56 protein-coding genes and 2 tRNA genes (2 of these 58 cut by a window edge) are annotated in these 55,930 nt (G+C 70.7%); 14 read left to right on the top strand and 44 right to left on the bottom strand.

What is annotated here, in order from left to right; translation table 11 throughout:
• Both ffh and FS769_RS15315 read right to left on the bottom strand, forming a co-directional pair.
• Positions 1-748 carry the 5' end (the start) of a signal recognition particle protein gene (gene ffh, locus FS769_RS15320; protein WP_144834921.1) on the bottom strand. Its footprint begins 797 nt before the window's first position, so the window shows 748 of its 1,545 coding nt (coding positions 1-748); the start codon lies at positions 746-748; the stop codon falls past the left edge of the window.
• Positions 749-798: 50 nt separating this feature from the next.
• The gene (locus FS769_RS15315; RefSeq protein WP_144834919.1) at positions 799-1,347 is read right to left on the bottom strand and encodes a TetR/AcrR family transcriptional regulator; all 549 of its coding nucleotides are present in this window, start codon (positions 1,345-1,347) and stop codon (positions 799-801) included.
• Between the two features lie 25 nt (positions 1,348-1,372).
• Between FS769_RS15315 and lipB the strand changes: the two genes are divergently transcribed.
• A complete protein-coding gene (gene lipB, locus FS769_RS15310; protein WP_144834917.1) occupies positions 1,373-2,053 on the top strand; it encodes a lipoyl(octanoyl) transferase LipB in 681 nt (226 codons plus the stop codon).
• Positions 2,050-3,084 (top strand): lipoyl synthase, encoded by a 1,035-nt coding sequence (gene lipA / locus FS769_RS15305; protein WP_186325581.1) that lies wholly within the window; start codon positions 2,050-2,052, stop codon positions 3,082-3,084. The genes lipB and lipA overlap by 4 nt, the downstream gene beginning before the upstream one ends.
• A gap of 7 nt (positions 3,085-3,091) precedes the next feature.
• On the opposite strand, the gene FS769_RS15300 is transcribed toward lipA, so the two are convergent.
• The 4 genes from FS769_RS15300 to smc form a co-directional block, all read right to left on the bottom strand.
• Complete coding sequence (locus tag FS769_RS15300) at positions 3,092-3,520, bottom strand: MSMEG_6728 family protein (RefSeq protein ID WP_144834915.1); 429 nt, start codon at positions 3,518-3,520, stop codon at positions 3,092-3,094.
• A gap of 4 nt (positions 3,521-3,524) precedes the next feature.
• Positions 3,525-4,025, bottom strand: a complete 501-nt coding sequence (locus FS769_RS15295) for a DUF2004 domain-containing protein (protein WP_144834913.1) — start codon at positions 4,023-4,025, stop codon at positions 3,525-3,527.
• 69 nt (positions 4,026-4,094) lie between these two features.
• Positions 4,095-4,967, bottom strand: a complete 873-nt coding sequence (gene ftsY, locus FS769_RS15290; protein WP_144834910.1) for a signal recognition particle-docking protein FtsY — start codon at positions 4,965-4,967, stop codon at positions 4,095-4,097.
• A 4-nt stretch (positions 4,968-4,971) separates the two neighbouring features.
• Positions 4,972-8,478: a chromosome segregation protein SMC gene (smc, locus tag FS769_RS15285; RefSeq protein WP_144834909.1), complete on the bottom strand. Its 3,507-nt coding sequence runs from the start codon at positions 8,476-8,478 to the stop codon at positions 4,972-4,974.
• 435 nt (positions 8,479-8,913) lie between these two features.
• Between smc and FS769_RS15280 the strand changes: the two genes are divergently transcribed.
• Entirely contained in the window at positions 8,914-9,201 is a 288-nt protein-coding gene (locus FS769_RS15280; protein WP_144834906.1) for a hypothetical protein, read from the top strand.
• 68 nt (positions 9,202-9,269) lie between these two features.
• The gene (locus FS769_RS15275) at positions 9,270-10,352 is read left to right on the top strand and encodes a GNAT family N-acetyltransferase (RefSeq protein ID WP_144834904.1); all 1,083 of its coding nucleotides are present in this window, start codon (positions 9,270-9,272) and stop codon (positions 10,350-10,352) included.
• Positions 10,353-10,400: 48 nt separating this feature from the next.
• Here the strand turns inward: FS769_RS15275 and FS769_RS15270 are convergent, their stop codons facing one another.
• The 8 genes from FS769_RS15270 to FS769_RS15235 all read right to left on the bottom strand — a co-directional run bounded on the left by FS769_RS15270 (position 10,401) and on the right by FS769_RS15235 (position 17,090).
• Positions 10,401-11,396 (bottom strand): NAD-dependent epimerase/dehydratase family protein, encoded by a 996-nt coding sequence (locus FS769_RS15270; RefSeq protein ID WP_144834902.1) that lies wholly within the window; start codon positions 11,394-11,396, stop codon positions 10,401-10,403.
• Positions 11,397-11,429: 33 nt separating this feature from the next.
• Complete coding sequence (locus tag FS769_RS15265; protein WP_144834900.1) at positions 11,430-11,873, bottom strand: MerR family transcriptional regulator; 444 nt, start codon at positions 11,871-11,873, stop codon at positions 11,430-11,432.
• 44 nt (positions 11,874-11,917) lie between these two features.
• Positions 11,918-12,808 carry a bifunctional DNA-formamidopyrimidine glycosylase/DNA-(apurinic or apyrimidinic site) lyase gene (gene mutM / locus FS769_RS15260; RefSeq protein ID WP_144834898.1) on the bottom strand — a complete coding sequence of 297 codons (891 nt, stop codon included), beginning with the start codon at positions 12,806-12,808 and terminating at the stop codon, positions 11,918-11,920.
• The gene (gene rnc, locus FS769_RS15255; protein WP_144834896.1) at positions 12,801-13,493 is read right to left on the bottom strand and encodes a ribonuclease III; all 693 of its coding nucleotides are present in this window, start codon (positions 13,491-13,493) and stop codon (positions 12,801-12,803) included. The genes mutM and rnc overlap by 8 nt, the downstream gene beginning before the upstream one ends.
• Positions 13,494-13,503: 10 nt before the next feature.
• On the bottom strand, positions 13,504-13,713 hold the full coding sequence (gene rpmF / locus FS769_RS15250; RefSeq protein WP_013586329.1) for a 50S ribosomal protein L32: 210 nt from the start codon (positions 13,711-13,713) through the stop codon (positions 13,504-13,506).
• A 2-nt stretch (positions 13,714-13,715) separates the two neighbouring features.
• Entirely contained in the window at positions 13,716-14,210 is a 495-nt protein-coding gene (locus FS769_RS15245; protein ID WP_144835045.1) for a DUF177 domain-containing protein, read from the bottom strand.
• 157 nt (positions 14,211-14,367) lie between these two features.
• Positions 14,368-14,865, bottom strand: coding sequence for a pantetheine-phosphate adenylyltransferase (coaD, locus tag FS769_RS15240; protein ID WP_144834894.1), 498 nt, complete (start codon positions 14,863-14,865; stop codon positions 14,368-14,370).
• 41 nt (positions 14,866-14,906) lie between these two features.
• On the bottom strand, positions 14,907-17,090 hold the full coding sequence (locus tag FS769_RS15235) for an ATP-dependent DNA helicase RecG (protein WP_144834892.1): 2,184 nt from the start codon (positions 17,088-17,090) through the stop codon (positions 14,907-14,909).
• Between the two features lie 77 nt (positions 17,091-17,167).
• Here FS769_RS15235 and rsmD point away from each other — a divergent pair, with 77 nt between their 5' ends.
• Positions 17,168-17,728, top strand: a complete 561-nt coding sequence (rsmD, locus tag FS769_RS15230) for a 16S rRNA (guanine(966)-N(2))-methyltransferase RsmD (protein ID WP_144834890.1) — start codon at positions 17,168-17,170, stop codon at positions 17,726-17,728.
• Position 17,729: 1 nt separating this feature from the next.
• Here the strand turns inward: rsmD and thiL are convergent, their stop codons facing one another.
• Positions 17,730-18,698, bottom strand: a complete 969-nt coding sequence (gene thiL / locus FS769_RS15225) for a thiamine-phosphate kinase (RefSeq protein ID WP_144835043.1) — start codon at positions 18,696-18,698, stop codon at positions 17,730-17,732.
• A 52-nt stretch (positions 18,699-18,750) separates the two neighbouring features.
• Here thiL and FS769_RS15220 point away from each other — a divergent pair, with 52 nt between their 5' ends.
• Entirely contained in the window at positions 18,751-19,254 is a 504-nt protein-coding gene (locus FS769_RS15220; protein WP_144834888.1) for a DUF3515 family protein, read from the top strand.
• Between the two features lie 9 nt (positions 19,255-19,263).
• Here FS769_RS15220 and FS769_RS15215 read toward each other — a convergent pair whose 3' ends face one another.
• The 6 genes from FS769_RS15215 to leuC all read right to left on the bottom strand — a co-directional run bounded on the left by FS769_RS15215 (position 19,264) and on the right by leuC (position 25,619).
• Positions 19,264-20,349 carry a D-alanine--D-alanine ligase family protein gene (locus tag FS769_RS15215; RefSeq protein ID WP_144834886.1) on the bottom strand — a complete coding sequence of 362 codons (1,086 nt, stop codon included), beginning with the start codon at positions 20,347-20,349 and terminating at the stop codon, positions 19,264-19,266.
• Positions 20,249-21,391, bottom strand: a complete 1,143-nt coding sequence (locus tag FS769_RS15210; protein WP_144834884.1) for an NAD(P)H-dependent glycerol-3-phosphate dehydrogenase — start codon at positions 21,389-21,391, stop codon at positions 20,249-20,251. Before FS769_RS15210 ends, FS769_RS15215 begins: the two co-directional genes overlap by 101 nt.
• On the bottom strand, positions 21,381-22,121 hold the full coding sequence (locus FS769_RS15205; protein WP_144834882.1) for a 1-acyl-sn-glycerol-3-phosphate acyltransferase: 741 nt from the start codon (positions 22,119-22,121) through the stop codon (positions 21,381-21,383). Before FS769_RS15205 ends, FS769_RS15210 begins: the two co-directional genes overlap by 11 nt.
• Positions 22,122-22,124: 3 nt before the next feature.
• Positions 22,125-23,498 (bottom strand): UDP-N-acetylglucosamine 1-carboxyvinyltransferase, encoded by a 1,374-nt coding sequence (murA, locus tag FS769_RS15200; RefSeq protein ID WP_144834880.1) that lies wholly within the window; start codon positions 23,496-23,498, stop codon positions 22,125-22,127.
• 62 nt (positions 23,499-23,560) lie between these two features.
• On the bottom strand, positions 23,561-24,157 hold the full coding sequence (gene leuD, locus FS769_RS15195) for a 3-isopropylmalate dehydratase small subunit (protein ID WP_144834878.1): 597 nt from the start codon (positions 24,155-24,157) through the stop codon (positions 23,561-23,563).
• A gap of 1 nt (position 24,158) precedes the next feature.
• Complete coding sequence (leuC, locus tag FS769_RS15190; RefSeq protein ID WP_144834876.1) at positions 24,159-25,619, bottom strand: 3-isopropylmalate dehydratase large subunit; 1,461 nt, start codon at positions 25,617-25,619, stop codon at positions 24,159-24,161.
• 260 nt (positions 25,620-25,879) lie between these two features.
• On the opposite strand from leuC, the gene FS769_RS15185 reads away from it, so the two are divergent.
• On the top strand, positions 25,880-27,190 hold the full coding sequence (locus tag FS769_RS15185) for an O-acetylhomoserine aminocarboxypropyltransferase/cysteine synthase family protein (RefSeq protein WP_144834874.1): 1,311 nt from the start codon (positions 25,880-25,882) through the stop codon (positions 27,188-27,190).
• Entirely contained in the window at positions 27,187-28,500 is a 1,314-nt protein-coding gene (locus FS769_RS15180) for an LLM class flavin-dependent oxidoreductase (protein ID WP_144834873.1), read from the top strand. Before FS769_RS15185 ends, FS769_RS15180 begins: the two co-directional genes overlap by 4 nt.
• A 226-nt stretch (positions 28,501-28,726) precedes the next feature.
• Here the strand turns inward: FS769_RS15180 and FS769_RS15175 are convergent, their stop codons facing one another.
• Positions 28,727-29,791 (bottom strand): TerC family protein, encoded by a 1,065-nt coding sequence (locus tag FS769_RS15175; protein ID WP_144834871.1) that lies wholly within the window; start codon positions 29,789-29,791, stop codon positions 28,727-28,729.
• A gap of 178 nt (positions 29,792-29,969) precedes the next feature.
• Here FS769_RS15175 and FS769_RS15170 point away from each other — a divergent pair, with 178 nt between their 5' ends.
• Together FS769_RS15170 and FS769_RS15165 are read left to right on the top strand one after the other, a co-directional pair.
• A complete protein-coding gene (locus FS769_RS15170; RefSeq protein ID WP_144834869.1) occupies positions 29,970-30,524 on the top strand; it encodes an RNA polymerase sigma factor in 555 nt (184 codons plus the stop codon).
• Positions 30,521-31,612 carry a DUF4349 domain-containing protein gene (locus FS769_RS15165; RefSeq protein ID WP_144834867.1) on the top strand — a complete coding sequence of 364 codons (1,092 nt, stop codon included), beginning with the start codon at positions 30,521-30,523 and terminating at the stop codon, positions 31,610-31,612. The genes FS769_RS15170 and FS769_RS15165 overlap by 4 nt, the downstream gene beginning before the upstream one ends.
• A 111-nt stretch (positions 31,613-31,723) precedes the next feature.
• Here the strand turns inward: FS769_RS15165 and FS769_RS15160 are convergent.
• A tRNA-Glu gene (locus FS769_RS15160) sits at positions 31,724-31,799 on the bottom strand.
• Positions 31,800-31,985: 186 nt separating this feature from the next.
• On the opposite strand from FS769_RS15160, the gene FS769_RS15155 reads away from it, so the two are divergent.
• A complete protein-coding gene (locus FS769_RS15155) occupies positions 31,986-32,624 on the top strand; it encodes an MBL fold metallo-hydrolase (RefSeq protein ID WP_144834865.1) in 639 nt (212 codons plus the stop codon).
• Positions 32,625-32,706: 82 nt separating this feature from the next.
• On the opposite strand, the gene FS769_RS15150 is transcribed toward FS769_RS15155, so the two are convergent.
• The 7 genes from FS769_RS15150 to FS769_RS15120 form a co-directional block, all read right to left on the bottom strand.
• Positions 32,707-32,976 carry an HPr family phosphocarrier protein gene (locus FS769_RS15150; RefSeq protein WP_144834863.1) on the bottom strand — a complete coding sequence of 90 codons (270 nt, stop codon included), beginning with the start codon at positions 32,974-32,976 and terminating at the stop codon, positions 32,707-32,709.
• A gap of 29 nt (positions 32,977-33,005) precedes the next feature.
• Entirely contained in the window at positions 33,006-35,081 is a 2,076-nt protein-coding gene (locus FS769_RS15145) for a fructose-specific PTS transporter subunit EIIC (RefSeq protein WP_144834862.1), read from the bottom strand.
• A 17-nt stretch (positions 35,082-35,098) separates the two neighbouring features.
• The gene (locus tag FS769_RS15140) at positions 35,099-36,064 is read right to left on the bottom strand and encodes a 1-phosphofructokinase family hexose kinase (protein ID WP_144834860.1); all 966 of its coding nucleotides are present in this window, start codon (positions 36,062-36,064) and stop codon (positions 35,099-35,101) included.
• Positions 36,061-36,846 carry a DeoR/GlpR family DNA-binding transcription regulator gene (locus tag FS769_RS15135; protein WP_186325580.1) on the bottom strand — a complete coding sequence of 262 codons (786 nt, stop codon included), beginning with the start codon at positions 36,844-36,846 and terminating at the stop codon, positions 36,061-36,063. The genes FS769_RS15140 and FS769_RS15135 overlap by 4 nt, the downstream gene beginning before the upstream one ends.
• Before the next feature lie 127 nt (positions 36,847-36,973).
• Positions 36,974-38,149 carry an ABC transporter substrate-binding protein gene (locus FS769_RS15130; protein ID WP_144834859.1) on the bottom strand — a complete coding sequence of 392 codons (1,176 nt, stop codon included), beginning with the start codon at positions 38,147-38,149 and terminating at the stop codon, positions 36,974-36,976.
• 28 nt (positions 38,150-38,177) lie between these two features.
• Positions 38,178-38,825: a flavin reductase family protein gene (locus FS769_RS15125; protein WP_144834857.1), complete on the bottom strand. Its 648-nt coding sequence runs from the start codon at positions 38,823-38,825 to the stop codon at positions 38,178-38,180.
• Positions 38,818-39,906: an urea carboxylase-associated family protein gene (locus tag FS769_RS15120; RefSeq protein ID WP_144834855.1), complete on the bottom strand. Its 1,089-nt coding sequence runs from the start codon at positions 39,904-39,906 to the stop codon at positions 38,818-38,820. Before FS769_RS15120 ends, FS769_RS15125 begins: the two co-directional genes overlap by 8 nt.
• A 130-nt stretch (positions 39,907-40,036) precedes the next feature.
• On the opposite strand from FS769_RS15120, the gene FS769_RS15115 reads away from it, so the two are divergent.
• A complete protein-coding gene (locus tag FS769_RS15115) occupies positions 40,037-40,738 on the top strand; it encodes a GntR family transcriptional regulator (RefSeq protein ID WP_144834853.1) in 702 nt (233 codons plus the stop codon).
• Positions 40,739-40,751: 13 nt separating this feature from the next.
• Here FS769_RS15115 and FS769_RS15110 read toward each other — a convergent pair whose 3' ends face one another.
• From FS769_RS15110 to FS769_RS15090, 5 genes are all read right to left on the bottom strand, one after another.
• Positions 40,752-41,177 carry a hypothetical protein gene (locus tag FS769_RS15110; RefSeq protein ID WP_144834851.1) on the bottom strand — a complete coding sequence of 142 codons (426 nt, stop codon included), beginning with the start codon at positions 41,175-41,177 and terminating at the stop codon, positions 40,752-40,754.
• Positions 41,174-41,368 (bottom strand): hypothetical protein, encoded by a 195-nt coding sequence (locus FS769_RS15105; protein WP_186325579.1) that lies wholly within the window; start codon positions 41,366-41,368, stop codon positions 41,174-41,176. Before FS769_RS15105 ends, FS769_RS15110 begins: the two co-directional genes overlap by 4 nt.
• A 133-nt stretch (positions 41,369-41,501) precedes the next feature.
• Positions 41,502-41,573: transfer RNA gene (locus FS769_RS15100), tRNA-Gln, on the bottom strand.
• A gap of 238 nt (positions 41,574-41,811) precedes the next feature.
• Positions 41,812-43,326 (bottom strand): glutamate--tRNA ligase, encoded by a 1,515-nt coding sequence (gltX, locus tag FS769_RS15095; protein ID WP_144834847.1) that lies wholly within the window; start codon positions 43,324-43,326, stop codon positions 41,812-41,814.
• Positions 43,327-43,336: 10 nt separating this feature from the next.
• Entirely contained in the window at positions 43,337-44,299 is a 963-nt protein-coding gene (locus tag FS769_RS15090; protein WP_144834845.1) for a LysR family transcriptional regulator, read from the bottom strand.
• An 80-nt stretch (positions 44,300-44,379) separates the two neighbouring features.
• Here FS769_RS15090 and FS769_RS15085 point away from each other — a divergent pair, with 80 nt between their 5' ends.
• Positions 44,380-45,468 carry an aminotransferase class V-fold PLP-dependent enzyme gene (locus FS769_RS15085; RefSeq protein ID WP_144834843.1) on the top strand — a complete coding sequence of 363 codons (1,089 nt, stop codon included), beginning with the start codon at positions 44,380-44,382 and terminating at the stop codon, positions 45,466-45,468.
• A 20-nt stretch (positions 45,469-45,488) separates the two neighbouring features.
• Here FS769_RS15085 and FS769_RS15080 read toward each other — a convergent pair whose 3' ends face one another.
• The 5 genes from FS769_RS15080 to FS769_RS15060 all read right to left on the bottom strand — a co-directional run bounded on the left by FS769_RS15080 (position 45,489) and on the right by FS769_RS15060 (position 51,543).
• Positions 45,489-46,745 carry an MFS transporter gene (locus tag FS769_RS15080; protein WP_144834841.1) on the bottom strand — a complete coding sequence of 419 codons (1,257 nt, stop codon included), beginning with the start codon at positions 46,743-46,745 and terminating at the stop codon, positions 45,489-45,491.
• Complete coding sequence (locus tag FS769_RS15075; RefSeq protein WP_144834839.1) at positions 46,738-47,505, bottom strand: fumarylacetoacetate hydrolase family protein; 768 nt, start codon at positions 47,503-47,505, stop codon at positions 46,738-46,740. The genes FS769_RS15080 and FS769_RS15075 overlap by 8 nt, the downstream gene beginning before the upstream one ends.
• Before the next feature lie 264 nt (positions 47,506-47,769).
• Complete coding sequence (locus FS769_RS15070; RefSeq protein WP_144834837.1) at positions 47,770-48,876, bottom strand: branched-chain amino acid aminotransferase; 1,107 nt, start codon at positions 48,874-48,876, stop codon at positions 47,770-47,772.
• Positions 48,877-48,930: 54 nt separating this feature from the next.
• Positions 48,931-49,980: a 3-isopropylmalate dehydrogenase gene (locus tag FS769_RS15065; protein WP_144834835.1), complete on the bottom strand. Its 1,050-nt coding sequence runs from the start codon at positions 49,978-49,980 to the stop codon at positions 48,931-48,933.
• A 24-nt stretch (positions 49,981-50,004) separates the two neighbouring features.
• Positions 50,005-51,543, bottom strand: coding sequence for an MFS transporter (locus tag FS769_RS15060; RefSeq protein WP_144834833.1), 1,539 nt, complete (start codon positions 51,541-51,543; stop codon positions 50,005-50,007).
• A gap of 81 nt (positions 51,544-51,624) precedes the next feature.
• Here FS769_RS15060 and FS769_RS15055 point away from each other — a divergent pair, with 81 nt between their 5' ends.
• Entirely contained in the window at positions 51,625-52,167 is a 543-nt protein-coding gene (locus tag FS769_RS15055; RefSeq protein WP_144834830.1) for a TetR/AcrR family transcriptional regulator, read from the top strand.
• 119 nt (positions 52,168-52,286) lie between these two features.
• Here the strand turns inward: FS769_RS15055 and serA are convergent, their stop codons facing one another.
• The 4 genes from serA to ilvC form a co-directional block, all read right to left on the bottom strand.
• The gene (serA, locus tag FS769_RS15050) at positions 52,287-53,891 is read right to left on the bottom strand and encodes a phosphoglycerate dehydrogenase (protein ID WP_144834828.1); all 1,605 of its coding nucleotides are present in this window, start codon (positions 53,889-53,891) and stop codon (positions 52,287-52,289) included.
• A 352-nt stretch (positions 53,892-54,243) separates the two neighbouring features.
• Positions 54,244-54,582 (bottom strand): bacitracin resistance protein, encoded by a 339-nt coding sequence (locus tag FS769_RS15045; protein ID WP_144834826.1) that lies wholly within the window; start codon positions 54,580-54,582, stop codon positions 54,244-54,246.
• A complete protein-coding gene (locus FS769_RS15040) occupies positions 54,579-55,166 on the bottom strand; it encodes a hypothetical protein (RefSeq protein ID WP_144834824.1) in 588 nt (195 codons plus the stop codon). Before FS769_RS15040 ends, FS769_RS15045 begins: the two co-directional genes overlap by 4 nt.
• A gap of 142 nt (positions 55,167-55,308) precedes the next feature.
• A protein-coding gene (gene ilvC / locus FS769_RS15035; protein WP_144834822.1) for a ketol-acid reductoisomerase crosses the window boundary here: on the bottom strand, positions 55,309-55,930 show its 3' portion. 404 nt of this gene lie beyond the right edge of the window; 622 of the gene's 1,026 nt are visible here — the last part of the coding sequence; its start codon lies off the right edge, out of view — the gene reads right to left on this strand; the stop codon is at positions 55,309-55,311.

Raw genomic sequence — 55,930 nt, 5'->3', positions numbered from 1 at the left:
CGACGCCGGTGAAGTCGACGCCGTCCTGGAACGCCTTGGCGGTGTTGACCGCGTCTTGACCGATCATCGCGTCGATGACGAACAGCACCTCGTCGGGCTCGGTGGCCTTGCGGATGTCGGACGCCTGCTTCATGAGCTCGGCGTCGACGCCCAGGCGACCGGCGGTGTCGATGATGACGATGTCGTGCTGCTGACGCGTGGCGTAGGCGACGCCGTCGCGGGCGACCTTCACCGGGTCGCCGACCCCGTTGCCGGGCTCGGGCGCGTAGATCGCGGCGCCGGCGCGCTCGGCGACGACCTGCAGCTGGTTGACGGCGTTCGGGCGCTGGAGGTCGCACGCCACGAGAAGCGGGGTGTGGCCGTCTTTCTCGAGCATCTTCGCGAGCTTGCCCGCGAAGGTGGTCTTACCCGAGCCCTGGAGCCCGGCGAGCATGATGACCGTGGGCGGGTTCTTGGCGAACTGCAGGCGACGCTGCTGACCGCCCAGGATGCCGATGAGCTCGTCGTTGACGATCTGCACGACCTGCTGCGCGGGGTTGAGCGCGCGGTTGACCTCGTCGCCCAGGGCGCGCTCGCGCACCGCGGCGGTGAACTCCTTGACCACGGGCAGCGCGACGTCGGCGTCGAGGAGGGCACGGCGGATCTCGCGCACCGTCCCGTCGACGTCGGCGGGCGTGAGCTGGCCCTTCTTCCGGAGAGTGCGGAAGGTCTCTGTGAGCCGGTCGGAGAGGGTGCCGAAAGTCGCCATGATGAGACGAGTTTACGCGGGCCGGGCCGCAGCCGTCGCCCGCCTCGCGCTCAGGCCGCGGAGAGCGCCTCGGCGAGGGTGTCGGCGAGGGACCGACCGGCCGCGGTGCGGTCGGCCCAGGCCCACACCGCCGCGAGCACGGCGGCCGAGAGCGCACCGGCGCGCACTTGGGCGGCGAGCGGGGCCGCGCCGTCGTGCGCGAGGCGCGAGGCGACTTCGCGCTGCAGCCGGAACTGCCGCACGGCGCGGTCGCGGTCGAGCTCGGCGGCGATGCCCATCGCGTCGGCGTTCGTGATCGCGAGGGCGAGCGCATCGGGGGCGAGCCCCCGGCCGATCGCCGACAGGGCGTCGGCGACGGGTGCCCCCTCGCGCAGCAGCGCGATCCCTGCATCCGCCTGCTCATCGAAACCCGACCACAGAACGTCGCTCTTGGCCGAGAAGTAGTTGAAGAAGCTCGAGCGGCTCACCCCGGCCCGACGCGTGATGTCGGACACGCTTGTGGCGTCGTAGCCCTGCTCGAGGAACAGCTCGCACGCGGCCTCCGACAGCACCTCGCGCGAGGAGGCGCGGGGGCGTCCGCTGCGAGGTTCGGTGGTCACGCCAGCCAGCCTAGGCGTCGGGTCGATGTGTATTGTTAGACGCAATCCAACAAGGCGGGAGTCGTCGATGATCGACATCCAGCGGGCGGGCCTCGCCCCGCACTACGTGCCCTATCTCGACGGCTGGGCGCACCAACGCCGCGTGCACGCCGACGTCGTCGCGCGCGAGCGAGGCGACACCCTTCTGCTGCTCGAGCACGAGGCCGTGTACACCGCCGGCAAGCGCACCGAAGCGCACGAGCGACCCGACGACGGCACCCCGGTGGTCGACGTCGACCGCGGGGGCAAGATCACCTGGCACGGTCCGGGCCAGCTCGTCGGCTACCCGATCGTTCGCCTCCCCGAACCGATCGACGTCGTCGCGCACGTGCGCCGCTTGGAGGGCCTGGTGATCGACGCTCTCTCCGTTCACGGCGTCGACGGCTTCCGCGTCGAGGGGCGCAGCGGCGTCTGGGTCCGACGCCCCCTCGGCGTCGACAAGGTCGCGGCGATCGGAGTCCGCGTCGAAAGAGGAGTCACCATGCACGGCTTCGCCGTCAACTGCGACAACACCCTCGCGGGTTTCCGGCACATCGTGCCGTGTGGGATCTCGGATGCCGGGGTGACCACGGTCAGCGAGATCGTCGGGGCCGACGTCTCCCCCGCCGACCTCGTCGACGCGATCGAACGCGTGTTCCGTGCCGAGTACGCGGCGGTGGCCGCATGAGCGCCTGCGGAACCGGTCACGCCGGAGCGCCGGCATCCACCGCCCCCAACGGACGCAAGCTGTTGCGCCTCGAGGTGCGCAACGCCGAGACGCCGATCGAGCGCAAACCCGAGTGGATCAAGACCAAGGCGAAGATGGGGCCGGAGTACACCGCCCTGCAGAAGCTCGTGAAGAGCGAGGATCTGCACACCGTGTGCCAGGAGGCCGGCTGCCCCAACATCTTCGAGTGCTGGGAGGACCGCGAGGCGACCTTCCTCATCGGCGGCTCGCAGTGCACGCGCCGCTGCGACTTCTGCCAGATCGACACCGGTAAGCCCGCCGACTACGACCGCGACGAGCCCCGTCGCGTCGCCGAGAGCGTCACCCGGATGCAGCTGCGCTACGCCACCGTCACCGGCGTCGCCCGCGACGACCTGCCGGATGAGGGGGCGTGGCTGCACGCCGAGACGGTGCGCCGCATCCACGCCGACAACCCGGGCACCGGCGTCGAGATCCTCGCGACCGACTTCTCGGGCAACCCGGCGCACCTCGAAGAGGTCTTCTCCTCGCGGCCCGAGGTCTTCGCGCACAACGTCGAGACCGTGCCCCGCATCTTCAAGCGCATCCGTCCCGCCTTCCGCTACGAGCGCTCCCTCGGAGTGCTGACCGCGGCGCGCGAGGCCGGACTCATCACCAAGTCGAACCTCATCCTCGGCATGGGCGAGGAGCCCGAAGAGGTCGTCCAGGCGCTCGAAGACCTGCACGCGGCGGGCACCGACATCATCACGATCACGCAGTATCTGCGCCCGACCCCGCGGCACCTCCCCGTGCACCGCTGGGTGAAGCCGGCCGAGTTCGTGGAGTTCAAGGAGGAGGCCGAACGCATCGGCTTCCTCGGCGTGCTCGCCGGCCCCTTGGTGCGCTCGTCGTACCGCGCCGGGCGCCTGTGGGCGCAGTCGATGGTGTCGAAGGGCCGCGAGATCCCGCCGCACCTCGCGCACCTCGCGAAGGACATCGCCTCCGCCGACGCGGGGTTCGCCCAGGCGGTGTGAGCGCGCCTCAGACCGGCCAGACGTAGGGCAGATCGTCGGGGACGTCGCCGAACCGAGGGACGTAGAACTCCGGGTCCTTGCGGACGAGGTTCGAGCGGTGCGCGAGGTGGAACGCCTCGTCGCCGACCCACGGCGGGAGGTCGAGTTCGTTCTGCGCCAGGCCGTCGACCTCGGGCGCGAACACGCGGATCTTGGCGCGCACGGTGTCGGCGCGGCCCTGGGCGATCCACTCGTCCGTCATGACGAGGCCGTACGAAACGAGCGCCGGCAGGTGGCCGTCCCACATCTTCGCGGCGGGGTGGTGGCGCCAGCCGTGGTCGGGCACCGTCAACGCGCGCAACAGCTGGAACGTCTCGACGCGCTGCTTGCCCAGCCGCTTGAGATCGAGAACGGCCGCGGATGCCGTGAACGAGGGGTACGGCAGAAAGGTCTGCACGCCGTCAGTCGGCGCTGGTGACCGACTGCACCCGCCCGTCGGAGGCGAGGTTCACCAGCAGCACGTCGTCGGTGGCGTCGGGATCGAGCGCGTACTCGAGGACCGCGAAGGGGTCGGCCCCGCCGTGCTCGTCGGCGAGGATCGTCATGCTCATCAGCTGCAGGGCCTTGATCACGTCGATATGCGTGTCGCCCGTGACGTCGGTGAGCAGGTCTTCGATCTCTTCGCCGAAGGTCGCCTGCTGCTGGAGGATGTACTCCGTCACCTCGCTGGTGCGGTCGTCGAGCTCGTTGACCATGGCATTGCGCGCGGCGAGGTCGATCGCCTCGAGAGACGAGACCATGGATGCCGCGACGTCGAGCGCCTCGACGGACACGTCGTCTTGATCGGGGGCGGTCAGGTCGACCGTGACGCTCTGGTCGCCGAACTCGACGTTCTCACTCCAGAAGATCGACCCGTCGGGGCCCGACTCGAGGAGTCCGAAGAAGTCGTGCTCGATGGCCATGACTCCATGTAAGCAGTCCGCCCGCGCTTCGGGAAGACGACCCGCCCGGGTGCGCTCGTGCGGTAGGGATCAGTCGACGAGCGACGAGGCGAACACGTGCGGGGTGAAGCCGGTCAGGTCGTTGATGCCCTCGCCCTGACCCAGGAGCTTGACGGGAATGCCGGTGCGCTCCTGCACCGCGAGCACGAACCCGCCCTTGGCCGACCCGTCGAGCTTGGTGAGCACGAGACCGGTGACGCCGGCGCTGTCGAGGAAGGCCTGGGCCTGCATGAGACCGTTCTGGCCGGTCGTCGCGTCGAGCACGAGAAGGACCTCGCTGATGGGGGCCTGCTTCTCGATGACGCGCTTGATCTTGCCGAGCTCGTCCATGAGGCCGCCCTTGGTGTGCAGGCGACCGGCGGTGTCGACGAGCACGATCTCGGTACCGGTCTCTTTGGCGTGCGCCACGGTCTGGAAGGCGACGGATGCCGGATCCTGGCCCTCGTGCTGGGGCCGGACGATGGTCGCTCCCCCGCGCTCGGCCCAGGTGGCGAGCTGGTCGACGGCCGCCGCGCGGAAGGTGTCGGCGGCGCCGACGACGACGGTGCGGCCGTAGCGCTGCAGGAATTTGGCGAACTTGCCGATCGTGGTGGTCTTGCCCACGCCGTTGACGCCGACCACGAGCACGACGGCGGGACGCTCGGTGAGCCGCAGCGTCGTGTCGAACTTGGCGAAGTGCTCTTCGAGCGTCTCCTTCAGCATGCGCTGCAGGTCGCGCGGATCCGTGGTGCGGTAGCGCTCGACCTTCTCGCGCAGCTCGTCGACGAGCCGCTCCGTGACGTCGGGGCCGAAGTCGGCGGTCAGCAGGGCCGTCTCGAGGTCTTCCCACGTCGTCTCGTCGATGGTGGGTTTGACGAACAGCCCGCGCAGCGCGCGGCCCAACGACCAGGAGTTCTCAGCCATTGCTTCAGCTTACGGGCGCGGGTCGGGCGGCGCGGTCGCCCACGCGCTGGCCCACGACGGCCGAGACGCCGTCCTGCCGCATCGACACCCCGTACAGCGCGTCGGCGATCTCCATCGTGCGCTTCTGGTGGGTGATGACGATGAGCTGGCTGCTCGCGCGGAGCTTCTCGAACACGCCCAGCAGGCGCCCGAGGTTGGCGTCGTCGAGCGCCGCCTCGACCTCGTCGAGGATGTAGAAGGGGCTCGGGCGCGCCGTGAAGATCGAGGTCAGGAAGGCCACCGCCGCCAGCGAGCGCTCGCCGCCCGAGAGCAGCGACAGACGCTCGATCTTCTTGCCCACCGGTCGCACCGACACCTCGATGCCGGTCGTCAGCGGATTCTCGGGGTCGGTCAGGGCGATGCTGCCGGTTCCGCCCGGGAAGAGGATCGGGAAGATCTCGGTGAACGCCGCGCGCGTGTCCTCGAACGCTGCGACGAAGATCGTCTGCATGCGTTCGTCGAGCTCGGCGATGATCGTCTGCAGGTCGGCGCGGGTCTGCTGCAGGTCGGCAAGCTGCTCGGTGAGGAAGGCGTGGCGCTGCTCGAGGGCGGCGAACTCCTCCAGGGCCAGCGGATTCACCCGGCCCAACTGCGACAGCTTGCGCTCGGCATCCTGCAGTCGACGTTTCTGCGCCGCCCGCTCGAACGGGACGCTCTCGCCCTCCGCCTCGGTGGGGATGAGCTGGTCAGGGCCGTATTCCGAAACGAGAATGTGCTCGTCGAGCGCGAGTTCCGACTGCGCGCGCTCGAGCAGGCTCGTCACGTGGAGCTTCTTCTCGTGCATCTGCAGCTCAAGGCCGTGCACGCTCTCGGTCAGTCGCGCGAGTCGCTCGCGCACCACCGTCTCGTCGGCCCGCGCGCGGGACAACTCGGCGGTGACCGCGGTGCGCGCCGCCTCGGCCGCGGCGAGCTCGACGCGCGCCTGACTCACCGACCGGTCGATCGCGTCGAGCAGCGCCGGCAGCTGCCCCGCGACCTCGGCGGCAACCTCGCGCTGAGCACGGCGGATCACCGCCCGGCGAGCGGCCTCTTCGGCCGCCGACCGCTCCCGCTCCCGCTGCTGCTCGAGCTGCACGATGCGCGCCTCACCGGCCCGCACGCGTTCCTTGAGCGTCTCGATGTCGAGGCGCGCCCGCATCTCGCCCTCGCGAGCCGCGTCGACGGCGGCGGCCATCCCCTCGCGCGCCGACGCATCGAGCAGAGGGCGCGGCGCCTCGAGCGCCCGGGCGAGGGCCTCGTCGGCTCGACGGGCGGCGTCCTCGGCCTCGGCGACCGCCGTCTCGGTCTGCGCCAGTCCCGCGGCCAGTCGTTCGCACTCCGCGACGGCGGCTTCGTGACGCACCGTCACGCGGTTGACCTTCTCGGCGTGAGCCGCCAGCGCGGCGTCGTGCTCGCGCAGGTGGGCGAGCGCATCCTTCGTCTTCTGGCGCGCCTCGGTCAGCACGCGCTGCTCGTCGGAGAGGGCCTCTCGCAGCGAATCGGCCACGACGACGATCTCGGCCAGACGCTCGGCGGCGCCATCGCGCTCGGCGGCGAGTTCCAGCCGCGATCGGCCCGCACCCGAGCCGGCGCGCACGGTGTGCGCGGTGAGCAGCTCCCCCGCCCGGGTGACCAGCGTCACTCCGGGCTCGAGAGACGACTGCGCCGCGCGCGCGGCCTCGAGGTCGTCGACGATCACCACGCGCGAGAGGATCCCGCGCACGCCCGACGACGCGGTGACGACGTCGACGGCCGGCGTCCCCCCAGCGACGCGCGCGGGCTGCGCCTCCGCGGCATCCGCGATCGCGATGTCGACGACGCCCAGATCCGCCTCGCTCGCGGTCTGCGCCGCCGCGAAGGCCGCCGCGACGTCGTCGACCAGCAGACCCTCGGCGAGGCCGCCGAGCGCCGCGGCGATCGCCGCCTCGTAGCCCGCGGTGACCTTCACGTCGTCTCCGACGAGACCCCGGATGCCGCGACCCCCGGCGGCGATGAGGTCCGCGGCCGCATTGCGCACGTCGAGGGCGCGGCCGAGAGCCGTCGTCTGCGCCTCGAGGGCATCGCGTTCGCGTTCGGCGGCGTGCAGGCGCTCGCGCAGCCCCGCCACGCGCGTCTCGACGGCGTTCGCCTCGCGCTGCGCACGCTCGTAGGCCGCAGCGTGTTCGGCGCTGGCCGCCTCGGGGGCGACGTCGGGATCGAGCCCCGCGCGCGCCTCCTCGGCCTCGGCACGACGGAGCAGCGCGGCGTCGAGGGCCCGCTGCTGTCGATCGACGCCCGCGCGCACGGCGGTGAGGGCCGAGTTCGCGGCATCCGCCGCACCGCGCAGGCTCGTCAGGCGCATGTCGTGCTCCGACACGAGGGCGCTCTGGGCGGCGATGTCGACGTCGAGCGCGTCGAGCTCGGCGCGCGCTCGCGCGACTCCGCGGGCGGCCTGCGACGCGGCATCCTGAGCATCGCCCAGGCCCGCGGCGATGTCGTCGATCTCGGCCCGGACGTCGTCGATCATCGACTGCGTGACGGTGGGCGCGAACCCTCCCCCGCCGTCACCGTCGTCGGTGAGCAGCGCGAGACGCTGACCGGCGAGCGTGTACAGCCCGCGCACGCGCTCCTGCACCTGCTCGAGGGCGAAGGCCACGCTGCGGGCACGGTCGACGGCCTCGGAACGCTGGTCGTTCTCGAGGCGCTCCACCCGGCCGCGGAGCCCTTCGGCCTGCTCCTGCAGGCCGAGTCGCTCGGTGTGCCGCTCGCTCTCGGCCCGCGCCGCGTCGGCGAGCTGGGTGCGCAGCAGCACGAGCTCGTCGGCGTAGAGTCGCGCCTTCGCGTCACGCACGACGGCGGCGATGGTCGCCGCCTCGCGCGCGATCTCGGCCTGCTTGCCGAGGGGCTTGAGCTGGCGCCGCAGCTCTCCGGCGAGATCGCTGAGACGGGTGAGGTTCGTCTCCATCGCCTCGAGCTTGCGCACGGTCTTCTCTTTGCGGCGGCGATGCTTCAGGATGCCGGCCGCCTCTTCGATGAACCCCCGTCGGTCCTCGGCCGTCGCCTGCAGCACCGTGTCGAGACGGCCCTGCCCGATGATGACGTGCATCTCGCGGCCGAGGCCGGAATCGCTGAGCAGCTCCTGCACGTCGAGCAGGCGGCACGTCTGACCGTTGATCGCGTACTCGCTCGCGCCGGTGCGGAAGAGCGTGCGGCTGATGGTGACTTCGCTGTAGTCGATCGGCAGGGCGCCGTCGGCGTTGTCGATCGTGAGCTGCACCTCGGCCCGGCCGAGGGGGCCGCGGGTCGAGGTGCCGGCGAAGATGACGTCTTCCATCTTGCCGCCGCGCAGGGTCTTCGCCCCCTGCTCGCCCATCACCCACGCGAGCGCGTCGACCACGTTGGACTTGCCCGAGCCGTTGGGACCGACGATGCACGTGACCCCGGGTTCGAGGGCGAAGGTCGTCGACTGGGCGAACGACTTGAAGCCGCGGAGGGTCAGGCTCTTCAGATGCACGTCACCCTCCCTCGATCGACCCGGCGTCTCACGCTAACCGAAAGGCGCGGAATTCCGCGGCGCCGAGCCGGTCACGGGCACGCGACGCGCCCGGGGACCAGCGCTTTCTGGACGAGAGCTTGACATCTGCTGAATGCCTTCGCTAGCGTCGGCAGTCGCAACCGACGTCGAAAGGAGGTCCTCCCATGATTCGCACCAACACCGGCTTCACCGCCACCGGCTTCATCGCCGTTCCCGTGCTCTCCGCACCCGTCACCGGAGTGACCCCCGCCGTCGGCATGCCCTCTCGTCTGGGTTGACCCGTCGCGTCGAGACGCCCTGCGTCTCCGCTTCCCGTGAGCCGTCCTTCGACGCCGCTCCCGCCGGATCCCCGTGATCCCGCCCGCGCTTCGCGCGCATCTTCACTCGCACTCCTCTTCTTCACGGAGCCTCCGCATGAACGCCTTGTTCACGCGCGCGCCGCAGCACACGACGGCCGCGCCCACCACCACTCCCACCCCGTCCACGATCACCTTCGACACCACGGCCTACCGGCCGCTGGGCCTGTTCGATCGGCTCTCGTTGCGTCTCGGCCTCTGGCTGCTGACGCGGCACGCCGACCGCGCACGGGCCCTCGACCACCGGGCCGTCGAAGCCCTGCGGGCGCGCGACGCGGCCGCCGAGCGCGACCGCCGCGAACGCGCCTGGCAGAGCGCCGCCGCGTTCAGCCGCCCGCCGTTCTGATCCCGGTGGGGTCGACCACTCCGTCGACCCCACCCCTCCCTCTCCTCCTGCGACACGGAAGTCACGACATGACCACCCTCACGGCCGGCCTCGAGCTGCGCCCCCTGCACGTCCCCACCTCGATCGATGCACCGGATGCCGCGGACTTCCGCGACATGGTGCGCCTGCGCAACCTCATCTACGCCGAGATCTCCGGCCACGACGACGGGTCGATGCCCGCCGACGAACTGCTGCCGATGTACCAGCCCAAGCCCGACATGAAGCGCTATGCGTGGATCGTCGTGTTCCACGGGGAGGTCGTCGGCCGCGTCGGCCTCGAGTTCCCGCAGGAGGAGGGCGCCCGCACCGGCTTCTGGCACATCGACCTCCGGCGTTCCGCGTGGGGCCACGGCATCGGCCGCACCGCGTTCGCCCTCATCGAGAGCGTCGCCCGCGACGAGGGACGCACGGTCCTGCAGTCGTGGGCGGAGCACCCCGCCGCCGAGGGACCGCAGGTCGCGGCGCCGACGGGGTTCGGCGCGATCCCCGAGGATCACGCGGCCCGCTTCTTCCTGGCATCCGGAAACACCCTCGAGCAGATCGTGCGGGTGAGCGCCCTCGACCTCGAGGGCTCCCGACCGCACCTCGAGAACCTTCTCGCTGCGGCCGAGGCGGCCGCGACCGGGTACCGCGTGGTCCAGTGGACGCTGCCCACACCCGACGAGTTCGTCGACGCGTTCGCATGGATGAAGTCGCGCATGGTCACCGACGCCCCCTCGGCCGGACTCGAGTTCGACGAAGAGGTGTGGGATGCCGCGCGCCTGCGTCGCTACGAGCGCGACTACCTCGACGCCGGTCGGCACCTTCTCGTCACCGCGGCGCAGCACGTCGACACGGGCGAGCTCGCCGCCTTCAACGAGCTCGTCATCGGCAAAGACCGCGCGGCCGCCACGCACCAGGAAGACACCCTGGTCGTCGCGAGCCACCGCGGCCACCGCCTCGGCATGCTCGTGAAGTGCGCGGGGCTGCTCGCCTGGCACGAGGTGGCGCCGAGCTCGCCCCGCGTGATCACCTACAACGCCGAGGAGAACCGGCCGATGCTCTCGATCAACGAGGAGATCGGCTTCCGTGCCATCTCGTACGAGGGCGTATGGAAGAAGGTCCTCGACTGACGGGCGGGGGCGTCGGCTGCATCACCGACGCCCCCGTTCCGCGCGGTCTCAGGCGCCGATCAGTCCGCGCGCGCGGAGGTCGTCGACGGTGTCGATGAGCGTGGTCTCGGCCGGGCGGGGCGCGAAACCGAGCTCGGCCTTCGCCCGCTCATTGTGGATCACCAGCGGCGGGAGGTCGTCGCCGGGCACCTCCTCGACGGGTGCCTTCGATGCCAGTTCGCCGAGGTGCTCCCTCAGCACCGAGGCGACACCGAGCCACGACGTCGTCGGTCCGTCGGCGAGCAGCAGATACCTCCTGCCCGCGGCATCCGGAGCATCCATCGCCGCGAGATGCGCCGTGGCGACATCGCGAACGTCCACCACGCCGAAACGCTGACGCGGGGCGAGCGCCATCTGCCCGCCGAGGATGGCGAGGAACGCCTGCAACGATGACCGGGGGTCTGCCGTCAGCGACGGCCCCGCGATCCAGGTCGGGTTGAGCACGACGAGTTCGAGGGCGGCGCCCTCGCGCTCGACGAAGTCCCAGGCAGCGCGCTCGGCGACGGCCTTCGACCGCGGGTACGCCGGCAGTCCCGCGGTGCCGGGGTCGGTCCAGTCCCCCTCGTCGAACTCGCGCACGCCCTGCGCGTTCAGCGGCTTGGCGGAGTACCCGACCGCGGCGAACGACGAGGTCAGCACGACCCGCTTCACCCCGGCATCCCGGGCCGCGCGCAGCACGCGCAACGCTCCGTCGCGCGCCGGGGTGACCACGAGGTCGGCGTCTTCGGTGGCGTGCGTCATCGGCGAGGCGACGTGGTGCACGCCGGCGACCCCGGATACCGCGGCATCCCACCCAGCGTCCTCGGTCAGCGAGGCGACGGCCACCTCGAGGTCGGCGTCATCGGCACCCGCGCGGCGGACCGCCGCCCGGAGCGCGGGCTCGGCCTCGAGGGAGCGGAGGGTCGCGCGCACGGAAGTGCCGCGCTGGAGAAGGTCGGCGACGAGGCGAGAGCCGAGGTATCCCGTGGCTCCCGTGACGAGGATGGTGCGATGAGAAGTGTTCATGGTCAGAGTCGAACAGACCTCAAGCGCGTGAAGTCAAGCGTGGATCATCGCTTCGAGCCGCGGGGTGATCTCCGCCACGCGCGCCTGCGCCTCGGACTCGGCGGCGACGTCGCCGCGCTCGCGGGCATCCCACAGCGCGGCTTTGCGCTCCAGGTAGTCGCGGTGCACGTGGAGGACCGCGATCTCGAGCTCGACCCGCTCCGCATGGCGCAGCAGCAGATCCCGCTGCTCCCCCGCCGCCTCGTGCCCCCGCGCCCGATTCGCCTGATAGGTGCGCATGTCCTCGATGCCGACCCCCATCGCGCGCAGGCACGCGAGCACCTGGAGGTCGTCGAGGTCGCGCTCTCGATACCGTCGGTGTCCGCTGCTCGGATCGCGCGAGATCGGACCGATGAGCCCGACCTCCTCGTAGTACCGGAGGGTGGGTTCGCTCAGCCCCGAACGTCGCGCGGCCTGCTGGATGGTGACCATCGACATGCCACCAGCACAGCACACCTCAAGCGCTTGAGGTCAACGTCGCATCAGCGCAGCTTCTGGCAGTGCGGGCAGAAGTGACTCGAGCGGTTCATGAACGACACCCGCACGATCGGCCGCCCGCATCGCGGACACGGCTGACCCGTGCGGCCGTAGGCGTTGAGGGAGTGCGCGAAGTAGCCCGCCTGACCGTTGACGTTGACGTACTGCGCGTCGAAACTCGTGCCGCCCTCGGCGAGGGCCTTCTCGAGCACCGCCTGCACCTCGCCGAGAAGGCGGTTGACCGCCCGGGTCGGCAGATCGCGCGCCGAGGTCTCGGGGTGGATGCGCGCCGCCCACAGCGACTCGTCGGCGTAGATGTTGCCGATTCCGCTGGCCGCCGTCTGATCCAGCAGCACCCGTTTGATGCCGGATGCCGTGCGTGCGAGACGCACGCGGAAGCGCGTCGCGCTGAACGCGGGATCGAGGGGGTCGCGACCGATGTGCGCGACTTGCGTGGGCACCCGCGCAAGCGCGGATCCCCGGCCGCCCGCCGCCCCGTCGGGGGTGTCGACGAGACGGTCGATCGCGAGGGAACCGAACGTGCGCTGGTCGGCGAACACGACCGACAGCGCGCCATGCTCCGGGGGCTCGAGCTCGATGCGGATGCGCTCGTGCCGTTCCTCGGGTGCCCCGGGCAGGCGCAGCAGCATCTGACCGCTCATGCCGAGGTGCGTGACGATCGCCTCGTCGTCGCCGACCGGCATCCACAAGAACTTGCCGCGCCGCACGGCGGACGCGATGCGCCGGCCGGTCAGCTCGGCCTCGAAGTGGGCCGCTCCCCCGGTGTGCCGAGTCAGGGCGCGCTCGTCGCGCACGTCGACCGACGAGATGAGGGCGCCGGTGACGGCGGGTTCGAGACCCGCGCGCACCACCTCGACCTCGGGGAGCTCAGGCACGCGCGTCGAGCTCGCGCCACGCCGTGAGGGCGGCGGCCATCTCGGCCTGCTTCTTGCTCGACCCCTCGCCGGTGGTCGAGACGTCGCCCACCGCGACGGTCGCCGTGAAGCGGCGGTCGTGGTCGGGACCCGTCGCCTCGACGCCGTAGACGGGCGCAGACAGACCGAGCCGTGCGGCGATCTCCTGCAGGCTCGTCTTCGGGTCCATCGCCGCGCCGTAGCGTTCCGGGTCGGCCATGAGGGGCTCGACCAGACGCAGGACCATCGCGGACGCGGCATCCGGACCCGCCGACAGGAAGGTCGCGCCGATCAGCGCTTCCATGGTGTCGGCGAGGATCGAATCCTTGTCGCGACCGCCGGTGAGGATCTCACCGCGGCCGAGCCGGATGTGCGCGCCGAGGTCGATCGTCCGCGCGATCTCGGCGAGGGCGACCGTCGACACGACGCTCGCGCGCCTCTTGGCCAGGCTTCCTTCATCGAGATCCGGATGCCGGGTGAACAGGCGCACCGTGACGGCTTGGCCCAGAACGGAGTCGCCGAGGAACTCGAGGCGCTCGTTGTGCGGGACGCCGCCGTTCTCGTAGGCGAACGAGCGGTGCGTCAGAGCGAGTGAAAGAAGCTCGGGGTCGATGTCGACCCCGAGCTTCTCGGTGAGCGCTGCGCGCTCGACGTTGTTACGCGTCACGAATCGCCGATCAGACGTCGGCGACCTTGCGGCCCTTGTACTCGAGGAAGAGCTCGGTGCCCTGCGAGTCGGTGACGACCTTCGCCTGGTGGGGGCGGCTGTAGACGACCTTGCCGTTCTCGATGGTCTTGACCAGCGCGGGGGCTTCAGCCTTCCACTGCGCACGACGCGAGCGGGTGTTGGAGCGGGAGACCTTCCGCTTCGGGGGGTTACCTGCCATGACTAGCTCTTCTCTGTCTTGGGGGCGGCGCGGAGCGCATCGCCGTCGTCTGGGGTGTACTGCTGGAGCGCTGCCCACCGGGGATCGGCAGGCGTCTGCTCCGTGTTGCCGGGGCTTTCCGTCAGCCTCTCGCCCGTGTTCGGGTCGAGCCCGGGGCAGTCCGGCTGACACACCGGCTGGAACGGAAGCGACAGGACAATGGCATCCCGGACCAGATTTTCAAGATCCACGTGGTCGTCTTGAACGTCGTAGTCGCTCGCTTCATCCCCAGGATACGCGAAAAGTTCCTGGAACTCGACTTCGACAGGCTCGGTGATGTCGATCAGGCAGCGTCCGCACACGCCCGTGGCGGTGGTGTCGACGGTGCCCGAGACGAGGATGCCCTCGTGCACCGACTCGAGACGCACGTCGAGTTCGAGCGTTTCGCCCTCCGGGATGGAGAGCAGCCCCTCGCCCCACTTCTCGGGGGTGGCGAGGTCGAGGCTGTGCTCGCGCATCTCGCCCGGGTGGCGCTCGATGTCGCGCACGGGGAGCTGGAAAGGTCCGGGTCGGTGGGTTCTCACGGTCGTCAATGCTACCGGCGGGCGCCTGAACGGGGGCCGGGCGGCACGCGGGGGCGAACGCCGGGCGGTTTGCTCGGCCCGTAGCGGCGCCTCAGATGCCGCGGGCGCCGGTGTCGAGGAAGCGGGCGACGGCCGGCGGCACGTAGGGCGACACGTCTCCGCCGAGTCCCGCGACCTGGCGCACGAGCGAGCTCGAGACGAGGGCGTGGGCGGGGTCGGGCAGCAGGAACACCGTCTCGACGTGCGCGAGGTCGCGGTTGACGATCGCCATGGGCGTCTCGTAGGCGACGTCGACCTGCGAGCGGATGCCCTTCACGAGCACCTTCGCGCCCACTTCGGTGGCGTAGTCGACGAGCAGACCCATGCTCCACGCGGCGACGATCACGTCGCCCTCGACGCCTGCCTCCGAGATCGACTGCTCGAGCAGCTGCTGACGCTGGGCGATGGGCAGCATCGCCTCTTTGCCGGGGTTGTGCACGACGAGCACGTGCAGCTGGTCGAACAGACCGGCGGCGCGACGGATGACGTCGAGGTGACCGAGCGTGGGCGGGTCGAACGAGCCGGGCACGACGGCGATCCGGGGATCCATGCGGCCAGCCTACCGACCGCTCCGGCCGAGGCGGCGGGTGCTCAGGACTTCGCCAGCGCGGCGCGCTCCTCCACCCCGACTCGGCGTTCGAGGGCGGCGGCGAGGGCCGGATGCCGCTGCAGAGCCGGGTCGTCGGCGAGAAGCCTCTCGCCCTCGGCGCGTGCCTCGACGATGAGCTCGGAGTCGGTGATGACGCGCAGCAGCTTGAGCGAGGAGCGTGCCCCCGACTGGGCACCACCGAGCACATCGCCCTCTCCGCGCAGTTCGAGGTCGACCTCGGCCAGCGCGAAGCCGTCGAGGGTCGCGGCGACCGCTTCGACCCGCGAGCGCGCCGAGGTTCCGGGCGCGGCCTCGGTCACGAGCAGGCAGAGCCCCGGCAGGCCTCCTCGCCCGACGCGGCCGCGCAACTGGTGCAGCTGCGACACGCCGAAGCGGTCGGCCTCGAGGATCACCATCGTGGAGGCGTTGGGCACGTCGACGCCGACTTCGATGACGGTCGTGGCGACGAGCACGTCGATGTCGCCGCGGGCGAAGGCCTGCATGACGGCGTCCTTCTCGTCGGCCGACATCTTGCCGTGCAGGATCTGGGTGTGGATGCCGCGGAACGCGGGCAGCTGCGACAGCAGGGCTTCGACCTGCACCACGCCCCAGCGCGTGCGCGCTCCCTCGGCGGCGGTCGGAGCGGGTGCATCGGGCGCATCGGCGGGTTCGTCGCTCTTCCCGTCGGCCACCTGATCGGCGTCGATGGCGGGGCAGACCACGAACGCCTGTCGGCCGAGCGCGACCTCTTCGGTCACGCGATCCCACACCCGGGCGAACCAGCCGGGCTTCTCGGCAAGAGGGGCGACGAACGACTGGATGCCCGCGCGACCGGCCGGCATGGTGCGGATGGTCGAGACGTCGAGGTCGCCGAACACCGTCATGGCCACCGTGCGCGGAATGGGCGTCGCGGTCAGCACCAGCGTGTGCGGGGAGTCGCCCTTGGAGCGCAGGGCCTCGCGCTGATCGACGCCGAAGCGGTGCTGCTCGTCGACCACCACGAAACCGAGATCGGCGAAGGTCGTCGTCGCGCTCAGCAGGGCGTGGGTCCCGACGACGATGCGCGCCTGACCCGACGCGACGCGCAGAGCCGCCTTGCGGCGCTCGGCCGCGGGCATCTGCCCCGTCAGCAGCGTCGGCATGAGCTCGGGCGCGAGCTCGGGACCCAGCATCCGCGCGATCGACCGCAGGTGCTGACCCGCCAGCACCTCGGTGGGCGCGATGAGCGCGGACTGCCCGCCCGACTCGGCGACCTGCAGCATCGCGCGCAGCGCCACCAGCGTCTTGCCCGAACCGACCTCGCCCTGCACCAGACGGTTCATCGGCCAATCGGCCACGAGGTCGGCCTGCAGTTGCGCTCCGACGGTCTGCTGGTCGGGCGTCAGCTCGAACGGCAGGATCGCGTCGAACCGTTCGAGGAGTCCGCCCGTGGCGGCCGGTCTCTTGGTCGCCGACAGCGCGCGCACGAACTGCCGCTGCTGCAGCAGGGCGGTCTGCAGCACGAACGCCTCTTGCATGCGCAGGGTCTGCACCGCGGGAGGGATGTCGTCGTCGTGCTGCGGGCGGTGGATGCTCTCGAGCGCCGCCCGCGCCGGGAGCAGTCCACGCCGGGCGCGGAGGCTCTCGGGCAGCGGGTCGTCGATGTCGTCGAGCCCGTCGAGCACGAGCGAGATGGTCTTCTGCACGAGGGTGCTGGGCACCGAGCTCGTCGCCGGATAGATCGGGATCGGCCGCTTCGCCGTGACCTCGGCCTCGGCGCGGGCTTCGGCGAGGTCGTCGAACAGCTCGTAGTCGGGGTTGGTCAGCTGCGTCTGGCGGCGGTACTCGCCGACCTTGCCCGAGAAGATGCCCCGTCGCCCGGGAGTGAGGTCTTTCAGCCGCCACGGCTGGTTGAAGTACGTCAGCGACATGCGCCCGTCGCCGTCGCTGATGACGACCTCGAGCAGGGATCCGCGCCGGTTCTGCATGCGGCGCTCGCTCGCGCTGACCACCTCGGCCACGATCGTGACGGGTTCGCCCAGCGGCAGAGAGGCGATGGGCGTGAGCTCGCCGCGTCGTGCGTACCGCCGCGGATAGTGCTCGAGCAGCTCGCCCACGGTCTTCACGCCGAACGCCTTGTCGAACGCCGTCGCCGTCTTGCCGCCGATGGCGCCGTCGAGGCGCGACGCGAGCGAGAATCCGGGCATGCCTCCGAGTCTAGGCAGGGCCTCCGACACCGACGGCCCGCCCGGCGGCGACCACGCCCGGACCCTAGGCTGGGACGGTGACGCGCATCATCTCCGGCCGCGCCGGCGGCACCGTTCTCGACGTCCCCCCGAAGGGCACGCGGCCCACCAGCGACCGCGTCCGCGAGTCGCTGTTCGGCGCGCTCGAATCGGCCGGGCTCCTCGACGACGCGCGCGTGGCCGACCTGTACGCCGGATCCGGGGCCCTGGGGCTCGAGAGCCTGAGCCGCGGCGCGGCGTCCGCCGACCTCGTCGAGCTGTCGGCCCCCGCCGCGACGCTCATCCGCAAGAACGCCGACCGTCTGCGCACCGCGGGCGTGAACGCCCCCGCGCGCGTGCACCGGGCGAACGTCACGACCTGGCTCTCGGCATCCGTCGCCGAATTCGACCTCGTGTTCCTCGACCCGCCCTACGACGTCGGCGACGACGAGCTCACGCGCGCCCTGGTCGCCCTCGCTCCGCGGTTGAGTCCGGATGCCACGGTGATCGTCGAACGTGCGAAGCGTTCCCCCACGCCCGACTGGGCCGCCGCCGGCCTCGAAGCCGACCGCGACCGCGCCTACGGCGACACGACGATGTGGTGGGGGCGCCCCGCCTGACTCAGCCGCGCCCGGCGTCCCAATCGCGGTAGGGGTCCCAGCCGCCGCGACCGGTCCAGGCGCGCCCGTCGACCGTGACCGCCTCCGCGCCGCGCGGTTCGACCGTGCCGACGCGGCGACCGAGAGGGACGGCGTCTGCGGGGAAAGTCACGAGGAAGCCGTGGTCCTCTCCCCCGTCGAGCGCGAGGCCCGGGTCGTCTCCCAGCGTCGCGCTGTCGAACGCGATGGTGACGTCGGAGGCATCGGCCAGGCGCGTCGCGTCGAGCACGAGGCCGTCCGAGACGTCCATCATGGCGGTGGCTCCGGATGCCGCGGCCTCCAGCGCCTCGGCGATGGGTGGGCGCGGCCGGAGCTGGCGCGACAGAGCGCGGGCCTCGGCCGAGTCGAGCAGCGCCGGATCGACCGGGACCGGGGCCCCCTCGGCATCCGTGAACCGTCGGAACAGCACCTCGAGCCCGCGCGCGGCCTCTCCCAGCTCGCCGATCACGTAGACGCCGTCGCCGGCGCGCGCGCCCGAGCGGCGCACCGGTTCGCGGCCGTCGAGGCTGCCGAGCGCCGTCACGGCGATCGTGAGGGTGTCCGACACGGTGAGGTCGCCGCCCTCGACCGCGCAGCCGGGAGCAAGCTCCGCGCAGGCGGCGGCGAGGCCGTCGGCGAAACCGCGCACGAACGACACGGGGGTGGCATCCGGCATCGCGAGGGCCACGAGCAGGGCGATCGGTCGCGCCCCCATCGCCGCGACGTCGGAAAGGTTCACCGCCGCCGCCTTGAACCCGAGGTCGAAGGGCTGCGACCACGCCAGGCGGAAATCCGGCCCGTGCACGAGCGTGTCGGTGGTTGCGACCACCCGCCCGTCGGGCACCGCCAGCACCGCGGCATCGTCGCCCGGCCCCACCGGCGCGGTCGAGGGAGGAAGGCGGTCGAGGATGCCGCGCAGGATCTGCCCCTCGGACAGCTCCCCCACAGTCATTGCACGGGTGGTCTCGGCGTCGGTCACCTCCCCACGCTATTAGCCTGGAGGGGTGCCCCGCTCCTCCCGCTCCCTCGCGCTCGTCGCCGCCCTCGTCCTTCTCCCGGGACTCGCGGCGTGCAGCACGACGGTCGCGATGGAACCGGCGAAGCAGGCGAACGACCCCGCCTGCGCCGACGTCATCTCGCGCCTGCCCGACCAGATCTCGGGCCAGCAGCGCCGGTGGACGGACGCGCAGTCGACCGGCGCGTGGGGCGACCCCGCCGCGATCCTCATGACGTGCGGCCTCGAGACCCCCGGTCCGTCGACGCTTCCGTGCCGTCCGTTCGACGGAGTCGACTGGCTCGTCGACGAGTCGCAGGCCGACCAGAACCGCTACACGCTCACGACCTTCGGGCGCAGTCCCGCGATCCAGGTCTACCTCGACTACGAAGAGGCGAGCAGCGCCGACGTGGCCCAGGCCCTCGGCCCACTGATCAGTCAGTACCTGCCGTCGACGGGTGCCGTGTGCACCTCGGCCTCCGACACGACCCCGTCTCCGACGCCGACCCCCTGATCCCGCGCGTCAGGCCTTCGCGAGGGCCGCGTCGAGCAGGTCGCTGATGAGGTCGGGGTACGACAGGCCCGAGGCGATCCAGCAGGTCGGGAACATCGAGATCGGTGTGAACCCGGGCATGGTGTTCACCTCGTTCACGTAGAACTCGGTGCCGGTGTAGAAGAAGTCGACGCGGGCGAGGCCCTGACCGCCGATGGCCTCGAACGCCTGGGCGGCGATCCGCTGCATCTCGGCGAGCTCACCGTCGCGCAGGTCGGCGGGGCACACGAGCTCGACGCCCGCAGCTCCCAGGTACTTCGCCTCGAAGTCGTAGAACTCCCGACCGGTCACGACGATCTCGCCGGCGACGCTGACGCGCACCGGTCCGCCGTCACGTCCGGGGAGCACGCCGCACTCCACCTCGCGGCCGACGATCGCCTTCTCGATCAGCACCAGGCCGTCTTCGGCGAAGGCGGTGTCGAGTGCGGCGTCGAGGTCGTCCCACAGCGACACCTTCGTCACGCCGACGCTGGAGCCGGCCTCGTTCGGCTTGACGAACACGGGCAGGTCGAGTGCGCGGATGCGGCGCTCCCACAGGGCTTGGTCGCGGGTGAGGTCGGCGCGGGTCACCGCGACCCACGGCACGACGGGCACGTTCGCCGCGCGCAGCACCTGCTTGGTCACGTGCTTGTTCATGCCGATCGCCGACATGAGCACTCCCCCGCCGGCGTACGGGATGCCGAGCAGCTCGAGCAGCCCCTGCACGGTGCCGTCCTCACCGAAGCGGCCGTGCAGGATCGGCAGCACGACGTCGACGTCTCCGAGGGAGCGGGTGCCCTCGGCATCCGTCACCGTCCACTCGCGCGAGAGCGTCGAGTCGGGCAGGCGCACGCGCGTGCCGTTGTCGCGCACCTCAGGCAGCGCGTCGGGGATCAGCGCGAACTTGTCGGGATCGTCGTCTTCGAGCACGAAGGCGCCGTCGCGCGTGATGCCGACCGGGATGACCCGGAAGCGGTCACGGTCGATCGCCCGCAGCACCCCGCCCGCCGTGGCGGAACTGATCGAATGCTCGCTGGAGCGCCCGCCGAAGAGCACCACCACCACCGGTTTGGTCATTCTGCGTCCTCTCGCCCTGCGGCTGGTCGTCGTCTGTCGTCAGGTGCGGTGCGATGTCGCGCGGGTCCATGGTCCCGTCGAGCACCATCTTGACCTGCTGCACGATGGGCATGTCGACGCCGACCTGCTTCGCGAGCTGCAGGACGGGGGCGACGGATGCCAGGCCCTCCGCGGTCTGCTGCATCTGGGCCACGACCTCTTTGTAGCCGTAGCCCTGGCCGAGCAGGCGCCCGGCGGTGTTGTTGCGGCTGAGCGGCGACTGGCACGTCGCGATGAGGTCGCCGAGGCCCGCGAGGCCCTGCAGCGTCTCGGGCTGGGCACCTTGCGCGACGGCGAAGTCGGTCATCTCGACCAGACCGCGCGTGATGATCGAGGCCTTGGTGTTCTCGCCGTAGCCGACGCCGTCGACGATGCCGATCGCGACGGCGATGAGGTTCTTCAGCACGCCGCCGAACTCGGTACCGATCACGTCGGTGTTCACGAACGAGCGGAAGTACCTGTTGCGCGCGCGGCGGGCCACGGCCTCGGCCGTCTCGGGGCTCAGCGAGCTGATGACGGCCGCGGTCGGCTGCTCGCGGGCGATCTCGAGGGCGAGGTTGGGGCCGGATGCCACGGCGATGCGCGCCGGGTCGCACTCGAGCACCTGTTCGATGACCTGGCTCATGCGCAGGCCGGTCGACTTCTCGACGCCCTTCATGAGCGAGACGAGCGGTACGTCGGTGTGTTCGACGAGCGGACGGATGGCCGCGAGGTTCTCGCGCAGCGACTGGCTCGGCACCGACAGGAAGATCTGCTCGGCGCCGTTCAGCGCCTCGGCCAGATCGGTCGTCGCGGTCATGGTCCGCGGCAGGTTGATGCCCGAGAGGTAACGACTGTTGCGCTTGGACTCGGTGATCTCGGCGGCCAGTTCGGGGCGGCGCGCCCACATGACGACCGAGGCCCCGCCGTCGGCGAGGATCTTGCCGAACGTCGTGCCCCAGCTGCCCGCGCCGACGACGGCGACCTTGGGCCCGGTGGTGGGCACGACCGCCTTACGCGTCAAGGCGGCCCGTCTCGTTCTGCCCGTGCTGCGACGGGTTCCAGCGCTCGGTCGGAGCGGGAAGGCCCCGGATGCCGGCGAGCATCTCAGTGATGCGGTTCATCATCGCGTCGGTGGCCTTGACGAGCGTGGCGGGCTGGGTCGCGGTCGCGGTGTACTCGCTGAGGTCCATCGCGGGTCCGATCTCGACGATCACGTGCGAGCGACGCGGGAACTTCAGCTTGCCGTAGCGCGGGAGGATCTGCTGCACGCCCCACTGCGCCATCGGAATCAGCGGCAGGTCGGCGGCGAGGGCGAGGCGCACCGCGCCGGTCTTGCCGCGCATGGGCCACAGCTCGGGATCGCGCGTGAGGGTTCCCTCGGCGTACACGATGACGCCGCGGCCGTCGCTCGCGATCTGCTGCGCGGCCTTCATCGACTGGTTCGCGCTCGTCGAGGTGCGCGGCACGGGCACCATTCCGGTCGCCTTCAGGGCGGCCCCGAGAACGGGGACCTTGAACAGGCTCTCTTTCGCCATGAACCGCGGTGCGCGCCCGAGACGCCACACCGCGACGGCGACGATCACCGGATCGAACTCCGAGTTGTGGTTCGGAGCGATGACGTACGCGCCCTCCCGCGGGAGGTTCTCGGCCCCGCGGATCTCGATGCGGGCGAACAGGCCCGTGATGGGCACGATGATCGCCGCGAGCGGCCAGAAGGCGCTCGGCTTCGTCTTCTCGGGCGAGGCGGCCACGGGTCAGCCCACGACGTCGAAGTCGGCGTCGAGAGCGGTCAGCTTCTCGAGGAACTTCTCGTAGCCACGGCGGATGATGCCGATGTTGCGCACCGTCGACTCGCCCTCGGCGGCCAGGGCCGCGATGACGTAGCTGTAGCCGCCGCGCAGGTCGGGCACCTCGACGTCGGCGCCGTGCAGGGGCGTCGGGCCGTTGATGACGGCGGCCTGCTCGAGCGAACGACGCGGAACGCGGCGGTCGGGGCTCGAGATGCCCTTCGGGTGCACGGTGATGTCGGCGCCCATCTTGTTGAGGGCCTCGGTGAAGCCGAGACGGTTCTCGTACACCGTCTCGTGCACCGTCGAGGTGCCGGACGCCTGCGTGAGGGCCACGATGAGCGGCTGCTGCCAGTCGGTCATGAAGCCGGGGTGCACGTCGGTCTCGACCATGACGGGCTTGAGGGCGTCGCCGCGGCGGAAGAGGATGCCGTCTTCGCGCACGTCGAACCATCCGCCGGCCTTGCGGAAGACGTTGAGGAAGGTCAGCATGTCCTGCTGGCGCGCACCCTTGGCGAAGATCTCGCCGTCGGTCGCGAGCGCGGCGCAGGCCCACGACGCGGCCTCGTTGCGGTCGAAGATCGCGCGGTGGTCGTAGCCGACGAGCTTGTCGACGCCTTCGATGAAGATGACGCGGTTGGGCTCGTACGAGATGATCGCGCCCATCTTCTGCAGCACGGCGATGAGATCCATGATCTCGGGCTCGATCGCGGCGTTGCGCAGCTCCGTCACGCCCTTCGCACGGACGGCCGTGAGCAGCACCTGCTCGGTCGCGCCCACGCTGGGGTACGGCAGCTCGATCGAGGCGCCGTGCAGGCCGTTGGGCGCCGTGATGCGGATGCCCTCGTAGCTCTTGTCGACGACGGCACCGAAGGCGCGCAGGGCGTCCATGTGGAAGTTGATGGGGCGATCGCCGATGCGGCATCCGCCGAGGTCGGGGATGAGCGCCTCACCCAGGAGGTGCAGCAGCGGGCCGCAGAAGAGGATCGGGATGCGCGACGCGCCCGCGTGGGCGTCGATCTCTTCGAAGTGCGCGGCGACGGCGCCCGAGGGGTCGAGGTGGAGCGTGCCCTCCTCGTCACCCTCGGTCACCGTGACGCCGTGCACCTCGAGGAGCGAGCGGACGACCTTGACGTCGCTGATCATCGGCACGTCGCGCAGCGTGCTCGTGGTCTCGCCCAGGAGCGCGGCCACCATGGCCTTCGTCACCAGGTTCTTCGCGCCCTTGACCTCGACGGTTCCGCGCAGGGGCCGGCCGCCGCGGATCGCGAGGGTCTCGGCCGCCTCCCAGTCCGGCTGTCCGGGGTTCTGGTCTCCGGAATCGGTGACGAGTGTGCTCATGGGGGGTGGACCTCACTTCGTGGACGAGGGGCGGCAGATCGACCCGATCGGGTCGATCGGGCTCAGCGGACCGGAAGGGTCTGCGGCCGCCATGCCTCGCGGCGCGCCTCGAACTGCGTGATCTTGTCTTCGTCACGCAGCGTGAGCCCGATGTCGTCGAGCCCTTCGAGAAGCCGCCACCTAGTGTAATCGTCGATCTCGAAAGAGACCGTGAGGCCGCCGACCGTGGCGGTCTTCGCCTGCAGGTCGACGGTCATCTCGGTGCCGGGGTGCGCCTCGAGGACGGCCCAGATCTGCTCGACCTCGTCTTCGGTGATCACCCCCGTGACCAGGCCTTGCTTGCCCGAGTTGCCGCGGAAGATGTCGGCGAACTTCGGACTCAGCACGACGCGGAACCCGTAGTCGCGCAGCGCCCACACGGCGTGCTCGCGGCTGGATCCCGTTCCGAAGTCGGGGCCGGCGACGAGAACGGATGCCGAGCGGTAGGCGTCCTGATTGAGAACGAACCCGGGGTCTTGGCGCCAGTTCGAGAACAGGGCGTCTGCGAAGCCCGTCTTGGTGACGCGCTTGAGGAACACGGCGGGGATGATCTGGTCGGTGTCGACGGCCGACCGCTTCAGCGGGGCCGCGATTCCGGTGTGCGTGGTGAACTTCTCCATGTCAGGCCTCCGCCCCGGTCGAAACGGTCTCGGTGGCTACGGGGTCCAGATCGGCCGGGCTCGACAGCGTTCCGCGCACGGCCGTGGCCGCGGCGACGAGCGGCGACACGAGGTGCGTGCGGCCGCCCTTGCCCTGGCGTCCTTCGAAGTTGCGGTTCGAGGTCGACGCGCAGCGCTCCCCCGGGGCCAGCTGGTCGGGATTCATGCCCAGGCACATCGAGCACCCGGCGAAGCGCCACTCGGCGCCGAAGTCGGTGAAGACCTTGTCGAGGCCCTCGGCCTCGGCTTCGAGGCGCACGCGCGCCGATCCCGGCACGACCATGACGCGGACGTTCTCCGCCTTGGTGCGCCCCTCGATGACCGAGGCGAAGGCGCGGAGGTCTTCGATGCGGCTGTTCGTGCAGGAGCCCATGAACACGGCATCCACCGGGATGTCCTTCATCGGGGTGCCGGCCTGCAGGTCCATGTACTCGAGCGCCCGCTCGGCCGCGGCGCGCTCGTTGGCGTCGACGATGTCGGCCGGGGTGGGGACGACGTCGCTCAGCGAGACGCCCTGACCGGGGTTCGTGCCCCAGGTGACGAAGGGTTCGAGCTCGGCGGCGTCGAGGAACACCTCGGCGTCGTAGGCGGCGCCCTCATCGCTCGGCAGTGTGCGCCAGTAGGCGACCGCGTCGTCCCAGTCCTGGCCCTGCGGAGCGTGCGGCTTGTCCTTGACGTAGGCGAAGGTCGTCTCGTCGGGGGCGATCATGCCCGCGCGGGCGCCGGCCTCGATCGACATGTTGCACATCGTCATGCGCCCCTCCATCGAGAGGGAGCGGATCGCGCTGCCGCGGAACTCGAGCACGTAGCCCTGCCCGCCGTTGGCGCCGATCTTGGCGATGATCGCGAGGATGATGTCTTTCGCGGTGACGCCGGGCTTCAGCTCGCCCTCGACGGTGATGGCCATCGTCTTGAAGGGCTTGAGCGGCAGCGTCTGCGTGGCGAGCACGTGCTCGACCTCGCTCGTGCCGATGCCGAACGCCATCGCGCCGAACGCGCCGTGGGTCGAAGTGTGCGAGTCGCCGCACACGACGGTGATGCCCGGCATGGTGAGGCCGAGCTGCGGACCGACCACGTGGACGATGCCCTGCTCTTTGTCGCCCAGCGAGTGGATGCGGACGCCGAACTCGTCGGCGTTGCGGCGCAGCGTGTCGATCTGGGTACGGCTGGTGAGGTCGGCGATCGGCTTGTCGATGTCGAGTGTCGGGGTGTTGTGGTCTTCGGTCGCGATCGTCAGATCGAGCCGCCTCACGGGGCGCCCCTCGCCGCGCAGGCCGTCGAAGGCCTGGGGGCTGGTGACCTCGTGCACGAGGTGCAGGTCGATGTAGATGAGGTCGGGCTGACCGTTCTCGCCCTTGACGACGAGGTGGTCGTCCCAGACCTTCTCGGCCAGGGTGCGAGGGTTCTCGGGAATCGTGCTCATGTCTTGCGTTTCTCCTCGGAAGGGGGTGTGAGGCCCGCGACGAACTCCGCGACGAGAGAGGCCTAGGACAAGGTCTCGTCGCGGCCGCTAAGGAGGAGGCGAGCGATCCGCACGTCGTCACGATACCACCGGCATCCGACACCCCTGCCGTCACGAAGAGGCACCGGATGCCTCGCCGGCGGTGTCACAGAGCGACGCACGTTTCGTCGCCCGGCGCCCGCGCGTGCGAATCTGGGCCGACCCGAAGGAAGGAGTGCGCCATGGCCGCAGGCGCCGACACCGGTTTCTCCACTCGCCAGGTCCACGCAGGATCGGCGACCGCGCAGGCGAGCCCCCGCGCGACCCCGATCTACCTCACCGCGGGCTTCACGTTCAGCGACCTCGACGAGTCGGCCGCGCACTTCGGCGAGGGCACGGGCTTCGGATACAGCCGCACCGGCAACCCCACCGTGCACGCCGTCGAGGAGCGCCTCGCCTCGCTCGAGGGCGGCGACCAGGCCGTGCTCGTGTCGAGCGGTCAGGCGGCGGTCACCGTCGCGCTCCTCGCCCTCGCGGGCGCGGGCGACCACGTCGTCGTGTCGGAGCACATCTACGAGGGCACCCGCGGTCTCCTGCTCGACAACCTCGCGCGTCTGGGGGTCGAGACGACCTTCGTCGACACCGATGACCTCGATGCCTGGCGCGCCGCGATCACGCCCCGCACGCGGGCCCTCTTCGCCGAGACGCTCTCGAACGCCCGCAACGACGTGCTCGACGTGGCCGCGGTGGCCGCGATCGGCGCCGAGCACGGCATCCCGCTCGTCGTCGACAGCACGTTCACCACTCCGTACCTGCTCCGCCCGATCGAGCACGGGGCCGCCGTCGTCGTGCACTCGGCGAGCAAGTTCCTCGCCGGTCAAGGCGCCGTGCTCGGCGGGGTCATCGTCGACGACGGTCGCTTCGACGCCGCGGCATCCGGTCACCGCTTCCCCCACCTCGTGCAGACCGACCGCCTGGGCGGGGCGAGCTACGCCGAGAAGTACGGCGCCCGCGCGCGCGGACAGTACCTCCGCGAGAGCGTGGCGCCGCGGTTCGGCCCCTCGCCCTCGCCGCTGAACGCCTTCCTCATCGGCCAGGGCATCGAGACGCTGAGCCTGCGCGTCGAACGTCAGTCGCAGAACGCCCTCGCCGTCGCCCGCTGGCTCGAACAGCGCCCCGAGGTGGAGCGCGTCGACTACATCGGTCTCGACTCGCACCCCCACCACGACCTCGGTGAGCGGTATCTCACGCGCGGCTTCGGCTCGGTCTTCACCGTCACCCTGCGCGGCGGTCTCGAGGCCGCGCGACACGTCGTGCAGTCGGTCGAGGTCATCACGCACATGACCCACCTCGGCGACGTGCGCTCGCTCGTGCTGCACCCGCAGAGCACCTCGCACGCCGCCCGCACCGTCGAGGAGCGCCAGCGGGCGGGGGTCTTCCCCGGCACGATCCGCCTGTCGATCGGCATCGAAGACATCGACGACCTGCTGGCCGACCTCGACCAGGCGCTCGTCGGCGTGCCCGTCCTCGAGCGCGAGACGGTCGTGCTGTGAGCCGGCTGCAGCACTTCGGCTGGTTCCTCGCGCGCGGATTCGGCCCGCACGGGTGGGGCCACCCCTCCCTGCGCTGGAACCACCGCTGGACCGAGCCCGGCCTCTACCAGGACTCCGCCCGCACGCTCGAGCAGGCCGGTTTCGACCTGCTGATCATCGAAGACGCGCCCTCGCTCGGCAGCGCCGACACGATCGACCTGCGCGTGCGACACGCCTTCGGCGGGCCCAAGCACGACCCGCTGCTGCTCGCGCCGTACCTGTTCGCGGCGACGCGGCACCTGGGCGTGGTGCCGACGGTCAACCCGGCCGCGTACCTGCCGTACACCGCCGCCCGGCAGTTCGCGACGCTCCAGCACCTGAGCGGCCACCGTCTCGGCCTGAACGTCGTGACCGACACCGGCAGCGCGCGACACTTCTCCGCCGCGCCGCAGCTCGGGCACGACGCGGCCTACGACCGTGCCGAAGAGTGGCTCGACGGCATCCGGAAGCTCTGGAACAGCTGGGGTGAGGGCGCTCTGGTCGCCGATGAGGAGACGGGTGTCTACGCCGACGGTACGAAGCTCGAGGCGGTGCAGCACCGAGGCGAGCACTTCGGCTTCGACGGGCCGCTCAACGCCGTCCCCTTCACCGACGGCGCGCCGGCGATCGTCTCCCCCGGCGGATCGGGCCGTGGCCTGTCGTTCGCGGGGCACAACTCCGACGTGCAGCTCGCGCTCGCGCCCCTCGACGAGCAGAGCATCCGCGCGTATCGCGGTCGCATCCACGCGGCCGCCGAAGCAGCGGGGCGCACGGTGTCCGACATCAAGATCCTCTTCGCGATCCAGCCCGTGCTCGTCTCGTCGCCGGAGGAAGCCGATCGTCTGGTCGCGGCATCCGCCGATCCGACCGACGAGGCGCTGGTCGCCATCGCGCGCAAGCAGTCCAGCGATCTCGAGACCGATCTCACCGGGCTCGACCTCGACAAGCCGCTCGACCGCTCGATCTTCGGCGAGCACGTGTCGGAGGGCAGCATCCGCCGCCTCGTCGGAAAACACGACGACGACGCTCCCCTGCGCACGATCTTCTCCGCGCACGCGCGCCTGGGCCGGTTGAACGACGGCTCCGGCTTCGTGGGGACGGCCGACGAGTTCGCCGACCGCATCGAGGAGCTCGGCGACTGGGGCAACGACGGCGTGCTGCTGTGGGGCGACCTGCACCCGGTCACCGTGCACCGTGTGCTCGACGACCTCGTGCCGATCCTGCGCCGGCGCGGCATCCTCCGCGAGGAGTACGTCGACGGCGGCCTGCAGGCGAATCTGCGCGCGTTCTAGCGGGGCGGATGCCGTGACCCCAGGTGGCTGTGCCTGTCGACCCAGGTGGCTGAGCCCGTCGAAGCCACCGGAGCTTGCAGGCCCCGCCCCAGGTGGCTGAGCCTGTCGAAGCCACCGGACCCCGCGGGCACTCACCCCGGTGGCTGAGCCTGTCGAAGCCACCGGACCCTGCTGGGCCCGGACCCTTTGACAAGCTCAGGGTCCTCGACGACCAGCCCTCAGGCGCTCAGTCGCGCTCGGGCTGCTCCACGGTCGCGGGGGTGCCCTTCTCGTCTGCGACCTCCGCCGCTGCCTCGTGACGGTCGTTCGCCGACGACTCCTTGCGCGACGATGCGAGGCTCGCGAGGGTCGCGACCGCCATCGACAGCACGATCACCGCGAGCGAGACCCACGTCGAGATCTCGGGCGCCCACTCGATGGGCTCCCCGCCGTTGAGGAACGACAGCTCGTTGACGTGCATCGCGTGCAGGATCAGCTTCACGCCGATGAACGCGAGGATGAACGCGATGCCGTAGTGCAGGTACTTCAGGCGGTCGAGCAGGTCGCCCAGCAGGAAGTACAGCTGGCGAAGACCCATCAGCGCGAAGAGGTTCGCGGTGAAGACGATGAACGGGCTCTGCGTGATGCCGAAGATCGCGGGGATCGAGTCGATCGCGAACAGCAGATCGGTCACGCCGATCGCGACGAACACGATGATCATGGGCGTGAAGACCTTCTTGCCCTTGATGCGCGTGATGACCTTCTTGCCGTCGTACTCGTCGCTCATCGGCAGCACGCGACGCAGCGTCCGCACGATGAGGTTCTCTTTCTGCGAGTCGTCGTCGTGGTCGTCGCCGGGGAACGCCTGGCGGATCGCGGTGTAGATGAGGAAGGCGCCGAAGAGGTAGAAGATCGGGCTGAAGTTCTCAATGATCGTCGCGCCGACCAGGATGAACGCGCCACGCAGGATGAGCGCGATGATGATGCCGACCATCAGCACCTCCTGCTGGTACCGGCGCGGCACCGAGAACTGGCCCATGATCAGCACGAAAACGAACAGGTTGTCGATCGACAGGCTGTACTCGGTGAGCCAGCCCGCGACGAACTGACCCGCGACCTCTCCCCCGGCGACGATCCACAGCACCCCGGCGAAGATCAGCGCGAGCGTGACGTAGAAGACGACCCACAGCGTCGACTCCTTCGGCGCCGGGATGTGCGGGCGCTTGAGGATGATGAGCAGGTCGGCGATGAGGATGACGACCAGCACCACCAGCGTGATCGTCTGGAAGAGCGGGTCGAGCTGCAGCTCCATCGCGGGGCCTTTCGTCGGGGGAAACGCTCGAGTTTATCCGGTGCTCCCCGTCGGCCACCGCCTTATGCAAGTAGTGCTCATAACGTGCGTACATCCGTGAGACGATCCGCTCGGACCGGACACTTCTGTAGTGAGAGAGTGCTCGCAGAGCCTCGGCCCGATCGGGAAGTGGATGCCGATGACCGACGACGTGATCGACGACAGGGCGCTCGTCGCGCGCGCCGCGGCCGGCTCCGAGGCGGCCTTCCGCACGCTGTACCGCGCGTACGTGCGGCCGGTGTACTGGGTCGCGTTCGGGCTGCTCGGCGTGACGGCCGATGCCGAGGACGTCGCGCAGGAGACCTTCGTCGTCGCGTGGCGGAAGATCCCGTCGCTGCGTCTCGAGGGTGCCTCGCTCCTGCCGTGGCTCGTAACGGTGTGCCGGCTGCAGGCGCAGAACAAGCTGCGGGCTCGACGCCGCCACGGTTCGCACGCGGCGCTCGACGACGAGATCCCCTCGGCCGTCGATGTCGAGGCGCAGGTCGTGCAGGCGCAGACGGTCGCCGCGATCCTCGCCGCCGTGGACCGTCTGAGCGAGCTGGATCGCGAGATCTTCCGCCTGTGCGCCGCCGAGGGTTACGACTACGAGGCGGCCGCCGCGTCGCTCGGCGTCTCGCACGGCACGGTGCGCAATCGCCTCTCCCGCATCCGTTCCCGGGTGCGCGCCACCGCGATGGAGACGGAGACCCCATGACCACCCCGACCCTTCCCCCTCTGTCCCACGACCGCGTGGAGGCCATCGAAGCCGCCGTGTTCGGTCGCATCGCCGATGAGCGCGACCGGCGGCGTCGGCGACGCCGCGGCGTCTGGACCGGTGTCGCCGCGGCCGCGGCCGTCGTCGTGGTCGCCGCGATCGTCGGGCCCTCGCTCGGCGTCACGCAGGGCACCGGCGCTTCGAGCACCGCGATCGAGGCCGGAAGCGCCCCGGAGTCCGGATCGCGCGATCAGTCCGCGGGCGGTTCGGTCGCCGACACCGCGCCGGTCGCCCCGGGTCCGGATGCCGGCACCTCGGGTTCTGCCGGTGCGAGCTCGACGGAACAGGGGTCCGCGGCATCCGGAACCGCCACCGCGGGGCGCGACATCGTGACCACCGGATCGAGCACCGTCGAGGTCGACGACGTCGCCGCGGCGATCGCCGCCATCAATGCGACGGCGACCGGGGTCGGAGGCTACGTCGAGTCGTCGCAGGTCGGCGGTGGGCAGGTGCTCGTACCCGTCGACGGCGCCGCGTCGACGACGCCGACCACGGACTCGGGCTGGATCACCGTGCGCGTGCCCGCCGACACCCTGACGCAGGTGATGGACGGCCTCGGCTCCGTCGGCGACGTCACGGCGACGAGCGTGACACGCTCCGACGTGACCGAGCAGAGCGTCGACCTGCGCGCCCGCGTCGCCGCCGGCGAAGCCTCGGTCGCCCGCCTCACCGAACTGCTCGCTCAGGCCGCGTCGGTGTCCGACCTCGTCACCGCCGAGTCCGCGCTCGCCGATCGGCAGGCGCAGCTCGACAGCGACCGCCAGGTGCTGCAGAGCATCGAGTCGCAGGTCGCCCTGTCGTCGCTCAGCGTTCAGCTGAACGCGCGCACGGCCACGGTCACCGCGGATCCCGCGGGCTTCGGCGACGGCCTGGTCGCCGGGTGGAACGGCCTCGTCGCGACCCTCAACGGACTCGTGATCGGCCTCGGATTCCTCCTGCCCTGGATCGTCGTCGCCGGCGCGGCCTGGGCGATCGTGTGGGGCGTGCGGCGCGTGATCCGGCGTCGCCGCGCGGCGCGCGAGGGCTGAGCGGCGGGCGACGGCGGTGGGGCCCAACCCGCGCACGCAGCTCCTCGTCCGGACACCGTCGCCGACAACGACGAAGAGCCCCGACCATCCGGTCGAGGCTCTTCGTCGTGTTGGTGACCCCAGCGGGATTCGAACCCGCGTTACCGCCGTGAGAGGGCGGCGTACTAGGCCGCTATACGATGGGGCCGCGTCGCAACCGTTCAAGTATGCATCACGAATGACGCGCACGCAAAATCGGGGCCGAGCCACCGAATTCCCGGGCGTGTCCGGCCACCGTACCGCGCGAGCACGCGCGACGGAAGAGGCATTAGACGCTGTTCACCCGATGCGCCAGCGCTTGCCGTGCCCCCGCCGCCGGGAGTTGACTCGACTCATGCGTCTCACCAAGCACGAACACGCCGCCCTCGTCGTCTCTGAAGCCGGACACAGCCTGGTCATCGATCCGGGCAGCTTCACCTCGCCGCTCGACGACCTCGACGGGCTCGTCGGCATCGTCATCACGCACGAGCACGCCGACCACTGGACCCCCGAGCACCTCACACGTCTGCAGAAAGCCCACCCCGGCGTGCCGGTCTACGGTCCGGAGGGCGTGCGCGAGGCCGCCGCCGGCTTCGACGTGTCGGTAGTGAACCCCGGCGACACGCTGGACCTGGGTCCGTTCCACCTGGAGTTCTTCGGCGGGAAGCACGAGGTCATCCACTCGTCGATCCCGGTGGTCGACAACGTCGGCGTCCTCGTCAACGAGTCCCTCTACTACCCCGGTGACTCGTACGCCGTTCCCAAGCACAAGAAGGTCGCGCTGCTCGCAGCCCCCGTCGGAGCCCCGTGGCTGAAGATCGGCGACGCCATCGACTACGTGCTCGACGTCAAGCCCGAACGCGTGTTCGCCACGCACGACATGACCCTGTCGGTCGCGGGCAAGCAGATGGGCGATGCACGCCTCACCTGGGCCGTCGAGCAGCACGGCGGGTCGTTCGTCGACCTCAAGCCGGGCGACTCGACGGAGATCTGACGGGCCTCCGTCCCGACACACGAGAACACCGGATGCCGCGAGCCCTGGGGCCCGCGGCATCCGGTGTTCTGATGCGAGGTGCTTACTGCGCGTCGAGATCCGTCTCGAGCAGGGCGACGAGCTCGTCGAGCGCCTGCTCGGCACCCTCGCCCTCGGCCTTGAGCGTCACGACCGTGCCGTGACCGGCGCCGAGACCCATGAGCGAGAGGATGCTGCCGGCGTTGAGGTCGGCTCCGCCGTCGGCCGAGATGGTGACGGGCACCTTCTTCTCCTGCACGGCCTGCACGAAGAGCTTCGCGGGGCGGGCGTGGAGTCCGGAGCTGCTGGCGATGGTGGCCTGACGTTCTGCCATGGTGAATCCTTCCGATTCGACGGGGGTGTTTACGCGGCGACCGTGGCTGCGGGCGCAGCCTCGGTGACGGCGGCGTCCTTGGTGCTGCGGCCGATGCCCTTGAGAGCGACGACGATGAGCGCCGTCACGACGGTACCCGCGATGATCGCCAGCGGGAAACCCCACACGGGGTTGATCGCGAAGAGCACGAAGAAGCCGCCGTGCGGGGCGTACGACTGCACACCGATGAGCATGCTCAGACCACCGGTGATCGCACCGCCGACCATCGACGCGGGGATGACGCGCAGCGGGTCGGCCGCGGCGAACGGGATCGCGCCCTCGGAGATGAACGAGGCGCCGAGCAGCCACGCGGCTGCGCCGTTCTCGCGCTCGACGGGGGTGAACTTGCCCCGGGCGAGGATTGTCGAGGCCAGCGCCATCGCGAGCGGGGGCACCATGCCGGCGGCCATGACCGCGGCCATGATGAGGTACGGCGCGGTGTTGGTCTGCGTGGCCGCGGCGAGGCCGGTCGTGGCGAAGACGTAGGCGACCTTGTTGACCGGTCCGCCGAGGTCGAAGCACATCATCAGGCCGAGGATCACGCCCAGCAGGATGGCGCCGGCACCGCTCGCGGCGAGCGAGGTGAGGCCGTCGGTCAGCGCCGTCATGAGGGCGGCGATCGGACGACCGAGGAAGAGGATCATCAGACCGGAGGCGAAGATCGACCCGAGGAACGGCACGATCACGACGGGCATCAGACCGCGCAGCCACCGCGGCGCGTCGAAGCGTCCGAGCCACCAGGCGATGAAACCGGCCAGCAGACCGCCGATGATGCCGCCGATGAAGCCGGCGTTCATGAGCACGGCCACGGCACCGGCGACGAAGCCGGGCGCGATGCCCGGGCGGTCGGCGATCGCATAGGCGATGAACCCGGCGAGCACGGCGACCAGGAAGCCCATGGAGGTGGCGCCGATCATGAACGCGACGGAGCCGAGGTACTGCCCCAGCGGGCCGAACGACGAGGTCAGGTTCTCGGTGGGCAGGTCCCACAGCGAGTTCTGGATGATGATGTTGGCCGCGTTCTCGGTGACCTTGTAGCCGCCGAGCAGGAAGCCGAGGGCGATCAGCAGACCGCCACCGGCGACGAACGGGATCATGTAGCTGACACCGGTGAGCAGCCAGCGCTGGATGCGGCGACCCACCGACTGCTGCGCGACGGGGACCTCCGAGGCGGATGCCGCGGCGCCGGCGCCCGGCACGCGAGCGGCGTTCGGGTTCTCGCTGGCGGCGAGGGCCTCGGCGATGAGCTGCTTCGGCTGCTCGATGCCGCGCTTGACGCCCGCGCGGACGACGGGCTTGCCCGCGAAGCGCTGCGGCTCGCGCACGTCGACATCGACCGCGAAGATCACGGCGTCGGCGTCGTCGATCACGCTCTGCGGAAGGGCCTTGTAGCCGCTGGAGCCCTGCGGCTCGACGATGAGCTCGACGCCCTCGGTCTCGGCGCCGGCGGCGGTGAGCGCGTCGGCGGCCATGAAGGTGTGGGCGATGCCGGTGGCGCACGCGGTGACCGCGACGATCTTCTTCGTCGTGGTGGTCGTGGCGCCGCGCGACTCGGCGCGGGTCGCGGCGGGTGCGGGTGCGGCTGCGGGCGCGGCGGCTGCGGCGGGCGCGGCGGCCGGGGTGATGGCATCCGTGATGATCTTCACGGCGTCGGTGGGCGTCTGCGCCGCGCGCAGGCCCGACATGAAGTCGTTGTTCATGAGGCTGCGGGCGAGCTGCGACAGCACCGAGAGGTGCGCCTCGTCGGCACCGGCGGGCGCGGCGATGAGGAACACGATGTCGGCCGGGCCGTCGGGGGCGCCGAAGTCGACGCCGGGCGTCAGGCGGGCGAAGGCGAGGGTGGGCTCGGTGACCGAGGCGCTGCGCGCGTGCGGGATGCCGATGCCGCCGGGCAGGCCCGTCTCGTCTTTCTGCTCGCGGGCCCACGCGTCGTCGAAGAGCTCTTGCGCGCTGGTCGCGCGGCCCTGCGCGACGACGCGCTCGGCGAGGGCACGGATCACCGACTGCTTGTCGGCGCCCAGGGGCGCGTCGAGGCTGACGAGCTCCGGAGTGATGATGTCGGACATTGTCGTGACCTCCGTGGTCAGGATGTGGCGGTGGGGGTGGAGAAAACGGAAACGGCGATCGGGCCCGCGGGCAGATCGGCCGGGGTCGGGGGCTGCGTGCCCGGCAGGGTCGCAGCGGCGGCGCCGTAGGCGATGCTGCGGGCGAGGCGGTCGGGGGCGGAGGCCCCCTCGAGGTCGGCGAGCAGGTAGCCGGCCAGCGAGCTGTCGCCCGCGCCGACCGTGCTCGCGACCTGGACCTTGGGGGCGTATCCGCGCCAGGCTCCCTCGGCCGTGAAAAGCAGCGCTCCGTCGGCGCCGAGGGTGACGAGGGCGGATGCCACGTGCTCGGGCACGAGCTGGTGCGCGCGTCGGGTGGCTTCGGTGATCACGTCGAGGTCGCCCGCGGCGTCTTCGCCGACCAGTTCGGCGAGCTCCTCGTGGTTGGGCTTGATGAGGTCGGGCCGCGCGGTGGCCACGACCTCGGCCAGGGCTGCGCCGGAGGCGTCGACGGCGATGCGGGGGGCGTCTGCTGCCCAGCGTTCGCGGACGGCCGCGACGAGGTCGGCGTAGAACGACGCCGGGACACCCGGCGGGAGCGACCCCGCGAGCACGAGCCAGGTCGCGCCCTCGGCCGCGGCCACGACACCGTCGGTCACGGCCTGCGCTTCGGCCGACGAGAGCTCGGCGCCCGGCAGGTTCAGCTTGGTGGTCTCGCCCGCCGGGTCGGTGATGGTGAGGTTGGCCCGGGCGCGACCGGCGACGTCGACGAGGTCGAGGGCGATGCCGGTGTCTTCGAGCAGCACCCGGTAGGGATCGTGCGCGCCCACGGGGACGACGGCGCGGGCGGGGGCGCCGGCGGCGGCGACGACGCGCGCCACGTTGACGCCCTTGCCGCCGGCGTCTTCGCGCGACGACAGCGCGCGCTGCACCTCACCGGGCGCGAGGGCGTCGGAGAGCACGACGGCGCGGTCGGCCGAGGGGTTGGCGGTCAGTGTGACGATCATGCGATGCGCACCTCGATGTCGGCGTCGGCGAGGGCCTCGGCGAGCGGAGCGGGCGGGGCCGCGTCGGTGACGAGCACGTCGAGCTCGTCGAGGCGCGCGAAGCGCACGAGCAGCTCCTCGCCGAACTTGGCGGCGTCGGCCACGAGCACGATGCGTCGCGCCGACTGGATGATGGCGGCCTTGACCGCGGCCTCTTCGGGGTCCGGCGTGCTGAGGCCGAACCCGGCGCTCAGTCCGTTGGTCCCCACGAACGCGATGTCGGGGCGCAGTTCGCCGATCGCGCGAACGGTGTGCGCGCCGACGGCGGCGCCGGTGACCCCGCGAACGCGCCCGCCGATGGTGGTGAGCGACAGGCGCTCCTCCCCGGCGAGCAGGTGCGCGGCCTCGAGCGAGTGCGTAACGATCTCGACGTCGTCGATTCCCGCCCCGAGGGCCTCCGGCAGCAGGCCGGCGACGGCGGCGGGGGTGGTTCCGGCGTCGATGAAGATCGAGCCGCGGAAGTCGGGGGTGAGCAGCGAGGCGGCGGCGGCCGCGATCGCGCGCTTGGCGTCGCGGTGACGCTCGCGGCGCTCGGTCAGGGGCGATTCCGCGGTGCTCCCCCGGGCGACGTCGACCGCGCCGCCGTGCACGCGGCGGAGGGTTCCGAGACCCTCGAGACGGTCGAGATCACGACGCACGGTCTCGGTCGTGACGTCGAAGCGACGGGCGAGGTCGACGACGCTGACACGTCCGACGTCGCGCAGTTCGCGCTCGATGAGCTGCTGGCGCTCCATTGCGTACACGGGGTTCTCCTTCGAGGATTCCCACACGATACAACACGAAACAACACAGAGCAACAGAAAAGCGAATCCGCAGATGACGACGGGGCCGCGGCGTCATGCGCCCCGGCCCCGCAGTCGTTCGCGCTCGTCAGGGCAGCGAGATCCCGGCATCCAGGAACTCGTTCGTCGCCAGGTCTTCGGGCGTCAGACCCTGCTTCACCTCGACGCCCTTGTCGGCGAGGATCGGCGAGACGATCTGCTGCACCTTCGCCACCCGGTCTGCGTCGAACGACCCGAAGACGCCGTCGGCACCGTTCGCGACCAGGTCCAGCTCCCGCTGCTGCTTCGTAGAGTTCTCGGCCTCGGCCGCGGGGTACACCCACCCGTTGTCGTAGGCCTCGACCGCGCGCACGAGCAGGTCGTTGGCCGCGGCGGGATCCGCGAAGTAGTCCACGCTCGCCTGCTGCACGACGGGCACGAGCTTCTCGAGACAGTCCTTCTTCGCCGTCACGTCCTCCGTCCGCACCGACAGCGCCACCGCGTAGATCGGGTACCCCGTGTCGGCGACCAGCTGGTACGACAGGGGGCGACCCCACTCGGCGATCGCGTTCTCGTACACCCACGGCTCGACGGTCGCGAAGCCCTGCTGCGCATCCTTTCCGTCGGCCGCGACGAAGCCGGCGGGCGTGCCGTCGTACGAGCCGTCGAGCTGGTCGGCGCGGAGCTGTCCCGACCCGACCAGGTAGTCCATGTACGTCGTGCCGTCGAAGTAGCGGACGGTCGCCGAGGTGCGGCCGATGTCGGCGATCGTGCGCACGTCGGGGTAGGTCTGCGGATCCCACATGATCGCCCACGGCGCCTTCTCGAACGTCGACATGACGGCCGTCGTCGGCAGGGCGTCCGAGGCGGAGATCGCGTCGTCGGTGTTGACCCACCCGAGCAGGATGTCGGGGTCGGTGTACATCTGCGAGGGCACACCCTGGAATCCGATCGCGGGGCCGCCGGCGCGGATCTCGACGTTCACGCCGGTCCACTCGCCCTTCGACATCAGCGGGCCCGACACGCTCTTGCGTGAGGCGTCGATCTCGGCATCCGCTCCGAGCAGGTTGAAGAGCCCGCCCTGTTCGGCCTGGGGGTTCCAGTCGGTCTGGATGACGACCGTCGAGGGGCAGACGCTCGAGAGGTCGACGGAGCCGATCTCGGCGCCCGACGACGGCGGGGCAGCGGGGCCGGCCGCGCTTCCCGCGCCCGCACAGGCGCTGAGGGCGAAGGCGGCGACGGCGAGGGTGGCGACGGCGGCGGGGCCGCGGCGATACGGGGACATGGGTGCTCCTTGCGGGTTCGGATGGTGCTCAGAGGGTGTCGAGGGAGGTGGATGCCGGCTGGCCGGCGAGGGTGAAACGGTCGATCGTCGTCGTGTAGAAGCTCGCGCCGAACCGCCCGATCGGGGCGTAGTCGGCGAGGCGCACGCGCATGAGCTCGCGGTCGATGAGCCCGGACCGCGTGCGCAGTCGCCGGATCCGGCCGAAGAAGATCTCGCGGCTGGGGATCTCGAGCCGCTGCCAGAGTTCGCACTCCAGGGCGACGGGGGCGGCGGCGATGACCGGCGGGCGCACCGTCTGCGCGGGCACCGTGTCGACGCCGACGAGGGCGAGTTCGTCGACGTGGGACGGATGCCGAGTGCTCGTGGCATCCATCTGCTCAGCGAGCGGACGGTCGACCAGGTGCACGACGAACTCCCCCGTCGCGTCGATGTTGGCCGCCGTGTCCTTGCGACCACCGTCGGCGGGGCGGTCGATGCTCACCATCAGCAGGGGCGGGTCCTCCCCCACCATCGCGAACATCGAGAAGGGCGCGGCGTTGACCACCCCGTCGGCGTCGACCGTCGTGATCCACGCGATGGGACGCGGGACGATGAGACCGGCGAGCAGTTTGTAGCGCTCATAGGGCGGCAGGGTGTCGAAGTCGTCGACCTCGTGCGGGGTAGTGGGCTCAGGCATGGCTGGCCACCCACCAGCTGATCAGCAGGTCGCGCAGGGCCGCCTCGTCGTCGTCGCCGTACAGGTCGCGGCGCGCGTGCGCATCGAGGAGCGCTGCCCCGGCCTCATCGAGCGACACTTCGACCCGCTCGGTGGTGACGGGCGTGCGCGCGAACGCCGGCGAGTACTCGGGGTCGCGCCGCAGCGATCGCTCGGTGCGGATGAGGGGCTGCGTGAACGCGGCGGGCGTGCGCTGGGAGCGGTGCGCGCGCAACCCCGGGACCGCGGCGAGGTCGGCCTCCGCGGCATCCATCACCGTGACATCGAGTGGGCGCAGCGCGTAGTTGCTCGTGCGGAAGATGTCGTTGCCGCAGACGTTCGGCACGGCCAGCACGTCCATGAGCGCGATCAGCTCGACGAACGCGTCGGCCGGGGTGTGCTGGTGCACGACCTCACAGGAGCCGTCGGGGTTCACCCGCGTTCCCATGAACAGGTTGAACGAGTCGTGCACGTCGTCGGGGGTCAGCCCGTATTCGCGCTGCGCCTCTGCCTGCATGTCGGCGCAGTTCGTGTGCTCGTCGAAGCCGAACATCGACTCGTACATCGCGGCGCTGCACCGCGGGAACAGGGTGTCGTTGAGCCCGGCGTCGTCGGTGAGCAGGTACATCATCGCCCGCTCGCGCGGCGGGGCCGACCACAGGAACGATCCCTGGTCCGGATGGATGCCGTGCAGGGTGCGCGTGCGGCCGACGTGCATCGCCTCGCGGTAGTCGTGCAGGTTGAAGACGTTCAGGTCGGCGCACTGGTCGCCCGACACCTGCGACACCCGCAGAATCTGGCCGGCCCGCACCTCGAACGCCTTACCGGTGCCGGGCTCGAGGCGTCGTTCTTCGCGCACGACGCGCTGGGTCGACGGTGTGAAGGCGACGTCGTCGCGCCACGTCCACTCCGTGGGCTGCACGCCCGGGAGGGGGCGGCGACGGATCCCGGATGCCGTTTCGGTGAGAGCCGTGCGTGCGAGGTCGTCGAGATCGAGTGCTTCGCCGGCGGAAAGGGAGCGGTCGAAGAGTTCGCGCTGCTGAGCGGTGAGGGTGACGTACACGTGGCGTCCTTTCTGTATACAGATTCATTCCTATCTCGTATACAGACTGCGCGGGTTTCACCCATGCGTCCAACAGGTTTCGGCCCTCTGGAAACGTGAGAGAGGGTCTCTCTCCGTATACAGTCGAGCCATGCCACGATCGACGCCCGCAGACGACCCCCGCCCGTCGGAGCGCGCGGAACGCGCGTACGAGGCTCTGCGTGCCGCGATCATCGAGGGAGCGCTCAGGCCCGGCACGAAGCTCGGCGAAGAAGCCCTCGCCGCCCACTACGGCGTGAGCCGCACGCTCGTGCGGACGGTCCTGCAACGCCTCGTCGGAGACGGCGTGGTCGACTCACCTCCGGGTCGATCGGCCGCCGTCGCCCGACCAACCATCGACGAGGCGCGCGACGCGTTCACCGTGCGGGCCGCCCTCGAGCGCGAGGGCGTGCGCCTAGTCGCCGAACGCCGAGACCCGGCCGCCCTCGCACGGCTGCGCACCCACGTGCGGGCGGAGCGCGAGGCCTGGGAGTCCCGGCGCCCGACCGTGTCGGCGCGGCTCGGCGGCGAGTTCCACCTGCTGATCGCGCGCGAGAGCGAGAACACCCTGCTCGTGCGCTACATGTCCGAGGTCGTGTCGCGCACGGCCCTGATCCTCTCGATCTACGGACGCGACATCGACCAAGAGGTCTCGATCGCCGAGCACGAGCAGCTGCTCGAGATGCTGGAGGCGGGCGACGCCGACGCCGCGTGCGCCCTGGTCGAGCATCACCTCGCCGACGTACAGCGCAAGAGCCTCGGGCGAGAGACGGACTCCGGCGAGGAGCTGCTCGCGGTGCTCTCCCGCTACTGAGCCCGCCCCCGCGCTACGGCGCGACGACCGAGATGCGGAACGACTCCGTCTTCCCGTCGGGTCCGGTGAGGGTCGCGGCCGTGGTCCCGAGGGCGCGGGCGGTGAAGCCGGGACGGAAGACCGCTCCTTCCGAGGGGCCTCCGCCCGAGAACTCGGCAATCGAGACGTCGTCGGTGGTCCCCGTCCACTCCGCCTCCGTGCCGTCGGGCACGGCCAGCACGAGAGAGGTCGCGATGACGACGGAGACGTCCGTACCGTCGAGATCGCCGGGAGTGACCACCGAAGGGGCCAGGGCCTGATCAGCGGATGCCGCGGGGCTCGGCACCACGGCGGTCGGGGTCACGGCATCCGGAGTCTCCTGCGTGCACCCCGCGAGGAGAGCCACGACGGCCGCGGACACCAGGATCAGGCTCGCGTGCGTGACGGTGCGACGGATCACGACGGATCGCCGCCGAGCGGGATCTCGATCGAGGTCACGGGAGCGTCGACCAGGCCCAGCAGACCGCCGGGCGACGCCTCGGGCTGCTCGTCGTCGGGCAACATCTCGGCTCGCGTCTTCGGGCGGGCGGGCTCGCCGGGCAGGCCGGCCCACTCGCCGGGTTCTTCCGGTCGCTGTACGAACAGTCCCATGCCGACATTGTGCCCCTGTCTCCGTCGACGACCATGACCGACCGGCAGCGTCATAGCGGGTTCACGGCTGAGCGCCGTCGGCGGATACGCGAAAGGCCCGGGATCTCTGCGATCACCGGGCCTTTTCGTGAAGCTGGGGTACCTGGACTCGAACCAAGAACAACGGAACCAGAAACCGCCGTGTTGCCAATTACACCATACCCCAATGGCTTCGAGCCGTAACTCGTGCCGAGGATCAAGCTTACGTGACGCGGAGCGATGCACCAAACCGGGGCCCCGCCCCGCGCGTCCCGGGCGCGTCCTGGGCGGCGCGTCGCCCGGACGCCACTATCGCAGAATCGCGCGCGGATCCCCGATTCGCGTCGCAATTCCCGCGTTCCGCTCCCCTGCGCCGGAACGCGCGATCCCCGCGACCGGAGAGTCGCGGGGATCGTCGGAGCGTCTCAGCCCAGGTGCGTCACGAGGGCGCCGAGGCGGCGGAGCGTCTCGGTCTTGCCGAGCAGTTCCATCGATTCGAACAGCGGCGGCGAGATGCGGCGACCGGTCAGGGCGACGCGCGGCGGACCGTACGCGACGCGGGGCTTCAGGCCGAGCTCCTCCACGAGGGCTTTCGACAGGGCCTCCTGCACGGCTGCAGCGGTGAACTCGCCGTCGGGCACGAGCTCGAGAGCGCCGACGGATGCCACGAGCACCTCACCCGCGTTGGCGGGGAGCCCCTTCATCGCGTCGTCGGCGTAGTCGACCTCCGACACGAAGAGGAACCCGAGCATGCCGGGGACCTCGCCCAGCAGCTGCACGCGCTCCTGCACGAGCGGCGCCGCCTGAGCGATGATCGCGCGGTGCTCCTCGCTGGGCTGCTCCGCGATGAAGCCCGCCCCCGCGAGGTAGGGCACGATGCGGGCGGCGAAGTCATCGGCAATCAGCATGCGGATGTGGTCGCCGTTGATGGCCTCGGCCTTCTTCTGGTCGAAGCGCGCCGGGTTGGGGTTCACATCGGCGATGTCGAAGGCGGCGATCATCTCGTCGAGCGAGAACACGTCGCGGTCGCTCGCGAGCGACCAGCCGAGCAGCGAGAGGTAGTTGAGCAGACCCTCGTGGATGAAGCCCTTCTCGCGCTGCAAGAAGAGGTCGGCCTGCGGGTCGCGCTTGGAGAGCTTCTTGTTGCCGGTCTCGCCCAGCACGAGCGGCATGTGGCCGAAGCGCGGCAGGAAGTCGGTGACCCCGGCGTCGAGCAGCGCCCGGTGAAGCGCGAGCTGACGAGCGGTGGAGGGCATGAGGTCTTCGCCGCGGATGACGTGGGTAATGCCCATGAGCGCGTCGTCGACGGGGTTCACGAAGGTGTACAGCGGGATGCCGCCGGCACGAACGATCACGAAGTCGGGGAACGACCCGGCCGGGAAAGTGACCTCGCCGCGGATGAGGTCGACGAAGGTGAGGTCTTCGTCGGGCACGCGCACGCGCCACGCGGGCTCGCGCCCCTCGGCGCGGAAGGCGGCCTTCTGCTCGTCGGTGAGGTCGCGGTCGAAGTTGTCGTAGCCGAGCTGCTTCGCCCGGCCGTTCGCCTCGTTGCGCGCGTCGATCTCTTCGGCGGTCGAGTAGCTCTCGTACACGGCACCCGCGGCGATGAGCTTGTCGAGCACCTCGCGGTAGATCTCGTGGCGCTGCGACTGGCGGTAGGGGGCGTGCGGGCCTCCGACCTCGACACCCTCGTCCCAGTCGATGTTCATCCACCGCAGCGCCTCGAGGAGCTGCTGGTAGCTCTCCTCGCTGTCGCGCGCGGCGTCGGTGTCTTCGATGCGGAAGACGAGCTTGCCGCCGTTGTGCCGGGCGTAGGCCCAGTTGAACAGGACGGTGCGGATGAGACCGACGTGCGGCAGCCCCGTGGGTGAGGGGCAGAACCGAACGCGAACGTCGGCGCCGGTGGCGGTCGTGGTGCGGGGATCGGGCGTGGCAGACATCCCCTCGATCCTACCGGCGGGCGGTACCCATGCCCGTGGAGTCGAGATGGCGGGCCAGCACCTCGCCGACGACCTCGAGAGCCGCCCCCACCGCGGGCACGTGCTCAGCGCCGCGAGCAGTGACGACGTGGAGCGTTCGGGCCTCCGCACTCGGCAGGCGCGGCGCCGCGATGCCCGAGAGCATCGGCAGCGAGACGACGGCCATGCGCGGAAGGATCGCCATGCCCACCCCCTGTGCGACGAGGTTCTCCACGGCGATGAAGTTGTCGGTCTCGAACGCGATGTCGGGCGTGAATCCGGCCCGACCGCACGCCTCGAGCAGGTGCCCGCGGCACTGGGGACACCCGGCGATCCACCGCTCCCCCGCCAGCTGCGACAGATCGATCGGGTCGTGAGCGGCCGCGGGGTGCCCCGTGGGGACGACCACGACCGTGTCGTCGTCGCCGATGACCCGGGACGAGAGACCGGATGCCGCGGACTCGAGGTGTTCGCGTCGATCCCCGGGGTAGCTGTAGGTGAGGGCGATGTCGGCGCGGTCTTCGCGCACGGCGGCGATCGCCTCGGGCGGCTCCGCCTCGACGAAGCTGATCGAGACTCCCGGGCGACGTGCGGTGACCGCGGCGATCACGCGCGGCACGACGATCGACGACGCCGACGGGAACGCGGCGATGCGCACGCGTCCCGCGCGCAGCCCGCGCAGCTCGGCGAGGTCGCCGGCGGCGGCGTCGAGAGCGGTGGTGACGGTCGCCGCGTGTCGGGCGAGCACCTGGCCGGCCTCCGTGAGACGAACGCCCCGGCCCACGCGCTCGACGATGGGCAGACCGGCGCGGCGCTCGAGGCGGCGCAGCTGCTGGCTGACGGCGGGTTGGCTGTACCCGAGGGCGCGCGCGGCGGACGTGATCGAGCCGGTGTCGGCGATCGCCTTGACGACCCTCAGTCCGTGGGCGTCGAGCGGGTCGTCGATGTCGGCCATGCGGATACATAAGCAGACTGCATGGGTCCCATGCAACACCTGCTCTAGTGCAATGTCAGGCGCGACGGGATCCTGGATCCATGAGCAGCCTCGCCTCGCACTTCGCCGGCGGCCGCGACTACCTCGCGGCCTGCACCCTCGGTCTGCCGACGCGCGCCACGGTGTCGGCCGTGCGCGCAGACCTCGAGTCCGCGGCATCCGGTCGCCCCGACGTCGTCGGTGCCTCGCTCGCCGTCGAAGACGCCCGGGCCGCGTACGCCCGCCTGGTCTGCACCCCCGTGCGAGACGTCGCGATCGGCTCGCAGACTTCGGTGCTGGTCTCGCTGATCGCCGCCTCGGTGCCCGACGGCGCCGAGGTGCTGTGCGCCGAGGGCGACTTCGCCTCGCTCGTCGCGCCCTTCGCCCACGCGGGCCGCGGAGTGCGTCTGCGCACGGCTCCCCTCGACCGACTGGCCGACGCCGTCTCGCCCGACACGTGGCTCGTGGCGTTCTCGCTCGTGCAGTCGGCGACGGGAGAGGTTGCAGATGCCGCGGGCATCGCCGCCGCTGCCGCCCGTGCCGGCGCGCGCACCCTGTGCGACCTCACGCAGGCGGCCGGCTGGCTCCCCGTCGACGCGACCATGTTCGACGCGACCGTCTGCCACGCCTACAAGTGGTTGTGCTGCCCGCGCGGAGTGGCGTTCCTCACCCTCTCCCCCGCGTTCGCGAGCGAGATCCGCCCCGTGCAGGCCGGCTGGTACTCCGGCGACGACCCGTGGTCGTCGTGCTACGGAACGGGTGACGTGCTGGCTCCCGATGCCCGCCGCTTCGACGTCTCGCCCGCGTGGCAGGCGTTCGTGGGCGCGGCGCCCGCGCTGGCGCTGTTCGCCGATGCCGACATCACCGCCGCGTACGTGCACACGACGGGTCTGGCGGCGCGCTTCCGTGACGGCCTGGGGCTCGCGCAGCCCGAGCGCCCGTCGGCGATCGTCACGTGGCCGGATGCCACCGGCGAGGCGCTCGCGCAGCTGACGGCGCACGGCATCACGGCGTCGGGGCGCGCGGGCCGTGCTCGCGTGGCGTTCCACGTCTTCAACGACGAGCTCGACGTCGACCGCGCCCTGCACGCCCTCGGCGTGCGCGGGGCCTCAGACCTCTCGGCCTTCGACGGTCTGGTCTATGCGATCTGAGCCGCGCGTTTCGTAGCGACTCACGCGGCGGGTGAGGACCGACGGGCTCCCACGACCACGGCACCGACGCACACGAGCGCGACGGGCACGAACGCCCACAGCGCGAGCCCGCCGTACCCGACGAGGCCGAGGATGACTCCGGCCACCACCGAGCCGACCGCCGCGCAGGCGGTCATGAGGGTGTCGCTGCGCCCCTGACGTCGAGGACGCAGGGCGAGCGGCGTCGCCTCGGTCAGCAGCGCGGAACCCGCCACTGTCGCGGCGCTCCACCCCAGCCCGAGCAGCACGAGAGCGACGAGCACGCCCGCCTGACTCTCGGAGAAGGTCGATGCGACGGCGAGGGAGGCGGCCAGCAGCACCTGTCCCAGCACGATCACGGCGATGCGTCCCCACCGGTCGGCGAGCACGCCGAAGACCGGGGACAGACCGTACATGCCGAACACGTGCAGGGCGATGGTGACGCCGACAGCGAGGGTCACGGCATCCGGGGCGACGATGTGCGAGAGGTGCACCGGAGTCATCGCCATCACCGAGGCCATCGTCACGTGCGAGGCAGCCACCGCGAGCATCGCGAAGCGCGCGGTGCGCGGGCGATCGATTTCGGGGGTGGGAGCGAGGGCGGATGCCGTCCGCTCGCGGTCGAGGCGTTGGGCGAGCAGGAGCGGGTCGGGGCGCAGCACGAGCACGTACAGCGCGAACGCGCAGACCTGCGCGGCGAACGAGAACAGGTACGCCCCGGTGAGCGGCGGCATGCCGACGCTTGCGCCGATGAGCTCGCCGGGAGCCAGCAGCAGCGGCCCGACCACCCCGCCCACGGTCGTGGCCCAGACCACGGTCGCCAGATCGCGCCCGCGGCGCGTGCTCGTGGACAGATCGGTGGCGGCGAACCGCGACTGCAGGGTCGCCGCGTTGCCCGCGCCGATGAGGGCGATGCCCACGAGCAGCAACGGGAAGAGGCGCAGCGCTGCCGCGGCGATCACCACGGTGATGCCGATGAGAGCCGCGACGTTGCCCGTCGTCAGCGCCAGGCGGCGTCCGCGACGGCCCGCAAGTCGCGCGAGCGGGATCGCGGTGAGCGCCGCGCCGAGGGTGACGGATGCCGTGGCGAAGCCCGAGAGCGCCTCCTGCCCCGACAGGTCGGCCGCGAGCAGCGCTCCGAGCGACAGTGTCGCCCCGAACGCGACACCCGTGAGCACCTGCCCCGCCGCGAGCACCCGCACCGTGCGGCGCTGGGCGGCGGCGAGGTCGATGCCCGCGGGTGCGGCGGTGTCAGGCATCGCGCGCGGTGTTGCGCAGCACCCCGATGCCGTCGATCTCGACCTCGACGACGTCGCCGGCGTCGAACGAGCCGATGCCCGCCGGCGTTCCGGTGAGGATCAGATCGCCCGGGAGGAGGGTGAACACGGCGCTGGCGTACGCGATGAGCGCCGGGATGTCGTGGATCATGTCGGACACGGGACCCTGCTGACGCACCTCGCCGTTGACGCGCGTCGTGATGGACGCGGTCTTCAGATCGAGGTCGGTCTCGATCACCGGGCCGACGGGGCAGAACGTGTCGAAGCCCTTCGCACGCGACCACTGGCCGTCGGTGGCCTGCAGGTCGCGAGCGGTGACGTCGTTGGCGACGGTGTAACCGAAGATGTACTCACCCGCGCGCTCGGCGGGGACGTTCTTGGCGATGCGACCGATGACGACGGCCAGCTCGCCCTCGTAGTCGGTGCGCGAGCTGAGCTTCGTCGGGCGCACGATCTGGTCGTTCGGACCGATGACCGAGGTGTTGGGCTTGAGGAACATCAGCGGCTCGGCGGGAGCCTCTCCGCCCATCTCGGCGGCGTGGTCGTGGTAGTTCTTGCCGATGCAGACGACCTTCGAGCGCGGGATGACCGGCGCGAGCAGGGCGACCTCGGACAGGGGGATGCGCTCCCCCGTGGTGCCGAAGCCGGCGAACATGGGGTCGCCTTCGAGCACGACGAGGTGGTCGTCGTCGACGATGCCGTAGCGGAGGGCGTCCTGGTGGCTGAAACGAGCGATCTTCACCGTGCCAGCCTATCCGCGGCCTCCGACACCGGTGAGGGTCCGGCCCTTCGACAGGCTCAGGGACCCCCTTCGACAGGCTCAGGGACCCCCTTCGACAGGCTCGGGGACCCCCTTCGACAGGCTCAGGGACCCCCTTCGACAGGCTCGGGGACCTCGCCTTCCCCCGGCCCCGCGGCGGTAGGGGTGGCTGAGCCCGTCGAAGCCCCCGCACGAACGACGGAGGGGCCCCCGGCATCCGGGAACCCCTCCGTGAGACGAAGCGAGTCAGGCGTCGAGTCGGTACAGCCAGCCGTGCTTGTCTTCGGCGCGGCCGTACTGGATGTTCGTGAGCTCTTCGCGCAGTTCGAGGGCGAGGGTGCCCGAGGGCTGCTCGTCGATGAAGTCGCGGCCCTTGAGCACGCCGATCGGGGTGACGACCGCGGCGGTGCCGCACGCGAACACCTCGACGATGTCTCCGGATGCCACGCCCTGGCGCCACTCGTCGAGCGAGACGTTGCGTCCTTCGACGTGGTGGCCACGGTCGCGGGCGAGCTGCAGGAGCGAGTCGCGCGTGATGCCCTCGAGGATCGAGTCGGACTGCGGGGTGACGATCGTGCCGTCTTTGTAGACGAACACGACGTTCATGCCGCCGAGCTCTTCGACGTTGCGGTCCTGGTCGAGGAAGACGACCTGGTCGCACTCGTTCTCGTACGCCTCGGACTGCGGCAGCAGGCTCGCGGCGTAGTTGCCGCCGGTCTTGGCCGCACCCGTACCGCCCTTGCCGGCGCGGGAGTAGTCCTCGCTGAGCCAGATCGACACCGGCTGCACGCCGCCCTTGAAGTAGGCGCCGGCGGGGCTGGCGATCAGGTAGTAGGCGACCTTGTGCGCGGGGCGGACGCCGAGGAACGCCTCTTTCGCGAACATGAACGGGCGCAGGTACAGGCTCTGGTCGTCACCCGACGGCACCCACGCGCCGTCGACGGCGATGAGCTCGCGCAGCGACTGCAGGAAGTACGGAACCGGCAGCTCCGGGAGCGCCAGGCGACGGGCGGAGCGCTGAAGGCGGCGGCCGTTCTGGTCGGGGCGGAAGGTGTGGACCGAGCCGTCGGCGTGACGGTAGGCCTTGATGCCCTCGAAGATCTCCTGGCCGTAGTGCAGCACCGCTGCCGCCGGGTCGAGCGAGATGGGGCCGTAGGGCGAGACGCGCGGGCGGTGCCAGCCGCCGCGCACCGACCAGCAGATGTCGACCATGTGGTCGGTGAAGCTCTGCCCGAAGCCGGGGTTGGCGAGGATCGCGTCGCGGTCGGTCGTGCTTTTGGCCGCGAGGTTGCGAGTGACGGAGAACTCGAGCGGGTCGAGTCCGGTGTCGGGATCGGTGTCGATGGTGGTCATTCGTTTTCCAAAGCTTCTCGAGTGCCGGAGGCGATGCTCGCCGATCGGTCCAGGTTACGCCTGGACGCGTTCGGCGATGGCGTCGCCGATCTGAGCGGTGGTGCGGACCCCGTCGCGGCTCGCGATGTCGTCTTCGACCGCGCGGGTGACGCGGGCGGATTCGTCGGTCAGCCCGAGGTGGTCGAGCAGGAGGGCGACGGAGAGGATCGCGGCCGCGGGGTCGGCCTTCTGGGTTCCCGCGATGTCGGGCGCCGATCCGTGCACGGGCTCGAACATCGAGGGGAAAGCGCCGTCGGGGTTGATGTTGCCCGATGCGGCGAGGCCGATGCCTCCGGTGACGGCGCCGGCCAGGTCGGTCAGGATGTCGCCGAAGAGGTTGTCGGTGACGATCACGTCGAAGCGGCTCGGGTTCGTGACCAGGAAGATGGTTGCCGCGTCGACGTGCAGGTAGTCTACGTCGACCCCGGGGAACTCCTGGGCCACGGCATCGACGATGCGCTTCCACATGCCGCCCGCGTGGACGAGCACGTTCGTCTTGTGCACGAGCGTCAGCTTGTGGCGACGGCGCTCCGCGAGGGCGAAGGCGTAGCGGACGACGCGCTCGACGCCGTAGGCGGTGTTGACCGAGGTCTCGTTGGCGACCTCGTGCGCGGTGCCGCGGCGGATCGAACCGCCGTTGCCGACGTACGGGCCTTCGGTGCCTTCGCGCACGACGACGAAGTCGATGTCGCCGGGCTCTGCCAACGGCCCGGCGGCGCCGGGGTACAGCTTGGAGGGGCGCAGGTTGACGTAGTGGTCGAGCTCGAAGCGGAGCTTGAGCAGCAGGCCGCGTTCGATGTTCGCGTCTTTCAGGCGCGGGTCGCCGGGCACTCCGCCGACGGCGCCCAGCAGGATCGCGTCGTGGCCGGCGATCGCCGAGAGGTCGTCGTCGGTGAGCGTGTCGCCGGTCTCAAGGTAGCGACCGGCACCGAGCGAGAAGGGCGTCTTCTCGAACGTGACGTCGGACGCGGCGGTGACCGCATCGAGTACCTTGACGGCCTCTGCAACGACCTCGGGACCGATTCCGTCACCGGGGATGACGGCCAGTTTCACGACACGCGACATCGCTCTCCTCAGAGCTCGGGCACGTCATTGCTTCGACGTGCTGCGGGATCCTCCCAGGGTAGTGGCAGCGATCACGCCGGCCACGACGATGAGCCCGGCACCGATGAGGGCGGTGACGACCACACCGGAGTCGAAGGCGTGCGCGGCGGCGGTGCGGAGGGCCTCGGCCAGCGTCGGATCGTCGAGCGTGTTCGACACGGCGACGGCGCCCGCGAGGGTCTCGCGCGCGGCCTGGGCCGCGGCATCCGGCAGGCCGGCGGGCAGCACCAGCTGCGCCCGGTAGAACGCGGCCAGGATGCCGCCGAGCACCGCCGTTCCGAGCACGGCGCCCACCTCGTAGGCGGTCTCGGACACGGCGCTCGCGGCCCCGGCCTTCGCCGACGGCGCGCTCGAGAGGATCAACTCGTTCGACACCGTCTCGGCCGCGCCGATGCCGATGCCGAGCAGCCCGAACGCCACGATCAGCAGGACGAGGTCGGCGGTCGAGAACGCCACCATCACGTAGGCGACGACCGAGAACGCCAGCGCCGTGGGCACGACGACCCGCGGAGCGAAGCGCTTGGCAACGGGGACGACGGCGAGACCGGCGATGATCATGAGCACGAGCCCGGGCAGCAGCGCGAGACCGGCGACCATCGGCGACAGGCCGACCACCAACTGCAGGTGCTGGGCGACGAAGTACAGGAACCCCACGAGCCCGACCACGCTCAACAGGTTGACCAGGATCGCACCCGAGAAGGTGCCGCGCCGGAACAGCGACATGTCGAGCATCGGAGAGGTGAGGGCGCGCTGGCGGCGGACGAACAGCCAGCCGAACACGATGCCCACGACGAACAGCACCGGAGCCAGCGACATCGGACCATCGACCGCGAGCTTCTTGATGCCGTAGACGATCGGGACCATCGTCGCGAGCGAGAGCACCACACTGGTCGGGTCGAAGCGACCCGGCGCGGGGTCGCGGCTTTCGGGCACGAAGAACGGCGCGAGGATCAGCAGCGGCACGAGCACCGGCACCGCCATGAGGAAGACCGAGCCCCACGAGAAGTGCTCGAGCAGGAATCCGCCGACGATCGGACCGAGGGCCGCACCGGCGGAGAAGCCCGAGGCCCACACCGCGATCGCGAACCGGCGCTGGTCACGGTCGCGGAAGATGCTGCGCAGCAGCGACAGCGTCGACGGCATGAGCATCGCGCCGAACACGCCCATGAGGGCGCGACCGGTGATGAGCAGAGCCGCCGTCGGTGCGAAGGCGGACAGCGCCGACACCACGGCGAACCCGGTGGCGCCGATGAGCAGCATGCGACGGCGCCCGAAGCGGTCGCCCAGAACACCCATCGTCACGAGGAGACCGGCGAGCACGAGGGGGTAGACGTCGATGATCCACAGTTGCTCGATGCTCGAGGGCTGCAGCGCCAGCGAGATCTCGGGCAGCGCGAAGCTGAGCACCGTGTTGTCGACGGAGACGAGCAGCACGGGCAGCATGAGCACGGCCAGCGCGAACCATCCGCGCCACCCGGCGCGGGTCACGGTGATCTCATGGGTGGGCAACGACGAGGTGAGCATGATTCCGAGTTCCGTTTCTAAACCGTCTAGCCGGTATAGTATCAGAGGAGAACCGATGCCCGCCAGTACGATCGAGGAACCATGAGTCGTCCCCCTCTCGCCCGCGACGCCGTCCTCGACGCGTTCACCCGCATCCTCGTCGACGAGGGCGAACGGGCGGCGACGATGGACGCCACGGCCCGCGCCGCGGGCGTGTCGAAGGGCGGACTGCTCTACCACTTCGGTTCGAAGAGCGCCCTCGAAGAGGCCCTCGTCGCCCGCCTCGAGCAGCTCGCCCGCGACGACGTCGCCGAGATCGAGAACTCCGACGAGGGCGTGGTCGCCGCGCACCTGAGGTCGTCGCAGAACACCGGCTCGCCGCTCGACGTCACGATCCTCGCGGTCTCTCGCCTCGCGCAGAACGGCAGCGACGCGGCATCCGCGTGCCTGCGCCGCGTGCGCGAGCTGTGGGAGGAGAGCCTCCGCGCGCACACCCGCGACGAGACGGCGCTGCAGATGGTGCTGCTGGTCAGCGACGGGCTCTACTTCAACGCGGTGCTCGACCTCAACGCCGTGCCCGGCCCGACGATCGAGGGCGCCGACCTCGACAAGCTCATCGACGCCGTGGTCGCCGCCACCACCTGAGACCGCCGCGGGCCACAACCGCGATCCTGCCGATTCCGGCCGCGCAGAGCCAGAACCCGCCCAACGAACGACGAAGGGGGCCGCTCTCGCGACCCCCTCCCCCGGTACAGCTCAGGGCATCAGCCCTCGACGATGTCGATCTGGCGGAACAGGTCGGCGCCGACGGCCTCGCGCATGGCGACGAGGATCTCGTCGGGCACGGGCGAGTCGACCGTGAGCACCGAGAGGGCACGGCCGGTGGCATCCGGAGCCGCCACCTGCAGACCCGCGATGTTGATGCCGGCTTCACCCAGCTTCTGGCCGTAGATCGCCACGATGCCGGGACGGTCGGCATACCGCATGACGACGTGGTGCTGCTCGATGGGCACCTCGATCTCGTAGCCGTTGATCGAGACGACCTTGGGCACCATGCGCGTGCCGGCGAGCGTGCCCGCGACCTCGAGGGTCGAGCCGTCGGCCAGCGTGCCGCGCAGGATCGTGATGTTGCGGTAGAGGGGGCTCTCGGCCTCGACGACCAGGCGGGCCTCGACGCCGCGCTGCTCGGCGAAGAGCGGGGCGTTGACGTACGAGACGCTCTCGCTGACGATGCGGCTGAAGTATCCCTTGAGCGCTGCGAGGCGGTAGACGCTGACGTCGTACTGCGCGAGCTCGCCGCGCACCTCGATCTCGAGGCTGGTCAGGGCGCTGTCGGCGAGGCCGCTGAAGAACTGACCGAGCATCTCGACCAGCGCGATACCGGGGCGCACGAACGGGTCGATCGCACCGCCGGCGACGTTCACGGCATCCGGAACGAGATCGCCCTCGAGGGCGAGCTTGACGCTGCGCGCGACCGAGACGCCCGCCTTCTCCTGCGCCTCTTCGGTGCTGGCGCCGAGGTGCGGGGTGACGACGACGTTCGGCAGGTCGAGGAGCTTGCGGGCGGGGCCGCCCTCGGCGGGGGGCTCGGTCGAGAACACGTCGAGGCCGGCGCCGGCGATCTCACCGGTGGTGAGGGCGTCGAACAGCGCATCCTCGTCGATGAGACCGCCGCGGGCGACGTTGATGACGTAGGCGGTCTTCTTCATGCGGCGCAGCTGCTCGGCGCCGATCATGCCGGTGGTCTCGGGCGTCTTCGGCATGTGGATCGTGACGAAGTCGCTCTGCTCGAGCAGCTCGTCGAGCGACACCAGCTGCACGCCGAGCTGCTGCGCGCGGGCGGCGGTGACGTAGGGGTCGTACGCGATCACGCGCATGTCGAAGCCCTGCAGGCGCGCGGCGATGAGGGCGCCGATGCGTCCGAGGCCGATGATGCCGATCGTCTTCTCGAACAGCTCGGTACCGGTGAACGAGCTGCGCTTCCACAGGCCCTGCGCGAGCGAGGCGTGCGCGGCGGGGATGCGGCGCGCCAGGCTCAGCACGTGACCGACGGTGAGCTCGGCGGCCGAGATGATGTTCGAGGTCGGAGCGTTGACGACCATGACGCCGGCCGAGGTGGCCGCCTTGATGTCGACGTTGTCGAGGCCGACACCGGCGCGGGCGACGACCTTGAGCGACGGCGCCGCGGCGAGGGCCTCGGCGTCGATCTGGGTGGCCGAGCGCACGAGCACCGCGTGGGCGTCGGCGAGGGCCGACAGCAGCGCGGGGCGATCGGTCCCGTCGACGTTGCGCACGTCGAAGTCGGGGCCGAGCGCGTCGATCGTGGCGGGAGAGAGTTCTTCGGCGATGAGCACGACGGGCTTCGTCACGGATACGTCCTTCGAAACGGTGCTGGGGACTGACGCGCACCGTCGCACACCGCCGGCGCGAACCGGGCGCGCGACCCGTGCGGGCCGTCTGTCAGCCTAGCGCGGAGCCGTGTGGCGCCCTGACCGTGTGACGCCGCACGACGGTGGTCGGGCGCTCACCGCGAGTCGCCCGATCAGCGCGGAGCCGGGCAGACCTCGCGCCGACATCCGCCGGGCGTGCCAACACCGCGAGACTGCATCTCGCTGACGAACCCGCGTCAGCCTGACACGCAGATGTCAGCGAGATGCGGTCTCGCGTGACGAAAACCTCCGCGCGAGAAGAACGCGATCCCGGATGCCGGGACCCCGGCGTTCAGCCGCCGTAGAGGCCGTACGAGGTCGTGCCGTACCCGACGATCGCGAGCCAGAACGCGGCCGACAGCGTCAGGCCTGCGAGCAGCACGATGGCAAGCTCTCCGGCCTTGCGTCGTTGCCCGATCGCGAACGCGACGCCGAAGGCGGCGAGGGGGAAGACGATCGGGAGGATGTAGACGAACCACCCGAGACCGTTGAGTCCGAGCGGACCGTTCACCTGCTGGATCAGCAGCGCGACCGAGCTCCACACCACGTAGGCGTAGAACAGGCCGAAGAAGCCGGCGATCGTGACGAGCAGCCACGTCGGAAGGACACGGGTGCGGGCGGCGGTGCTCACAGGAAGGCTCCCAACGACAGGAACGGCCACGGGATGAGCAGGATGACGCCGAGCAGCAGCAGCAGGAACCGCTGCCACGTGCGCCAGCTGCGCGTCAGCACCAGGACCGTGACGAACCACACGAGAGGGGCGAGACCGGCGCCGATGGTCAGCGCGACGATCGTGACCTGGGGAACAGGGAGTCCGAGGTCGACGAGGCGGAACCCGGCGAGCAACCAGCCCACGGCGAACAGGATGAAGGCCATCGCGATCATACCGATGCCCACGAGACCGACGTTGCCGAGGGGAGCCGAGGGCCCCGCGTGCGCCTCTTCGGCGTCGGGTGCGGGTTCGACGAGGGTTTCCGGATGCCGAGCGGCCGACGTGGTCTCCGCGGCTGCCGGTTGCAGCGGATCGGGCTCGGGGTCGGGCTGCAGCGGCTCGGGCTCGAGCGGATCGGGCTGCAGCGCCTCAAGCGCTGAGCCTCCGGACGCTGCGGGACGGGCTGCGCTCCCCCGGCCGGGCACGTGCCTCTCGCCGACGTCGAGCGTCGGGTCGTCGTCACCGCCCCACGAGAGGGCGTCGTCATCGCGCGGAGTGCTCACGCGACCACGCTAGCGCGGCTCCCCCGCCGCTTCGTCGCGCCCCGCCGGTCACCGGAGGGCGCGGCATCCGGAACCTCGAGACGCCGCGGAACGCCGAATGCCCCGGGGCCAGAGGCACCCGGGGCATTCGAGACGACGAGACTCAGCGCGCTGCGGAGCCCTCGACGTAGTCGGTGTCCTGCTGCTTCCACGCGAAGAGCCCGCGCAGCTCCTTGCCGGTCGCCTCGATGGGGTGACCCTGCTCCTTCTCGCGGAGCTCGAGGAACTCGGGGGCGCCCTTGTCCTGATCGGCGATGAAGCGCTCGGCGAAGGCACCCGACTGGATGTCGCTGAGCACGGCCTTCATGCTGGCCTTGACGTCGGACGAGATCACGCGCGGGCCCGAGACGTAGTCGCCGTACTCGGCCGTGTCGGAGATCGACCAGCGCTGCTTGGCGATGCCGCCCTCCCACATGAGGTCGACGATGAGCTTGAGCTCGTGCAGCACCTCGAAGTACGCGATCTGCGGCTGGTAGCCCGCCTCGACGAGGGTCTCGAAGCCGGCCTGCACGAGGTGGCTCATGCCACCGCAGAGCACGGCCTGCTCGCCGAACAGGTCGGTCTCGGTCTCTTCGGTGAAGGTCGTCTTGATGACACCGGCGCGGGTGCCGCCGATGGCCTTCGCGTACGAGAGAGCGGTGTCCCAGGCCGAGCCCGAGGCGTCGCTCTCGACGGCGATGATGTCAGGGATGCCGCGGCCCGCGACGTACTCGCGACGCACGGTG

The sequence above is a fragment of the Microbacterium sp. BH-3-3-3 genome (genome assembly GCF_007679045.1).
In the GTDB taxonomy this organism is placed as follows: domain Bacteria; phylum Actinomycetota; class Actinomycetes; order Actinomycetales; family Microbacteriaceae; genus Microbacterium; species Microbacterium algihabitans.
Note: the sequence above shows the minus strand (reverse complement) of the source record. Positions and strands in the feature narration are given on the sequence as shown.

Coding starts and splice junctions, on each gene's coding strand:
- gltX (WP_144834847.1), bottom strand. CDS start 43,326: ATGTCTGCCACGCCCGATCCCCGCACCACGACCGCCACCGGCGCCGAC.
- FS769_RS15275 (WP_144834904.1), top strand. CDS start 9,270: ATGACCACCCTCACGGCCGGCCTCGAGCTGCGCCCCCTGCACGTCCCC.
- FS769_RS15090 (WP_144834845.1), bottom strand. CDS start 44,299: ATGGCCGACATCGACGACCCGCTCGACGCCCACGGACTGAGGGTCGTC.
- FS769_RS15155 (WP_144834865.1), top strand. CDS start 31,986: ATGCGTCTCACCAAGCACGAACACGCCGCCCTCGTCGTCTCTGAAGCC.
- FS769_RS15150 (WP_144834863.1), bottom strand. CDS start 32,976: ATGGCAGAACGTCAGGCCACCATCGCCAGCAGCTCCGGACTCCACGCC.
- FS769_RS15125 (WP_144834857.1), bottom strand. CDS start 38,825: ATGCCTGAGCCCACTACCCCGCACGAGGTCGACGACTTCGACACCCTG.
- FS769_RS15060 (WP_144834833.1), bottom strand. CDS start 51,543: ATGCTCACCTCGTCGTTGCCCACCCATGAGATCACCGTGACCCGCGCC.
- leuC (WP_144834876.1), bottom strand. CDS start 25,619: ATGAGCACGATTCCCGAGAACCCTCGCACCCTGGCCGAGAAGGTCTGG.
- FS769_RS15130 (WP_144834859.1), bottom strand. CDS start 38,149: ATGTCCCCGTATCGCCGCGGCCCCGCCGCCGTCGCCACCCTCGCCGTC.
- FS769_RS15280 (WP_144834906.1), top strand. CDS start 8,914: ATGAACGCCTTGTTCACGCGCGCGCCGCAGCACACGACGGCCGCGCCC.
- FS769_RS15145 (WP_144834862.1), bottom strand. CDS start 35,081: ATGTCCGACATCATCACTCCGGAGCTCGTCAGCCTCGACGCGCCCCTG.
- FS769_RS15140 (WP_144834860.1), bottom strand. CDS start 36,064: ATGATCGTCACACTGACCGCCAACCCCTCGGCCGACCGCGCCGTCGTG.
- FS769_RS15175 (WP_144834871.1), bottom strand. CDS start 29,791: ATGGAGCTGCAGCTCGACCCGCTCTTCCAGACGATCACGCTGGTGGTG.
- FS769_RS15215 (WP_144834886.1), bottom strand. CDS start 20,349: ATGACCAAACCGGTGGTGGTGGTGCTCTTCGGCGGGCGCTCCAGCGAG.
- FS769_RS15265 (WP_144834900.1), bottom strand. CDS start 11,873: ATGTCGATGGTCACCATCCAGCAGGCCGCGCGACGTTCGGGGCTGAGC.
- FS769_RS15295 (WP_144834913.1), bottom strand. CDS start 4,025: ATGGCCATCGAGCACGACTTCTTCGGACTCCTCGAGTCGGGCCCCGAC.
- FS769_RS15245 (WP_144835045.1), bottom strand. CDS start 14,210: ATGCGCGAGCACAGCCTCGACCTCGCCACCCCCGAGAAGTGGGGCGAG.
- coaD (WP_144834894.1), bottom strand. CDS start 14,865: ATGGATCCCCGGATCGCCGTCGTGCCCGGCTCGTTCGACCCGCCCACG.
- lipA (WP_186325581.1), top strand. CDS start 2,050: ATGAGCGCCTGCGGAACCGGTCACGCCGGAGCGCCGGCATCCACCGCC.
- murA (WP_144834880.1), bottom strand. CDS start 23,498: ATGAGCACACTCGTCACCGATTCCGGAGACCAGAACCCCGGACAGCCG.
- FS769_RS15105 (WP_186325579.1), bottom strand. CDS start 41,368: ATGGGACTGTTCGTACAGCGACCGGAAGAACCCGGCGAGTGGGCCGGC.
- FS769_RS15065 (WP_144834835.1), bottom strand. CDS start 49,980: ATGTCGCGTGTCGTGAAACTGGCCGTCATCCCCGGTGACGGAATCGGT.
- ftsY (WP_144834910.1), bottom strand. CDS start 4,967: ATGGCTGAGAACTCCTGGTCGTTGGGCCGCGCGCTGCGCGGGCTGTTC.
- FS769_RS15235 (WP_144834892.1), bottom strand. CDS start 17,090: ATGCCCGGATTCTCGCTCGCGTCGCGCCTCGACGGCGCCATCGGCGGC.
- FS769_RS15270 (WP_144834902.1), bottom strand. CDS start 11,396: ATGAACACTTCTCATCGCACCATCCTCGTCACGGGAGCCACGGGATAC.
- lipB (WP_144834917.1), top strand. CDS start 1,373: ATGTGTATTGTTAGACGCAATCCAACAAGGCGGGAGTCGTCGATGATC.
- FS769_RS15070 (WP_144834837.1), bottom strand. CDS start 48,876: ATGACCACCATCGACACCGATCCCGACACCGGACTCGACCCGCTCGAG.
- FS769_RS15185 (WP_144834874.1), top strand. CDS start 25,880: ATGGCCGCAGGCGCCGACACCGGTTTCTCCACTCGCCAGGTCCACGCA.
- thiL (WP_144835043.1), bottom strand. CDS start 18,698: ATGACTGTGGGGGAGCTGTCCGAGGGGCAGATCCTGCGCGGCATCCTC.
- FS769_RS15085 (WP_144834843.1), top strand. CDS start 44,380: ATGAGCAGCCTCGCCTCGCACTTCGCCGGCGGCCGCGACTACCTCGCG.
- FS769_RS15055 (WP_144834830.1), top strand. CDS start 51,625: ATGAGTCGTCCCCCTCTCGCCCGCGACGCCGTCCTCGACGCGTTCACC.
- FS769_RS15165 (WP_144834867.1), top strand. CDS start 30,521: ATGACCACCCCGACCCTTCCCCCTCTGTCCCACGACCGCGTGGAGGCC.
- FS769_RS15170 (WP_144834869.1), top strand. CDS start 29,970: ATGACCGACGACGTGATCGACGACAGGGCGCTCGTCGCGCGCGCCGCG.
- FS769_RS15115 (WP_144834853.1), top strand. CDS start 40,037: ATGCCACGATCGACGCCCGCAGACGACCCCCGCCCGTCGGAGCGCGCG.
- FS769_RS15080 (WP_144834841.1), bottom strand. CDS start 46,745: ATGCCTGACACCGCCGCACCCGCGGGCATCGACCTCGCCGCCGCCCAG.
- rpmF (WP_013586329.1), bottom strand. CDS start 13,713: ATGGCAGGTAACCCCCCGAAGCGGAAGGTCTCCCGCTCCAACACCCGC.
- leuD (WP_144834878.1), bottom strand. CDS start 24,157: ATGGAGAAGTTCACCACGCACACCGGAATCGCGGCCCCGCTGAAGCGG.